Origin of the sequence: Myxococcus sp. AM010 (assembly GCF_013372585.1) — a bacterium.
In the GTDB taxonomy this organism is placed as follows: Bacteria; Myxococcota; Myxococcia; order Myxococcales; family Myxococcaceae; genus Myxococcus; species Myxococcus vastator.
This window is the reverse complement of the sequence record NZ_JABXEO010000018.1, coordinates 57,672-114,469: the sequence shown is the minus strand read 5'-3', so window position 1 is coordinate 114,469 and position 56,798 is coordinate 57,672. Positions and strand designations below refer to the sequence as shown.

Below are 56,798 nucleotides of genomic sequence, written 5' to 3'. Positions count from 1 at the left end.
CCTCCACGCCATGGCCCCCCCCCACGATTCGCGGGGCCGGACCTCAGGCATGTGGCCAATGGGTTGTCACCTGTCCTCGCGCCCCATCCGCGCGCCCGACGTCGTCCGCGCGCGTCAGCGGCAGCTCCATGCACACTTCCCGGCCCGGTGGTGCCAGCGCCACTGCGCACTCGCGGACAGCCAGTCGGATGGAACTCAGGTTGACCGGGGCACACGCCAGCCGCCCGCGCGCAGGGCCATGCGCAGCCGAGGCCGTGTCCCGCACGGGGTCCCAGGCCCGTCAGGCCCAGGGCAGCAGCTCGTCCAGGATGGCGCGGTGGACGATGGCGCGGTCGCCCTGTCGTGGACGGGACCTCCGTTGGGGGACTGACACGGTCGCGATATGACGCCACACCATGAACCCGCTCCGTCTCTCCCTGCTCCTGGGGCTCGTGTCGTGTCTGTCGCTGTGGTCCCCTCCAGCGCAAGCGCAGTCCACCCAGGCGAGGCGCCGCGCCCGCGACCTGGGCATCACATTCGGTGGACAGTCGGGCCCGAACAACGCCATCACCGACGTGGTCGGCGTGACGGTGGGCCATACGACGTTGATATCGGGCGACACTCGAGGCCCGCCGGGCAAGGGGGCGGTGCGCACCGGCGTCACCGCCGTGCTGCCCCGAGGCAAGGACGGCGTGTCCGAGGAGGTCTTCGCCGCCATCTACTCCCTCAACGGCAACGGCGAGATGACGGGCTCCCACTGGCTCACCGAGTCCGGCCAGCTCGCAGGCCCCGTCATGCTCACCAACACCAATGACGTGGGCACCGTCCGCGACTCCGTCATCTCCTGGGCGATGAAGCGAGGGCTGGAGTGGGAGCTGGGGCTGCCCGTCGTCGCGGAGACGTGGGACGGCCTGCTGAATGACATCTATGGCTTCCACGTAAAGGCCACACACGCCCACCGCGCGCTCGACAGCGCCAAGGGCGGTCCCGTCGCGGAGGGCTCGGTGGGCGGCGGCACGGGGATGGTGTGCCACAGCTTCAAGGCCGGCATCGGCACGGCGTCGCGCAAGCTGCCCGCATCGGAGGGTGGCTACACCGTGGGCGTGCTGCTGCAGTGCAACTACGGCGCGCGCCACCTCTTCACCGTGGAGGGCGTGCCCGTGGGCGAGGAGATCAGCGACCTGCGCCCCTGCTACACCGGGCCCAAGAAGCCGAGCCCCGGAATGTTCAAGGAGTTGCCGGCCTGCGCAACGTCGCGCGGTGACATCCAGCCCCGCACGCCCGAGGGCGCCGGCTCCATCATCGTGGTGGTGGCGACGGACGCGCCGCTGCTGCCGCATCAACTGGAGCGGCTGGCGAAGCGGGTGCCGCTGGGCATCGGGAAGATGGGGGGCCTGGGCGCGAACTCCTCCGGCGACATCTTCCTGGCCTTCTCCACGCAGCGGCTGAAGCCCCCCGCGGGCAAGGCCGTGTCCAGCGTCTCGGCGCTTGACAACGAGCGGTTGACGCCGCTCTTCGAGGCCACCATCCAGGCCACGCAGGAGGCCATCCTCAACTCGATGCTGGCCTCCGACACGATGACGGGCGCGGAGGGCAGCCGCGCCTTCGGACTGCCTCAGGACCGGCTCATCCAGGCGATGAAGAAGTATGGCCGGCTGACGACACCCGCGCCCGCGCCGTGACGCCGAGCGCGCTTCAAGGCGGGCGCGCTGCGGCCCCACGCTGCCGCGCCGCCACCCACGCCTGGACCCGCGCCTCCAGGATGTCCAGCGGCAGGGCGCCGTCGAGCAGCACGATGTCGTGGAACTCGCGCACGTCGAAGCCCGAGCCCAGCACCTGCTCCGCGCGAGTGCGCAGGTCGCGAATCTTGAGCTGCCCTACCTTGTACGCCAGCGCCTGCCCCGGCCAGGCGAGGTAGCGGTCAATCTCGTTGGTGGTATCAAGCTCGTGACGCGGCGAGTTCTCCATGAAGAAGTCGAGCGCCTGCCGCCGCGTCCACTTCTTCACATGCATGCCGGTGTCGACGACGAGCCGCACCGCGCGCCACATGTCGTAGGCCAGCTGGCCGAACTTGTCGTACGGGCTGGTGTACAGGCCCAGCTCGTCGCCCAGCGTCTCGCAGTAGAGCGCCCAGCCTTCGCCATAGGCCACGTAGTAGCCGTAGCGGCGGAACTCGGGCAGGCCGGGCTGTTCGGCGGCCAGGGCCGTCTGCAGGTGGTGGCCAGGCACTGCTTCGTGCAGCGTGAGCGGCACCATCTCCCACAGCGGGCGCGTCTCCGGCCGGTACAGGTTCACCAGGTACGTGCCCGGCCGCGAGCCATCCGGCGCGCCCGCGTAATAGAAGCCGGTGGTCGCGTCCGGGGCCATGGCCTCCGGCGTCGACTCCACGCCATACGGCTGCCGAGGCAGCGTCTTGAACAGCCGCACCAGCAGCGGGTCGATGCGCTTGGACAAGGCCCGGTAGCGCAGCAGCAGCTCATCCCCGTCCCGCGCATAGAAGCGCGCATCCGTTCGCAGAAAGCGGAAGAACTCCGCCAACGTGCCCTCGAAGCCCGTCTGGGCCTTCACCGCCTCCATCTCCGCGCGCAGGCGCTGGACCTCGGCCAGGCCGAGCGCGTGAATCTCCTCCGCGCCCAGGCCCGTGGTGGTGAACTTGCGCGCGAGGAAGTCATACAGCTCCTCGCCGTCGGGGAGCTGCCAGATGCCCACCGCCTCCGTGCCCTCCGGAACGTACTCCTCCGTGAGGAACTCGTGGAAGCGCGTCAGCGCGGGGAGCACGCCCTGCGCAATCGCCGCGCGGCCCGCCGTGGACAGGCGTTGCTGCTCCGCGGAGTCGATGCCCTTGGGGAAGCGGCGAAACGGCGCGAAGAAGCCGCTGTCCGCCGGGTCCGTGACGAGCTGCTTCGCCACCTGCGGCGGAACCCGTTGGAGGACGACCTGGGGGTGGATGCGCTTCTCACGCAGCCCCTCGCGCAGCAGCGCCAGCACCTGGTCCACATAGGTGCCGAAGCCCTGGAGCCGGGCCACCCAGTCCTCGTAGTCCTTCACCGTCTCGAAGCGTAGGTTGTCCGCGAGCTGGTAGGCCGTCTGCACACCCGGCGGCTGCTTGATGCCCTCCGGGATGCCACCCATGTGGTTCACCGGCATCAGGTACGTCTTGAAGCGGTGCTCCTCCACCCACGTCTCGTAGTCGCGGCGGAACAAGTCGTAGTTGAGCTGGTCCGCCGCGACGAGCGCCTCGCGGTCCATCTTCTTCAACCTCGCGAGCACCTGGAGGTTGTGCTGGTGGTCCGCCTCGATGGCCTGGAGGCTCAGGTCATCCCAGCGGTCATTCCAGCGGCGGTCACCCTGCACGGACGCGTAGGTCGGGCTGTGCTCCAGTTGGTACTGCCACTCCTGCTGGATGAGCGCCTGCAGCGCGGCGGCCTGGGGCCGGGCGTCGACGGATTCGGGAAGCATGGTGAGAACCCCACTGCGAAGAGAAGGACCGCGCGCGTCACGAGAAGAGCTCGAGCAGGTCCTCCCGGGTGATGGCCGTCGCGGCGGAGGCCTCGCTCAGGGCCGCCTCGAAGATGGCCCGCTTCTTCTCCTGGAGTCCCAGGATGCGCTCCTCCACGGTGCCCTGGGACACCAGCCGGTACACCATCACCGTGCGCTCCTGGCCAATGCGGTGGGCGCGGTCCGCGGCCTGCGCCTCCGCCGCCGGGTTCCACCACGGGTCCACGAGGAAGACATGGTCCGCCGCCGTGAGGTTGAGGCCCGTGCCGCCCGCCTTGAGGGACATGAGCAGCACCGGCTCACCTTCCGTGGACTGGAAGCGCTCGGTGACCTCGCCGCGGTTGGCCGTGGTGCCGTCCAGCCGGCCGAAGCCGATGCCCGCCGCCTTCAGGCGCGGCTCGATGAGGTCCAGCAGCGACGTCCACTGCGAGAAGACGAGCGCCTTGTGGCCCTCCGAGACGGCCGTCTCCAGCGCGTCCACCAGCGTCTCCACCTTGGACGACGTGTGGGCCCGCTGGCCCGGGACGAGCGCGGGGTGACACGCGGCCTGACGCAGCCGCAGCAGGGCCTCCAGCGCCTTGAGCACGCTGCCGCCCTCATTCAACAGGGCCACCACTTCCTTGCGCGTGGCCGCCATCACCGCGTCGTAGACGGAGCGCTCGCGCTCATCCATCTGCACGTGCATCACGGACTCGATGCGCGGCGGCAGCTCGGGTGCCACGTCCCGCTTCAGGCGCCGGAGCACGAAGGGACGGATGCGGCGCCGCAGCCCCTCGGCCGCTCCCTGCCGGCCCTCGGAGATGGGCCGCGAAATCGTGTCCTCGAAGTGCTTGCGCCCCCCGAGCAGGCCCGGGTTGGTGAAGTGCATGAGGCTCCACAGCTCCTCCAGCCGGTTCTCCAACGGCGTGCCGCTCAGCGCGAGCCGGAAGCTCGCCTTGAGCCCGAAGGCCGCGCGCGCCACCTGGCTGTCCGGATTCTTGATGGCCTGCGCCTCGTCCAGCACCAGCGAGTCCCACGTCTTCGCGCCGAGCACCGCCGCGTCCAGGCGCATGATGGCGTAGGTGGTGAGCGTCACGTCGGCGGACGGCTCCAGCGCGCGGCCGGGCCCGTGGTACACGCACACCTTCAGCGACGGGCGGAAGCGCTTCAGCTCCGAGGCCCAGTTGGGCAGCACGCTGGTGGGGCACACCACGAGCGACCCGGGCCCCAGGGCGCAAATCGTCTGGAGCGTCTTACCCAGGCCCATGTCGTCCGCCAGGATGCCGCCCAGCCCCGCGCCGCGCAGGAAGCCCAGCCAGCTGACGCCCTGGAGCTGGTACTGGCGCAGCGTGGCGTTGAGCTCCGCGGGCAGCTCGGGCGGGGGCAGCTTCTCGAAGCCAGAGATGAGCGGCGCCAGCCGGTCCAGGCCCGGCGGAGGCGGCTGCTCCAGTGTCTCACACAGCGCGGTGAGCTCCGGCAGCGCGTGGTTGGCGACCTTCCCATCCTCCTGCCGCGCGTTGAGCAGGTCCGCCACGCGCTGACCGTGCTTGTCCAGCCAGGCCCGGGGCAACGGCGCCCAGCCACCACCGTCCAGCGGAACCAGCCCCAGCCCCTCCGTCCACGCCCGGATGACGGCGGCGGCGTCCACGGCCTTGACCTCGCCCCGGGCGCCCTCCACCTGGAAGGAGAGCTGGAAGCGCACGTCGGGGACGCCCTGCCCCGTGACGCTGGACTCCAGGTGGAGCGACGGGCGCAGCTTGACGTCGGGGCTCACCAGCCCCGCCGCGTCACCGGCGAGGTCGCCGCGCCAACGCCGCAGCTTGTCCGCCCAGCGCACCATCTCCGAGCCCTGCACCGTCAGCCGGCGGCCGGGCACCAGGTTCAGCTCGTCGCGGAGCTGGTGGATGAGGCGCTGCTCGGCGGCCTCGTCGCGCAGCGGCACCGGGCCGCGCAGGTACACCATGCGCCCGTTGTCGATGCGCACCACCGGCGGCGCGCCGTAGACGAGCGTGGGCAGCACGGACAAGCCGGCGTCGAGCTGGTTCAGTTCCAGCAGGATGCGCGGCTTCAGCTCGCGGTCCAGGCGCGGCAGCCGCTTGCTGCGGACCTCCACCGGCAGGCGGCGCCCCAGCTCGGGCATGATCTTGGAGGTCAGGTCCCCCAGATGGTCCGCCGAGTACGTGCGGACGATGGGCAGGTGCTGCAGCCAGGGGCCGGACATGGACGTCTCGCCCAGGCGGACCAGCGCGTCGCTCGCGAGCGCGACCCCGGGGCTGACCACCTCCTGGATGCGCGAATCCCGGGTCACCGTCACCACAATCTGGCCGCCGCGGTCCTCCACCACCGCGCGCGGCAGCACCTGCTCATAGGACACCGCCACCGGGCGCCCGTCGAGCAGCACGTTGCGCGCCGACTCCAGCACCTTGAGCACCGCGTCCAGCGTCTCCGGCGCCAGGGTGCCGCGCGTGCGCCGCTGCTCCAGGATGCGGTCGGCCAGCAGGTCCGCGTTCTCCACCTGGAGCTTCGCGGCCTCCGCTGGCCGGGCCATCAGCGACGTCAGGCTGCCCTCCAGCGGCGTCTCCGTGTCGTCCACATGGACGATGGAGCGGCGAAGCTCCAGGCCGCCGTCCTCGCGGGTGAAGTGGTAGACGACGCGCGCCCAGCGGGTGGCCGCCGTCTCCATGGGCGCGTCCTGCCGCTCCGCCTGCTGGATGGAGATGGCCGCCGCCACCACGTGTTCGCAGGGGTCCACCAGGCTGGGGCAGTCACACTCCCAGGCGTCGTCGTTCGGATACAAAACCACCGTGAGGGCGACCGGGCGCCCCTTGGCGCGCACCCTCAGCTCCAGCTCGCCCCCTTTCTGGGACTGGAGCACCACGGCTCCGGAGCGGGCGAGGTTCACCCCGTTGGACCAGATTCCCGGCTTGGCTTCCTTCCGGACGGTTTCGAGCAGTTGGGCGGTGGCGGACATGGGGCGCTGTTTCCCTACGCCCCCAGCATGCGTCGCGCAACGGCCATGAGCGCGCACCGTCGCGTGGCAGGCGGGCCTGGACGCGGAGCCCTGCCTGGAAAAACTTCAACGCCAGCGGCCCGGCGCCCGCGCCACCGCGAACGATGAGGACATCGTACGAATCACTCCCACCCTCCTGTATGTATTTCATTCCACGCAAACACGGGCGCCTATCATTGACATGCAAAGATGAAAGGACTTAGCTGTATTGCAGTCGTCTCCCTGATACTCCAACGAAGCCAGCTCACCGGGTCTTGCCCAGGAAACGAGAGGACGCGTGGACATCACGCAGAGGCAGGACGAGGCGAAGCCGGGAGCCAACACTCCGTCGCGATTCGCACGCTGGGCACGGGCCGCCACACTGGCTGAGCGGGCTGAATCCACTCCCAAAACCAGCGCGACGCGACGCGACACATCCGCCGCGGCGCGCAAGCGATTGGATGCATGGCGTCAGCAGGAGCCCTTCGGGCAGGCGGACTGGTGGCGGCGCAGATTGCAATCCTCGGGGCTGACCGAAGCGGAGCTGCTCACGCTGCTGGAGGTGCCCACCGAGGCGCCCTGGGCCCCGCCTGCTGAAGTCCCCGGCTGGGTGCGGGTGCTGGAGCGCGCCTACGCGGAGCCCTCGCACGCGCCCGTCCCCTGGCCCGAGCGCACGGAGGGCCCGGACCGCTCGGCCTTCCTTCCACTGGTGGAGCCGCTGGTGTCGCGCGCCGTGGCGCAGCTCACCGCCGCGCTGACGCCCCTGAAACACGCCGCGCCTGGGCTCGACCTGGAGCCGGGCGTCGTCGTCTCCACGATGCTGGGTCACCTGCCCCAGGTGCTGGCACCGGTGCTGGGCCGCGCCATGGTGGTGGAGCTGCACGCCGCGCAGTTGGAGGAGCTGCTCGCCGGAGACACCCCGGAGGCGCGCTTCCAGGACTTCACGAAGCGGCTGCGCCAGCCGCAGGTCGCCCTGGACATCCTGGAGCGTTACCCGGTGCTGGCCCGCTGCGTCGTCCTGCGCATCGCGGAGTGGGAGTCCAACTGCCTGGGGCTGATGAAGCGGCTGACGCGGGACGCGCCCCTGCTCTGGCCGCGGTTCAACGCGGGCCGGTCTCCCGGCGCGCTGGAGGAGGCGCGCGGCGGCTTCTCCGACCCGCACCGGGGCGGCCAGGGCGTCTTCATCCTCCGCTTCGAGTCCGGGCTGCGGCTCGTCTACAAGCCGCGCTCACTGGGAGCAGAGGCGGGGCTCCAGCAGCTCCTCGCGTGGCTCAACGCGCGCGGCGCCACGCCCGCCATGAAGGGCGCGGAGGCGCTGGACCGGGGAGAATACGGGTGGATGGAGTACGTGGCCCCCGCGCCGTGCGCGTCCACGGAGGAGGTCCGGCGCTTCTACGAACGTCAGGGCGCCTATGTCGCGCTGATGCACGCGCTGGACGGCACGGACCTGCACTTCGAGAACCTCATCGCCGCGGGTGAGCACCCGGTGCTGGTGGACGTGGAGACGCTCTTCCACCCGGTGTCGGGCACGCGCACGCTCCGGGACTCCGAGCACGCGGTGGAGGCCCCACCCATTTCGGTGCTCCGCAGCGGGCTGCTGCCGCAGCAGTTCTGGGGCACGCGCACGAAGGCCGGGGTGGACCTGAGCGGGCTGGGCGCTCGGGCAGGTCAGCTCACGCCGCAGGCCTACCTGATGACGGCGGAGCGAGGAACGGACCGGATGCGCTTCGAGCGGCGGCCGGTGGCGATGCCCGGCGCCAACAACCTGCCGCGCCTGGAGGGTGAGGCCGCGCCCGTGCTGACCTACCGCGACGCGCTGGCCGCCGGCTTCACCCGCATGTACGGCCTGCTGCTGGAGCACCGCGAGGCGCTGCTCGCGGAGGTTGGGCCGCTGGCCGCCTTCGCGCGCGTGCCCATGCGCGTCCTCTTCCGCAACACGGCGGTGTATGGCGCGCTCCTCTACGAGAGCTACCACCCGCACGCGCTGACAGACGGTCTCGAGCGCCAGCGCTTCTTCGACCACCTGTGGCGCGCCGCCGTGCCTGTCCCGGACTTCGCCGCGCTCGTGCCCCTGGAGACGGAGCAGTTGGAGCGGGGAGACCTGCCGTACTTCACCGCGCGCGCCGATTCGATGGACCTGGAGGCGGGCTCGGGCCAGCGCCTGCCGGACTTCTTCCAGGAGACGGGCATGGCGCGCGTGCGCCGCCGGCTGGAGGGCCTGTCGCCAGAGGACCAGACGCGGCAGCGCTGGGTGCTGGAGCGCTCGCTGGATGTCCTGCTGCTGAGCTCCGGGACGGTGGCGCGGCCGAGCTATCCGTTCCAGGAGCACCCCCAGCCGGACCTCCGCGACGCGCTGCTCACGGAAGCCCGACGCGCGGGCGAGCGGCTGCTGCCGTTGGCCTTCGAGCGCCGCGGCGAAGCGCACTGGCTGGGCCTGGACGCGGGCGAAGGCGGCTGGCGGCTCGGGTCACCCGGGCCGGATGTCTTCCAGGGGCGCGCGGGCATCGCGCTCGCGCTGGGCTACCTGGGGGACGTCACGCGAGACGCGCGCTTCACGCGGCTGGCGCGGTCCACGCTGCGCACCCAGGCGCGCATCCTGGCGGAGGAGCCCGCAAGCGTGGTGGGGCTGGGCGTCCTCAACGGCTGGGGCGGCATCCTCTACGCGCTGACGCACCTGGGCGTGCTGTGGAAGGACGACGCGCTCCTGGACGAGGCCGCCGGCTACGTCCCGCGGCTGCGGCCCCTGGTGCAGAAGGACACGGTGCTGGACGTGGGCGCGGGCGCCGCGGGCTGCCTCCTGGCGCTGCTGGTGCTCGGGGAGCACCGCCCGTCAGACACGCTGTGGGCCACGGCGGACGCCTGCGGCCAGCGGCTGCTGGAGACGTCCACGCCCCAGGCCCGGGGCGCTGCCTGGATTTGCGAGGCCGCCGGGAACCGCTACCTCGCGGGCATGGCACACGGCGCCGCCGGCATCAGCCTGGCGCTGCTGCGGCTGTTCGCGCGCACGGGCGATACGCGCCTGCGTGACGCCGCGGTCGCGGGTATGGCGTACGAGCGCGGGCTCTACTCCCCCCAGGAGCGCAACTGGCCCGACCTGCGCGTGGGCGCGAAGGAGCTGGCGGCGGCCGTGGACGGGGCGGAGCACTTCCTCTGGGCGTGGTGTACTGGCGCCCCCGGCATCGGACTCGCGCGACTGTCCGGCCTCCCCTTCGTGGACGACGCCGCGGTGCGCGAGGAGCTTGCCATCGCGCTGGACTCCACGCTGGCGCGAGGCTTCGGCCGCAACCACGGCTTGTGTCACGGCGACCTGGGCAACGCGGACTTCCTGCTGGAAGCGGCGGCCACGCTCGGGGACTCGAAGCTCCAGGAGCGCACGAACGCGGTAGCGGGCGGCATCCTGCGCGGCATCTCCGGGCACGGCTACCTCTTCGGCCTGCAAGGCAGCACGGAGACGCCGGGCCTGATGGTGGGCCTGGCGGGCATCGCCTACGGACTGGCGCGGCTGGCCATGCCGGAGCGCCTGCCCTCGCTGCTGGCTGTCGCGCCGCCACGAATCGTCCGAGGTGAAGGGCTGGGCACCTCGGATGGCCGTCCCTCCAGCCATGTCCAGGAGCAGTCATGAGCCAGAAGAAGGAACACATCCTCCGTGCGTGGCGTGACCCCGAGTACTTCAACAGCCTGTCGTCGGAGGAGCGCGCGGCCCTGCCCGCCAACCCCGCCGCCGAACTGGAGCTGGGGGACGACCTCCTGGAGGTCATCACTGGCGGCGACGCCTGTCTGCCCGGCCAGTCCAGCCCCTACTGCACGCCGTGCCCGCCGTTCCACTGCTTCTGAGCCACCCCTCTTTCCTGTCCAGGAGCAGTCATGAGCCAGAAGAAGGAACACATCCTCCGTGCGTGGCGTGACCCCGAGTACTTCAACAGCCTGACGTCGGAGGAGCGCGCGGCCCTGCCCGCCAACCCCGCCGCCGAGCTGGAGCTGAGCGACGAGGTCCTGGAGCGCATCACGGGCGCGGACAGCTGCGAGCAGTTCGGCAGCTACCACTGCACGCCGTGCCCGCCCTACGTCTGCCTGTAGCGAAGAAGCCATTGGGGGGCTGGCTCAGTCCCGGGCCAGTCCCCCACCCCATGCGCTAACGTCCCGCCACGATGCAGCCACCCACCGACGGCCGCCCCTCCATCTTCCGCAAGGAAGCCCTGGCGCACTACCAGCGCGTCGTGCAGGACGATGGCGATTTGCTGCGCATCGGTGGCCGGTGGACGCGGTGGACCTTCGCGCTCCTGTTCGTCTTCGGCCTCGCGCTGGCGCTCGGTGTCCTGGCGTGGCCGGCGCTCATTGCCCCGGAAGGAACCATGCCGCCATGACGGCCGAGGCGCCGCGGCAGCCCCAGCGCGGGTGGAGGCTCCGCCTGCGCAGGCGCGTGCCCGAAGTGCGGCAGATGACGATGACGGACTGTGGCGCCGCCTGTCTGGCCATGGTGCTGGCCTACCACGGCCGCCACATGGGCCTGGACGCGGTGCGGGAGGTGACAGGCCCCGGACGCGACGGCGCCAGCGCGAAGGCGCTGAAGGCCGCCGCCCAGAAGCTGGGCCTGCGCGTGCGCGCCATCTCCGTGGACCTGGACCGCCTGCCCTTCCTGCCTCCGGCCACCATCCTCCACTGGCGCTTCACGCACTACGTCGTCTTCGAGCGGCTGGGCCGCGGCTGGGTCGAGGTGGTGGACCCCGACCAGGGCCGCCGCCGCGTCTCCATGGAGCAGTTCAGCCAGTGCTTCACCGGCGTGGCGCTGCTGCTGGAGCCGTCCGACAGCTTCCAGCCGGGCCACTCGCGGCGCGGGCCCTACCGCTACCTGGTGCCCCTGGTGAAGCGGCAGGCCGGCACGCTGGTGAAGGTCCTCGCGCTGTCCGCCGTGCTCCAGGTGCTGACGCTGGCGGTGCCGCTGCTCACCGGCATGGTGGTGGACCGCGTGGTGCCCCGGCAGGACTACTCGCTGATGGGCGTGCTGTCCGCGGCGCTCGCGGGCGTGTTGCTCTTCGAGCTGCTCTCATCGGTGGTGCGCGGCCAGCTCCTGGTGGAGCTGCGCACCCGGCTGGACTCGCAGATGACGCAGGGGCTCCTGGACCACCTGGTGAGCCTGGCCTACCCCTTCTTCCAGCTCCGGCCCGCGGGAGACCTGCTGACGCGGCTGGGCTCGCAGCAGGCCATCCGCGAGCTGCTCTCCACCGGCCTCTTGTCCAGCGCGCTCGACGGGGCGTTGGTGCTCCTCTACCTGGGCCTGCTGCTGGTGGCGGACGCGTCGCTGGGGCTGCTGGTGGTGGGCCTGGGCCTGTTGCAGGTGCTGGTGTTCGCGCTGCCCCGGGCCCGCCAGCGCAGCCAGCTGTCGCGCAGCCTGGACATGGGCGTGCGCAGCCAGAGCTACCTGATGGCCATGCTGTCCGGCATGCAGACGCTCAAGGCCTTCGGCGTGGAGGGCCGCATGGTGGGCAGCTACGCCAACCTCTACGTGGACCTGCTCAACGTGGAGCTGGAGCGCGGCCGGCTCTCCGCCTGGCTGGACGCGCTGACAGGCACGCTGCGCCGCGTGTCCCCGCTGGTGCTGCTGTCCGTGGGCGCGTGGCGCGTGCTGGACGGCGCGATGTCCCTGGGACAGATGCTGAGCATCAACGCGCTGGCCACCGCGCTCTTGGTGCCCCTGTCCAACCTGCTGGGCACCGGCGGGCAGCTCCAGTTCCTGAGCACCTACCTGGAGCGCATCAACGACGTGCTGGACACACCGCCGGAGCGCGACGCGGCGCACCAGGGCCGCGCGCCCACGCTGCGCGGCGCCGTCACCCTGGAGGACGTGCGCTTCCGCTACAACCCCCACTCCGCCTGGGTGGTGCAGGGCGTGTCGGTCAGCGTGGAGCCGGGGCAGATGGTGGCGCTCGTCGGCCGCTCGGGCGCGGGCAAGAGCACCCTGGCGCACCTGCTGCTGGGGCTCTACCTGCCCACCTCCGGCCACGTCCGGTATGACGGCGCGGAGCTGGGCGAGCTGGACTTGCGCGCGGTGCGCAGCCAACTGGGCGTGGTGCTGCAGGACGCCTCGTTCTTCAACGCGTCGCTGCGGGAGAACATCACCCTGAGCGACCCGGACCTGGACATGGACCGTGTCGTGGAGGCCGCGAAGCGAGCCCACATCCACGACGACATCATGGCCATGCCCATGCAGTACGACACGCCGCTGACGGACCGGGGCCTCTCCATGTCCGGCGGCCAGCGGCAGCGGCTGGCCCTGGCCCGCGCCCTGGTGCGCAGGCCCGCCATCCTCCTGCTGGATGAAGCCACCAGCGCCCTGGACGCCACCACCGAGGCGAACGTGCAGCAGGCGCTGGCGTCCTTGAAGTGCACGCGCGTCGTCATCGCCCACCGGCTCAGCACGGTGCGCGACGCCGACACCATCCTCGTCATGGAGGCCGGCCAGGTGGTGGAGGTGGGCCGGCACCAGGAGCTGCTGGAGCGCCAGGGCACCTATGCGGCGCTGGTCAATGCACAACGCGAGGAGCGCACCCTGGCGACGGGCTGAGGCGCCTGGAGTACGACCCGGGAATCATGAATATCCTGCTTCCCGCGACCGGCTTGCCACATCTCCGCCGGCGCGCCTGCGAGGGATTCATGAACCTGGATGACTACAGCCGCTTTGACGCAGTGGGATTGGCGGAGCTGGTACGTCGGAAGGAAGTCGCCCCCGAAGAGCTGCTCCGGGTGGCGGTGGAGGCCATCCACCGCGTCAACCCGGCGCTGAACGCCGTCATCGACCTGCGAGAGGGCGAGGCGAGCGACGCGCTGAAGCAAGACGTCCCCGACGGCCCCTTCCGGGGCGTGCCCTTCCTCATCAAGGACATTGGCGTACACGCCGCGGGGGTGCCCACCGACATGGGCAGCCGGATGGCCCAGGGGACGGTGTTCCCCCATGACAGCGCGTTGATGGCGCGCTACCGGCGCGCGGGCCTGGTGCTGCTGGGCCGGACGAACGCGCCGGAGCTCGGCAACAACGCCACCACGGAGCCGGTGCTGCACGGGCCCACGCGCAATCCGTGGGACGTGAAGCGCAGTCCGGGCGGCTCCAGCGGCGGCTCGGCGGCGGCGGTGGCGGCGGGCATCGTCCCGGTGGCCCACGGCAACGACGGCGGCGGCTCGCTGCGCATCCCCGCGTCGCTCTGCGGCGTCTTCGGGCTGAAGCCCACGCGGGGCCGCAACTCGCTGGGGCCGGACGCGGGTGACTTCATCTTCGGCATGGGCATCGAGCATGTGCTGTCCCGCAGCGTGCGCGACAGCGCGGCCATGCTGGACGCCACCCAGGGCCCGGAGGCAGGCGACCCGTACTTCGCGCCGCCGCCGCGGGGGCCCTACCTGGAGGAAGTGGGCCGCGCGCCGAACCGGCTGCGCATCGCGCTGATGACGGAGGCCCCCATGGGCGCCCCGGTGAGCGCCGAATGTGTGGAGGCCGCGCGAGCGGCGGCGAAGCTGTGTACGGAGCTGGGCCACGAAGTCGTCGAAGCCGCACCCGAGCACGACGGCCAGTTGCTGCACGAGGCCGTCTCCACCGTCTGGTCAGCGACCATGGCGTCCCTGGTGGGCCTGCTGAGCCAGGTCTCCGGGCGCGACGCGGGACCGGAGCTGCTCGAGGCCTCCACCTGGGCGGTGGTGCGCCATGGCCGCGAGCTGAAGGCCACGGACCTGCAACGGGCGCTCGGCGTGTTCAACCTCGTGTCACGGCAGGTGGGCGCCTTCTTCCAACAGTACGACGTGCTGCTGTCGCCCACGGTGGCGGCGCCGCCCTTCCCGCTGGGCCTGCTGGACGCCAACGCGCCCCGGACGGCCCGCGAGTGGTACGACCACGCGTTTGGGCACTGCCCTTTCACCGCGCTGTTCAACGTCACCGGGCAGCCGGCCATGTCCGTGCCGCTGCACTGGAGCGCGGAGGGCCTGCCCATCGGCGTCCAGTTCGCTGGCCGGTACGCCGACGAGGCCACGCTGTTCCAACTGGCGGGGCAGCTCGAGCAGGCGCGGCCCTGGGCCCAGCGGCGGCCACCGGTGCACGTCACCCGGTCCGCGTAGCCGCCGTGGGACGCGCGGTGGGCCCTCGCAGCGCGAAGGCCCACCGCGAAGCAGCCGGCTCAGTCGTAGCGGCTGGTGAGCTTCAGCGTCCACGAGCGCAGCGTGCCGCTGCCCACGCCGGACGGGTTGGCGACGTGCAGCTTCCAGCGGCCGTTGATGCTGCCGTCACGCGGGATGCCCCGCGTCACGACGATGCGCGAGGGCGGCGTGCCCTCGTTCGGGCCGTCCCACAGCAGGGCCGTCTCGCCACCCGGGTCCTCCAGCGTCAGCACCAGCCGGTGCGGCGCGGTGTGGACGATGTCCAGCTCCACGTTGATGTCCATGGGCACCGTGGCCAGCCCCACCACGACGAGCGGCGCCGTCACCAGCGGGTTCGTCGACTGGAGCTTCAGGTCGGAGTACTCGATGAAGGAGGCCCCCATCCACGCCGGGGCGCAGTAGCCCTCCACCCAGCCCGACGCCAGGCCGATGCAGATGAGCTGCTCCGACGGGCACGCCACGAAGCGGGAGCACATGTCCCCGTTGCCCGCGACGTACGAGGCGTCCACGCAGCGGCCATAGGGGCTGGAGCCGTCACCGGGGCGGCCCTCGCAGACGAGCCCGGGCTGACAGATGCCAGGGCCCGTGCACGGGTCGCCTTCGGCCGCCTGCTGCGTGTGGGCCTTGAGCTGCCCCATCGTGACGGCGTTCACGTTCGCCAGCCGCGACAGCTGCACCATGTGAGAGATGGGGCGCGCCGCGACGAGGCTCTGCACCGCGGCCGCGGGGATGCCGAAGACAGTCTGCAGATTCGACGCGCTCTGCGTGTTCGCCGCGTGGATGGCGCGGCGGGCCTCCGCCAGGTTGAAGGCCACGCCGTGGAAGGTCCCCACGTGCCCGTCGACCGGCAGCTCCACGCGGCCCGTGCCCTTGGCATACGCCTCCAGCGCCGCGAGCGCCGCGGGGCCCACCTGCGGCACCGCGTCCACCTGCTCGATGCTCACGAAGCGGCGGTCATCGCCCGTGTGGAAAACGCCGTCCGGCCCCTCGCGGAAGTCCATCAGCGCCTGCGCCGTCAGGGCGTTCAGCGGCACCTCCAAATCCAACACGGTGAAGGAGATGGAGTAGTCGTTGAGGAAGGACAGCACGCCCTCCGCCGCGGGCGTCCCCGTGGCCAGCGCCTGCGCCTGCGTTCCGAGCACAACCGCCTCGTGCTCGACGTCCGTGGACGTCGGGGCGCCACAGCTGAACAGCGCGGGGAGAACCGTGGATAGCGAAAGAAACAAGGGAAGTTTGAGTTTCATGCGCACCGTGTAGCGCAAGACTTGTCCGGCGCACAGGACGTCACCCGTGCGTGACGCAATCCAACCGAACCCGTGGGGAATAGGCCCACCTCCGTGGCAGTCTTGCGCGCCATGCGAATCCCCCACGCGCTGTCCCTGGGCGCCGCCGCCCTCCTGGCGCTGTCGGCGCAGGCCGCCGCCCCCAGCCGTCCTTCTCCCACCTTGCCTTCGGGCTACTGGCCGGAGGAGAAGGTGGCCGAAGTCCTCGCCAAGACGCAGGAGGTCCGCCTGTCGCCGGACCTCTCCCGCCTCACGCCCGACGAGCAGGCGGCGGTGAAGGACCTGCTGGAGGTGGGCGCCATCTTCCAGGGCCTGTACGAATCCTCGCGCCACCACCAGGCGCTCCCGGCGCTCGCGAAGCTGGCGGCGCTGGACAAGAAGCTGGGCGGCCCCCAGCGCACGCGGGATCTGCTCACGCTGTACCGCCTGTACCAGGGGCCCATCGCCAGCACCCTGAGCAACGCGCGGGAGGCGTTCCTCCCGGTGGACGCGCAGGTGGCCGCGCGCAACGTGTACCCGGTGGACGTGACGCGGGCGGAGGTGGACGCCTTCCTGGCCGCGAACCCCGGCGAGCGCCAGTCCCTGCTGAGTGAGAAGACGGTGGTCCGCCGCGCCACGGCCGCCAACCTGCGCCAGGACGTGAAGGTCCTCCAGGCGCACCCGGTGCTGGACACGCTGCACCCGGGCCTGCGCCAGGCGCTGCAAGCGAAGGCGAAGCGGCCCGACGCCAAGGCGCTCTACGCGGTGCCGTACGCGGTAGCCTACGGGCCGGCGCTGGTGAAGGCCTACGGGCTGGTGATGCGCGCGGCGCAGCGGCTGGAGGCCAGTGACGTGGAGCTGTCGCGCTACCTGCGCAACCGCGCGCGGGACCTGCTCAGCAACGACTACGAGAGCGGCGACGCGGCGTGGGTGACGGGCCGCTTCCAGAAGCTCAACGTGCAGTTGGGCGCGTATGAGACGTATGACGACGCGCTCTTCGGCGTGAAGGCGTTCCACAGCCTTTCGGTGCTGCTGCGCAACGAGCCGGCCACGCAGGAGCTGCGCAAGCGCCTGGGCGGGCTCCAGGCGGTGGAGGACGCGCTGCCCTACGCCGCGAAGAAGCGCGTGCGCGAGGACATCCCCGTGGGCGTCTACGAAGTCATCGCCGACTTCGGCCAGTCGCGCGGCACCAACACCGCGAGCATCCTCCCCAACGACGCGCTCACCGCCCGCCGCTACGGCCGCACCATCCTCCTGCGGGAGAACATCATGCGGAACCCGGAGCTGTTCGCGTCCGACGAGCGCATCTGGCGCGCCGCGGTGGTGGACGCCCACGCCCGGGAGCTGGTCTCCGAGGGCAACTTCCAGCGCACCCTCTGGCACGAGGTGGGCCACTACCTGGGGCCGGACCGTGACCAGAAGGGGCGCACGCTGGACGACGCGCTGGAGGACTACGCGGGCGCCGTGGAGGAGATGAAGGCGGACCTGGTGAGCCTCTTCTCGCTGCAGGCCTTCCACAAGAAGGGTACGCTGGACGCCGCCGGGCTGCGCGCGGTGCAGGCCTCCGGCATCCGCCGCACGCTCCAGAACGTGCGCCCGCGCGAGGACCAGCCCTACCAGCGCATGCAGTTGGTGCAGTTCAACTGGTTCCTGGAGCACGGCCTCATCCAGGCGGACGCGCGGACGGCGCGCCTGAGCATCCAGTACGACAAGTACCCGGCCGTCGTGACGGCGCTGCTGGAGCAGGTGCTCGCGCTCCAGCACGGGGGCGACAAGGCGGCCACCTCGGCCTTCTTCCAGCGGTGGAGCGCCTGGACGCCGGAGCTGCACGAGAAGCTGGCGGCGCGCATCCGCGAGGCGCAGGGCGCCCGCTTCCGGCTGGTCCGTTACGACGCGCTGGGGGACTGAGCTGGAAGCGGGCGGCTCCCGCCGAGGCCCGGGCTCAGGCGTCCGGCGGGAGCACGGGCCGCAGGACGGCGACGCCGTACATACTGGACCGCGCCCCCTGAGTCCCGTGGACCGCGGAGTATTGTGCCTCCGCGTGGATGTACATGCTCACGTCCTCGAGCGCGGAGTCGCCGGTGAACTCATGCACGTACACGCCGCTCGTGTCACGCCCGGTGGCGCCGCCGAGCAGCGCCCAGCTCTCCGGCGCGGACTGCGTCAAGCGATAGCCATCCTCAGTCCGCTCGACGACCACCCAGTGCCCGACGACGTTGGTGGCCGCGCTGCCGTCATTGTTGAGCGGGCGCATGATGACCGCGCTCATCTCCCCGACCTCCATGTCCCCCAAGGACTCGAGGGTGGAGGCGGCGCGTTCAGGGGACAGCGTCTCAACCACGTTGCGGAACTCCACCTCCGCCGCCTCGAAGCGCAGCGGAGATCCGTCCCCGACGTCCAGTTCGACGGGGATGGGCTGCCCGTCCGGCAGCGCCACCTCGGAGATGGCGCCCGGAGCCGGCGTGAGCCCCGCTCTGTAGCCACTGGCCCCCCGCTCACCGAAGGCGCCCGAGTCCACCAACTGCTCCCAGATGGCTTTGGAGGAGCCCACGCCGTGCTCCATCAACACCGCGTCGATGGACTCGGCGGTGGTCCATTGAGGGAGGGCCTCCAGCAGCCGGTCGAACGCGGTGGCCGCGCAGTAGCTCGCGCCCGGCACCGTCTCGGCGACCACCGCGGGGACATCCGCGCTGTAGGACGTCCCGTCCTGGTGACTGACCTCTCCCAGCGGGAGGCCCGCGGGCCCCGGACGAGCGTCCGGCGTCACGGGCGTGAACCCTGGCGCCGTGGGCGTGGGCGTGGGCGGTTGATACTGCACGAGCACCGGGGCCCCCGGTGACTCCCCCGTGAGGTTGGGCCCCCTGGCGCGTGTGCTCCCCGCCAGCTCGAAGGAGGAGCGCCCGGAGTCGAACCGGGCTGCCGCGGGGGCCTGCCCTCGCGCGGGGTTGGCGGTGCTCGCGGTGTTGGAAGCGGCCTTGGGCTGAAGCTGGCGGCGCATGAGCTCCAAGGCCTGGAGCTGCGCTGTGGACGACGACGCAATACGAGATGAACTGGACACGACGGACTCCCCCTCTGTGTGACAGCTACCGGGTCCCCCAGGACCCGATGAAACATTCTACGCTGAACAGAAGATTCAACAACACCCCAAGTGAATCAAAACGGACTCTGGGAGCCACTCCACCCAGGGCGTAGGGAGCTGTATTCGCTCCCGTCACTCGCGGCGGCGTCACGGAAGCGGCCGTCAGGGTTCGCGCCCGCACGCGTCGGAGGTGCCCCCCCACACACCGCCACCTTTGATGCGAGGCTTCTGGATGCCAGGCTCCCGACGTCCGTCTCACGCGCGCGCCATCCTCTTCGGCCGGAATCCCACCCAGGACGACCCCTTCGACGTGGAGGCCGACGCGGCCGAAGCGCTCGGGGTCGACACCTACCAGGCCGACCTGGGGGCCCTCCTCTCCGGCAATGCCGAACAGGCACTGTCCACCCTCCCGGAGCGCGGCAGGCTCCGGCTCCTCTACCGCGGCTGGATGTTGACGGAGGAGGAGTACACCGCGCTGGACGAAGCCGTGTCCGCCCTGGGGCACCGGCTGACGACGACGCCCGAGCAGTACGCGGCGGCGCTCTACCTGCCCAACTGGTACCCCCAGCTCTCCCGCTACACCGCCCGCAGCGTCTGGACGGAGGGCACGGACGCGGCGGAGGCCTGGCACGCGGCCCAGGTGCTCGGCCCGCGGCCCTGGCTGGTGAAGGACCATGTGAAGTCGGCCAAGGAGCGCTGGGACGACGCCTGCTTCATCCCCGAGGGCACGACGCAGGCACGCTTCGAGCAGATTTGCGCCAACCTCGTCGACGAGCGCGGAGACCGCTTCGAACGAGGGCTCGTTGTCCGCAAGTTCCTCCCCTTCAAGGAATACGGCCGCACGCCGGCGGGCCCGGCCCACCTCGAGTTCCGGCTCTTCTTCGGAGGCGGCCGGATCCTCGCCGCCGAGCCGTACCACGAGTTCGACGTCGACGTGCCGGACTTCACCGGCTTCGAGCCCCTGGCCCGGCGCATCGACTCGCCCTTCCTCACCCTGGACGTCGCCATGCTCCAGGACGGGGGCTGGGCGGTGGTCGAGGTGAACGACGGCGGCGTCTCCGGACTGCCACCCGGGCTGGACCCGCGCACGCTCTTCGAGGCGCTGCTCGCCTCTCGCTAGACAGCGCGGCGACCGCCACTTTCCGGGACTGCCCCACCCCACGCGGCGGGGGCGTGTGGCGCGCCGAGCGGTGCGCCGCCGCTTTCACCCTCCCCCCGGATGCGCACAGTTTCGGACAGGACCCTATGACCGGGAGGAAGGCATGGCGCAGCCAGGCAGGCGTCGCATGTACCTGGGGGTGGCCGGCACGGCCGTGATGCTGCTGGGAGGCTGTGCCGCCCAGCGCTCCAGCGCGAAGGTGGAGAAGGAGTGGGTGGCGCGCGTCCCGCCCGGCGACCTGGGAAACGTGCGACAGGCGCAGCTCACGGAGGAGCAGGCCCAGGAGCAAATCACCCGCGCCCAGGTGGCCAGCCAGGACGCCGAGGCCGCGCGAGAGGTCGCCCAGCGCAACGAGGACGCCGCGAAGGCCCGCTATGAAGCAGGTGAGGCAGCGCTCGAGGTCGCGCAGGCGACAGGTGACGTCGCGGCCATCGAGCGGGCCCAGAGCGCCGCCTGCACGGCCCAGCACGCCCTCACCCTGGCCGAGGCGGAGACCGCCTGGCGCGACGACGCGGTGACGACGTCGAAGTCCCTGGAGGTCATGCGCCAGCGGGAGCTGGACGTGGCCGACGCCCAGCTCGAACAGGCGGAGTACGAAGCCGTCAACGCCAACGCGGACGTCCGTGCGAAAGAGCTGTCCCCTGGCGACTTCTCCAGCGCCGTCGCCGACGCCCGGCGAAAGGCGGCGGAGCAGCAACAGCAGGTGGACGCCAACCTCCAGCGCGAACAGCAGGCCAAGGCGCGCTGGCAGCAACTGCAGGACCAGGGCTACGGAGGCAGCGGCTCACAGCAGCCCTGAGCCGCGCCTTCACGGGGTAGCGTCCCACGTGACAGCGCGGGCCGGAGCACCGTGCTCCGGCCCGCGCCGCCCATGCCTTCTCATCCGCCTTACTGCACCTCGGGCTCCCGAGGCGCCTTCCACGGGGGCAGGCCCTGCGGACACGCGGGCATCATGTCGAGCCGGCCATAGAGGCCCTGCGTCTCATCGGCGGGCCCCGCGGTGAAGAAGAGCGCCTGGGCGGGCTGGCCCTGCCCGCCATTGCCGAAGCTCAGGGCCCAGAGCCCGTCGACCACGACAGGCTGCCCGTCCGACCGAGTGAGCGCACCCGCCCAGGCGCCCGAGGCCAGGTCATACGCGTGGATGGTGCCATCTCCGAAGTTGCCCACCAGCAGGTGGTTGCTGAACTGCCCGAAGCCCGCAGGCGCCAGGGCCATGCCCCACGGCGCGTTGAGCGCCCCCTGAGACGCGAACCGACGCAGCAACTGTCCGTTCAGGTCGAAGGCGTTGATGTAGCCCGCGCCCACGCCGGGCACGTCATCCGTGAGCCCCGCGTCCTGCTGCGCATACGAGACGTAGAGGGTGCCCTCGACGTTCTGGATGTTGAAGGGCGCGTACCCGGCGGGCAGCGATGGGTCCTCGAAAGCGCCCGGCATCGGCATGCGCGTGAAGCGGGAGTTGAAGACGTCGATTCGCCCGTTCCGGAAGTCCGCCGCGTACAGCATGGCGTCCGCCCCGCTCCCCGCCAGCGCGAGCCCCTTGTACACGGCGCCCGCGGTGGAGTTGTCCGCGACAGTCATCGCCCAGACCTCGTCCACCATGGGTGCCCAGGCGGCCAGGAGGCCCTGCTCCGTGGCGAAGATGAAGCGAGCGGGCCCCGAGACGCCCGTCCCCGTCACGACGAACGCTTCCGAGCCATTGAACACCACACCGGTGGGCGTCCCCGACTCGGCCACGCCAGGCGGCGCGGGGATGCCCACGATGAGGGGTTGCTGGACCCCGTTGCCGTCATAGAGCGACGACGTGCCCGTGCCGTTGTTCGCCACCCACGACACGCCCGTCGGGTTGAAGGCCAGGCCCCACGGGTTGATGAGGTGCGGGTCGACGTACTCCGCGCCCAGCGCGGGACTGTTGGCGACGAGGTTGCGCTGCGTGTATCCGCCCGCCACCGAGCAGTCAGCCGGCGGCGCGGGTGGCATCGCCGCCCTGGCGACCGGCACGGTGAAGACGGCGACGGCCGCGGACAGCACCCCTTGCATCAACGTGGGCCTGCGAGTGTTCATCACGATTCCCCCCCTCTGAGACGGCGAACCGCCGCGTGCTCATTGAGCAACAAGCTGGGAGGGCGTCTTCGGATGAACAACCCGGACTGCTGCCCAGTCGCATTGCACACCGGACGGCAATCACTGGCCCGCGAGGGCGACCCGGACTACTCGCCTCGGGACGCCTTGTCCGCACGCCACCAGTGGCTCATGCGCTCGTGAAGCTCCGCCTCGTAGCCTTCCTTGCTCGGGCGGTAGAAGACGGAACGCTCCAACTGCGCGGGCAGGTACGTCTGCCCGGGCACGTAGTGGTCCTTGAAGTTCCAGGGCGTCTGGTAGCCCTTGCCGTGCCCCAGCTCCTTCATCAGCTCGGTGGGCGCGTTGCGGAGGTGGAGCGGAGGCTCCGCGTTGGGGTGCTCCTGGAGCGCCGCCAGCGCCGCGTCCAGCGCCGCATAGGCACGGTTGCTCTTCTTCGCCGTGGCCAGCAGGACGACGGCGTGCGCCACGCAGATGCGCCCCTCTGGCATGCCCATGGCGTGGAAGGCCTCCTCGCAGTCACGCACGATGCTGATGGCCTCCGGCATCGCCATGCCCACGTCCTCCACGGCGATCACCTTGAGCCGTCGCCACAGGGACGCCACGTCGCCCGTCTGGAGCAGCTTCGCCGCCCAGAAGACGGCGCCCTGGACGTTGGAGCCCCTGCACGACTTCTGCAGCGCGCTCAGCAAGTCGTAGTGCTGGTCCCCATCCTTGTCGTGGCGGGACAGGCTGGTGCCCACCGCCTCGCGCGCCGTCTCGGGCAAAATCTCCGCGCCGTCCGCGGTGAGGCTGGCGGCCAGCTCCAACGCCCCCAGCGCCTTGCGCACATCGCCCACGCCGCCCTTCGCCAGCAGCGTCAGCGCCTCTTCTCCCACCGTCAGGTTGCGCGCCCCCAGGCCCCGCTTCGAGTCACCGAGCGCCCGCGTCAGCGCTGACTGGATGTCCGCGACGGTGAGCTCCTTGAGCTGGAACACACGACACCGGCTGACGAGCGCGGGGCGGACCTCGAAGCTGACGTTCTCCGTGGTGGCGCCCAGGAGGACGAAGAGGCCGCTCTCCACGTGGGGCAGCGCCTGCTCCTGCACGTTCTTCGCCCAGCGGTGAATCTCGTCGACGAAGAGGACGGTGCGGCGGCTGTACTGGTTGCGCAGGCGCTCGGCTTCGGCCACCACCTCGCGGATGCGGGGGATGCCGTCCGACACGGCGGAGAGGATGACGAACTCCGCGTCCACCCCGGTGGCCATCATCCGCGCGAGCGTCGTCTTACCCACCCCCGGAGGCCCCCAAAAGAGGGAGGAGACGATGGCCTTGCGCTCGATGAGTTGGCGGAGCGGACGTCCCGGACCCAGCAGATGGGACTGACCGATGAACTCGTCAGGCGTGCGAGGCCGCATCCGCTCCGCCAGGGGCGCGAAGCGATTCACGTCGACGGAGGCGGAGAAGAGGTCGGGACTAGCGCTCATCGGGCCGAAGGCTCCCCCCTCCGTGGCCCAGGGTCAATCATCCGAATCGAGCGGCTCGACGAGCACCTGTCCCATTGTCAGGTCGTTCAACGCGGTCCGCAGGGCCTCCACCTGGGCGACGGGCAGCTCCAGCCGATACCCCACGGTGGCCGAATACTCCTCCGCCAGCACCTGCGCCTCGTAGGACGGCAGCAGGCGGCGCAGCCCGTCGACGTGGGGGTACTCCACCTCGACGGCCAGTCGCGTCTTGCGCACACGCTCCGTGGTGGGGAGGCTTTCGAGCGCCTGCTGGACGCCGGCGGTGTAGGCGCGCACCAGCCCGCCCTTTCCGAGCAGCGTCCCACCGAAGTACCGGGTGACGACCATGGCCACGTCGCCCACGCCCCCGTGCAGCAGGGCGGTGAGCATGGGCCGGCCGGCCGTCCCATGGGGCTCGCCGTCGTCGCTCATGCCCACCTGGGCGGTGGAGCCCGGAGGCCCGACGACGAAGGCCCAGCAGTTGTGGGTGGCGTCAACGAACTCCTCGCGGACGCGGGCGATGAAGGCCTTCGCCTCCTCCACGGTGGGCGTGTGGGCGGCCGTGGTGATGAAGCGGCTCTTCTGGATGTCCTGCTCCACCCGGTGGAGCCCGGCCGGGATGGGGTAGCGCTTCTCGTCCATGGGTGTGTTGGAACAGTGTCACATATCCCAGGCCGCCTGGAGCTCACGCCTGACGCAGCACCAGCAGCCGAAGCTCCGTCATGTCCTCCATGGCGTACTTCACGCCCTCGCGGCCGAGGCCCGAGCCCTTCACGCCCCCGTAGGGCATGGTGTCGACGCGGAAGCTCGGCACGTCGCCGACGACGACGCCCCCCACCTCCAGCTCGTCCCAGGCCTTCATCGCCCGCGACAGGTCCTGTGTGAAGAGGCCCGCCTGGAGTCCGAAGCGCCCGCTGTTCACCTGCGCCAAGGCTTCGTCGAAGCTGTCAAAGGGCTGGAGCAGGACGACCGGGCCGAAGGCCTCCTCGCTGCTCAGCGACGCATCCTCGGGGACCCCCTCCAGCACCGTCGCGTCGAGCACCGGGCCACGCCGGCCGCCTCCCGCGAGGACCCGCGCCCCGCGCTGCACGGCCTGCTGAATCCAGCCCTCCAGGCGCCGCGCCGCGGGCTCGTCAATCATGGGACCCAGCGTCGTGGCCTCATCCGACGGGTTGCCCGGCCGCAGCGCCTTCGCCCGTTCGACGAGCCGCTCCCGGAGCGCGTCGTACAGCGACGCATGGACCAGCACGCGTTGCACCGAGATGCAGCTCTGCCCGGCCTGGAAGAAGGCCCCCTGCGCCACCCGGTCCGCGATGAAGTCCAGCGGCGCGCCCGGCGCCTCGTCCACCACGCAGGCCGCGTTGCCGCCCAGCTCCAGCACCACCTTCTTCCGGCCCGCCCGCGCCTTCAGCTCCCACCCCACCTTCTCCGAGCCCGTGAACGAGAGCAGCTTCAGCCGGTCGTCCTCGATGAGCGGCGCGATGTCCTCCAGCCGCACGGGCAGCACGGAGAAGGCCCCCTCGGGCAGCTCCGTCTCCGCCAGCACCTCCGCCATGATGAGCGCGCTCACCGGCGTGCGGTCCGACGGCTTGAGGATGAACGGGCAGCCCGCGGCGATGGCCGGCGCCACCTTGTGCGCCACCAGGTTGAGCGGGAAGTTGAACGGGGTGATGAACGAGCACGGCCCCACCGGCACGCGCTGGGTGAAGCCCCGGTAGCCCGCGGCGCGCTTCGACACCTCCAGGTTCAGCACCTCGCCCCCGCCGCGCACGGCCTCGTCGGCGGCGGCCTTGAAGGTCTCAATGAGCCGGTCCACCTCCCCCCGCGCGTCGCGCAGCGGCTTGCCCGCTTCGATGCAGAGCGCCAGCGCCAGCTCCTCCGCGCGCTCGCGGAAGCGGCGCACGCAGTGTTCGAGCACCGCCTGCCTCGCGTAGGGCGCCAGCTTCCGCATGGGCTCGGCCGCGCGGACGGCGGCGGCGATGGCTTCCTCGACAGCCGCGGCATCCGCGACCGCGACGTGCGTCACGACCTCGCCCGAGTACTTGTGGGTGACGGCCAGCTCCGCGTTGGGCTGCCGGGGACGGTTGGCCAGGTAGTACGGGTAACGTTCAGCCAGCATGGTGTTCCTCCAGTGTTCGCGAACCGTCGCTCCTTCTCAGAGCGCGGCGAGCTCCTCCGCACCCGCGCCGAGCGCTCGTGCGTTGTCCGAGTAGTCGATGGGCACGTCGATGACGTGGACGCCGCTCGACGACAGGCAGCGAGCCAGCGTGGCGCCGAACTCCGTCGCGCTGGTCGGCCGGTGGCCATGGGCTCCATACGCCTCCGCGTAGCGCACGAAGTCCGGGTTCCCCAGCGCCATGCCGAAGTCCGGCAGGCCCATCTCCCCCTGCTTCCAGCGAATCATCCCGTAGCCGTCGTCGCGCACGACGACCACCGTCAGGTCCAGCCCCAGCCGGACGGCCGTCTCCAACTCCTGCGAGTTCATCATGAACCCGCCGTCCCCGCAGACCGCCACCACCTTGCGGCGGGGATGCACCAGCTTCGCCGCGATGGCCGAAGGCAGCCCCGCTCCCATCGTCGCCAGCGCGTTGTCGAGCAGCAGCGTGTTGGGCCGGCGCGTGCGGTAGTAGCGAGCGAACCACAGCTTGTACATGCCGTTGTCCAGGCACACGACGCCGTCGTCCGCCAGCGCGCGCCGCAGCTCGGCGACGAGCCGCGCGGGGTAGATGGGGAAGCGGTCGTCATCCCCACCGTGCGCGAGCTGCGCCTCGAGCCCCGCGCGGAACTTCTCGAAGGGCGCGAAGTCCCAGTGCGCACGCTGCCCCAGCCCTTCACCGATGCGCCACACCGCGTTCGCGATGTCGCCCGTCACCTCCAGCTGCGGGAAGTACACGGGGTCCACCGCCGCCGACGAGAAGTTGAGATGCACCACGGTGCGGCGGCTGTCGCGCATGAAGAACGGCGGCTTCTCGATGACGTCGTGGCCCACGTTGATGATGCAGTCCGAGGCCTCGATGGCGCGGTGGACGAAGTCCCCTTCCGACAGCGCCGCCGTGCCCATCCACAGGGGATGCGACTCGTCCACGACGCCCTTCCCCATCTGCGTGCTGAAGAAGGGGATGCCCGTCTTGTCCACGAAGACGCGGAGCATCTCCGACGTGAGCTTGCGGTTGGCGCCCGCGCCAATCATCAGCAAGGGCCGGCGAGCGGAGGCAATCGCCTCGACGGCCAGCGCGATGGAGGCCTCGTCCGCCACGGGCCGGCGCTGGGCGCTGGGCGCCAGCAGCGGGGCGTCCGTCTGCTCCCGGGCCACGTCCTCTGGCAGCTCCAGGTGCGTCGCGCCGGGGCGCTCCTCCTCGGCGCGGCGGAACGCCTCACGCACGGCCGAAGGGACATGCTCCGCCGACACGAGCGTGCGCGTCAGCTTCGTCAGCGGGCGCATCATCCCCACCACGTCGACAATCTGGAAGTGGCCCTGCTTGCCGGCCCGGATGGGCTTCTGCCCGGTGACCATCACCATGGGCATGGCGCCGAGCTGCGCATAGGCGGCGGCCGTGACGAGGTTGGTCGCCCCGGGCCCCAGCGTCGACAGGACGACGCCCGCGCGGCCAGTGAGCCGCCCATACGTGGCCGCCATGAAGCCCGCGGCCTGCTCATGACGGGTGAGCACCAACCGCATGCCCGCGGCCCGCATGGCCTCGATGACGTCCAGGTTCTCCTCTCCCGGAAGTCCGAAGACGCTGCGCACGCCCTCCGCTTCCAACGCTTTGACGAACAGGTCTGCTGCCTTCATCGGGTGCCTCCTTCGCGACCTCGCGATGGGAGAACACTTACCCGCGGGCCTCGATTGGTACATTCGTTTGTTCCCATGGCTTCGATAGGCAGCGCCTATGATTGCGCCATGGAACTGCGCCACCTCCGGTACTTCTCCGCCGTCGCGGACACCCTGCACTTCGGGCGAGCCGCCAGGCGCGTCCACGTCTCACAGCCCACGCTGTCACAGCAGGTTCGCCAGCTCGAGGAGGAGCTCGGCGCGCCCCTCTTCGAGCGCGCCCGGAGCGGCGTGCGGCTGACGCAGGCGGGCGAGCTGTTTCGCACCTACGCCTCGCGGGCGCTGGAGGACGTGGACGCGGGCAGGGTCGCCGTGGGCGCGCTGCGGGGCCTCACCACCGGCGCCCTGCGCGTGGGCTACCCGCCCAGCATGCGCGGCGTCGTGTTGCCCGCGCTCTCCGCCGTGCTGCGCAAGCACCCGGGGCTGGTGCTGAGCGCGGAGGAGGCCGTGGTGCGGCGGGTGGAGCGGCGGCTGGCGGATGGCCGGCTCGACGTGGGGCTGGGCTACGCCCCCGCGCGCTCACCGGACCTGGAAGCGGAGCCCGTCTTCGACAGCAAGCTGGCGCTGGTGGTCGCCAAGGGACATGCCCTGGCGAAGCTGGAGGCCGTGGGCGCCAAGCCCCTGGCCCAGGAGCCCTTCGCGCTGCTGTCCCAAGGGCTGCGCGTGCGCGCGCGCGTGGATGCATACTTCGCCGCCCTTCGGATTGCCCCGCACGTGGCGCTGGAGTCGAACGCAGTGGCCACGGTGCTGGCCACCGTCCGCGCGGGGCTCGCGGTGACGGTGCTCCCGGAGCCTCAACTCGCGGAGGCCGCGGGGCTGGTGGTGAAGCGGCTCTCCCCCGCGCCCCGGGCCGAGCTGGCGGCGCTCCTGTGGCGAAGAGGGGCGCCGCGCACGCCCGCCGCGGAGCTGTTCGCGGACGAGGTGCGCGGCGCCAGACGCCCGAGCAGACGATGAGCCCGCTTCAGCGCGTGTCGGGGAGCTGCGTGTACTCGTGGAAGTTGCCGTGCAGCCGCTCGCCGGGTTCGCCCTCGGTGACGGCCTGGACCAGGTACCTGCCGCCCACGAAGCACCCCTTCCACGAGCCGCCGATGCCGCCGAAGACCTCGTCCCGGTCGCCGCGCGAGCGCGGGGCGTTGTGGCCCACCTTGAAGGCGCGCAGCTCGGTGGAGATGCGCTTGCACGTGTCGGGCTCATCGCAGGCGATGGAGGCCACCAGCGAGCCGTTGGACACGTTCATCTCCGCGACGAGTTCCTCCTCGCTGTCCACGACCACGAGCGTGTCCACGGGGCCGAAGGGCTCGCCGTGGTAGAGCTTGCAGTTGCGCGGCACGTGCAGCAGCGCGTGCGGGGCCAGGTACGCGGAGACGTCCTGGTCCGGCAGGAAGCGCTCCGAGTCCAGCCGCCCGGCGAAGAGGGGCACGGCGCCGCGGCCCTCCGCCTCGCTCATCAGGCCGTGCAGCTCCTCCACCTTCTGGCTGTTGATGAGCGGGCCGAAGTCCAGCGCGGGAGGCTCGCCCTCCGGCGTCTCCGCCAGCAGCGGGTGCCCCACCTTCAGGGCGGAGACGACGGGCAGGTACGTCTCCAGGAAGCGCGGCATGAGGCTCCGCTCCACGACGAAGCGCGGGTACGCGGTGCAGCGCTGCTTGCCGTACTCGAAGCCCTTCTTGAGCTGCTTCGCCAGCCCGTCCCAGTCGCTGAAGTGCCAGATGCCGTAGGCGTTCACCCCCTCCATCTCCAGCATGTAGCGCTTGTTGCGGTCATAGAGGCTGGCCGCGATGTCCCGTCCGTTCGCCTTTCCGCCCACGAAGGACAGGCAGGCGATTTCGGGGTTGCGCACCAGCGCGTCGCTGAGCTGTCCGCCCGAGCCGCTGATGAGCGACACCGGCAGCCCGCAGCGGCGCGCGAGCGCCATGCAGAGCGTCAGCGAGTAGAGCCCACCATCCGTGGGCGTCTTGGCGATGGCGCTGTTGCCCGAGAGCACCTGGACCAGCACCGCGTGGACCAGCACCGACAGCGGGTAGTTCCACGAGGCGATGTTGGAGATGAGCCCCAGCGGACGGCGGCCCTCCACCATGGGCTCGATTTGGGCGACGTACCACTCCACGCCGGTGATACAGCGGTCCACGCTGACGCGGGCTTGAGGCACGGGCTTGCCAATCTCCCAGGCCAGGATGAGGGCCAGCAGCTCGCGCTGCTCACGCAGCATGGCCAGGCACTGGGTGACGCGCTCCTTGCGCGCATCGAGGTCCTGGTGGGCCCAGCTCCGCGCCTCCTTGGCGGCGGCGCTCGCGGCGGCACGCGCGGTGTTCGCATCAATCATGGGCAGACGGCCCAGGACGGTGCCGTCCACCGGGGACAGGTAGGGCTTTCCCTTTCCGGGCTGCCCCCACTCCCCCGCGATGAGGTTGAGCACTCGCCCAGACGGGTCGAAAGCCTCGGGAACGAGCGCCCGGATTCGACGCTCCAGATTCGACCACTCCGCGTAAGCAGGCACCGCACTCGCCATGGGCACGCCCTCCCCCAGTAGGAGACCAGGCCGACACTCCACCCGGCATCGGCTCATTGCGTCAAGGTGATGGCCAGTGAGGCGCGCGGCAACCGCCGCCCCGAGGCCACGGGTTGCGTCGCCTTTCGCGCGCTGCGCCTCCTGGATTTCTTCCCAGCGCGCAGAACTGACCTGGCAGATTCCGGTGCAAACTAACTACCCAGCAAGTAGCCTCCATCTGCATGGGGCTCCCTTTCCTGAATCCGGCCCGCCTCCCGCCAGGGACTCGGGTGGGCCCGTGGCGCCTCATGGACCTGAGAGGCAAAGGCACCTATGGCGCCGTCTACCGGGCCCGGGACTTCACGGGCATGAACACCGTGGCCCTCAAGCTGGCCCTGCATTCCCGGGATGAACGCTTCGCGCGCGAGGCCGAGCTGCTGTCGCGCATCCGCCACCCCGCCGTTCCCCGGCTGCGCGCGAGCGGACAGTGGCAACCCGCCAAGGGGCCGCCCCACCCCTACCTCGCGATGGACTGGGTGGAGGGCACGCCGCTCTACGACTGGGCCAGCGAGCACCGCCCCACGTCGCGGCAGGTGATGGCGCTGCTCGCGAGGCTGGCGCGGGCGCTGGAAGCCACTCACGCCGTCGGAGGACTGCACCGGGACGTCAAAGGGCACAACGTGGTGGTGCGCGAGGCCGACGGGCAGGCGTTCCTCATGGACTTCGGCTCCAGTCACTTCGTGGGCGCCGCGACGCAGACGTGCTCGCCATTCCCGCCGGGGACGCCGGCCTACCGCTCCCCTGAGGCCTGGCGCTTCGCGGCGGGTGCCTCCGCGTCTCCGTATGCGCCGGGACAGGCGGATGACGTCTTCGCGCTGGGGGTCACCGCGTTCCGGATGATTACGGGGCGGTATCCACCGTCAACCCACCCCGACGTGGCCGAGTCGCGGTGCTGGCATACCGAAGGGGCACGGGCCCCGTCCCCGCGAGACGTCAACGGGCGCTGCGGTCCGGAGTTGAGCGCGCTGGTGTCGCGGATGCTCTCCCCAGGCTTTCACGCGCGAGGCAGCGCCCGCGAGCTGGCGGAGGCGCTGGAGTCGGCGGTGGCACGGGCGGGCGCGAAGTCGGATGTGCCACTCCTGGTGGGAGGTGCCCCGCGCGCCCGTGCGTCGGCGCAGTGGAATGAACGTTCCTTCCGCTATCGAGTTCGACGGCTCCGGTGGCCGTGGGTCGCCATCATCGGACTGGGAGGGCCCCTGGTGCTGAGCCTCGGCTGGCGACCCCGCGCGGGCGCCTCGGTCGAAGTCGGTCCCCTGCCGACGGCGATGTCCGTGGAGGCAACCGACGGAGGCACGGTGGCGGTGGGAGACAGCGTGTTCGCGGCCCCGGCATCCCCCGTTCAGGCCCCCGTCGCATGGTCAACCATTGGCCTGGAGATGCCACCCCGACCCTTTCCCGGGCAGACCCGGCCAGACGCATCCGGACGGTGCCCACGCAAGCTCCAAGTCCCCATCAATGGTGGCTGCTGGGTGAAGTTGGCCGTCGATAACCTGAAGGACTGCGACGAGGATGGGTATGTCCACAAGGGCGCCTGCTATGGCCCTGCCTTCCCCCCCATGCGCCCCGCAACGTCGAGCCCTACGCGCCATTGAGGAGCGGACCACGGCGCCCCCCCCTGGCCAACAGCCACGCACTGACAGCGCGCGCCGCGAATCGCGCAGCGGAGGAGGCGCCCCGAGCTGACAAGCGCCAGGACCAAGGCGCGCGGAGTAGGGGCCGATTGCCCGCCCCCCACGCCGCTTCGGCGAGGTGCACGGCCGCGACATATCCTGCGGGCGATGGAGCCCACCTACACAGTCACCGCCGTGCGGAACCGGGACGAACTGGAGCACATCCTGGCGCTGCAACAAAAGAACCTGAAGCAGGCGCTGTCCGAGGAGGAGCTGCGCGCACAGGGGTTCGTCACGGTCCAGCACGACCTGCCGGCGCTGGAGCAGATGCACGCCATGGCGCCCAGCATCGTCGCCCACCATGACGGAGCGCTGGTGGCCTACGCCCTGACGATGCCGCGCGAGGCCCGCGCGCTGGCGCCCGTCCTGGAGCCCATGTTCGCGCTCTTCGAGTCGCTCGACTTTCGAGGCAGGCCCCTGAGCGACCACCGCTTCTATGTGATGGGGCAGATCTGCATCGACAGGGCGCACCGGGGCCAGGGCTTGTTCGACCGGCTCTACCACCAGCACCGGGACCACTTCCGGGACGCATTCGACCTCATCGTCACCGAGGTGTCCGCGCGAAACCTCCGCTCCCTGCGCGCGCACGAGCGGGTCGGCTTCGAGACGCTCCACACCTACCGGGACGCGACGGACGAATGGGCCGTCATCGCCTGGGACTGGGCCGCGCCTCGAAAGGACGAGGCGCAACTCCGCGACGCCTCGGGGCGATAATCGCCCTGTCACGGAGGCAACCACCGGAATCCGCCCAGCCTCGAACGCACCACGCCCCGGCCTCCCCCCGGCGCGTCCGCGCGTGGGCTGCGCCGTGAGCCGTGGGCAGAGACGACGTATCAGGTCGAATCCATACGTCAGGAAAAGACAATCATTCATCACCTGTCCGTGTACCAACAAACGTCCGGCCCCCCGGCGTCGGGCAGGGACGCTCCAGGTTGTCTCCCAGGGGAAAAATCACCCTATCGAGACGCGCAGAGGGGCTTGGCCACACTTGAAGTGCGCAGGCCCGGAGACGAATTTGTGACACGGCAATAATCTGTTTCTGGATTGCCAGAAACAGGGGCATTTGGTGTATTAAGCCGTCGCACTTCGTTGTCCCCCCTATCAGGAGTTCCCCCGATGCGTCGTTATGTTGGATCTGCCTTCCTCGCCGCCGGTCTGCTCGTTGGCTGTGGCCCGAGCGAAACCGAAACGTCCACGCAGCAGCCCCAGGAGGAGCAGCAGCAGCAGGGGCTGTTCACGGAGACGGACGTAGACGTCGCCACCGAGTGCCAGGGCATCCTCGGGTTCGTCAATCAGGCCTCGTTCAACACGCTGGACGCGTACCTGCCCAGCAACGTGGTCCACAATCTGGTCAACCGGCGCGCGACGTCGCCGTTCGTGTCCCTGGCGGACATCTCCTCCGTGCCGCTGGTCGGTCCTGCGCGGCTGCAGCAGATCGAGCACGGCGCCCGGGACCTGAACTACATCGACGTGGAGTGCTACGGCATCGCGGATGGGCTGGCCCTGTCGCACGATGACGCGGCGGCCCTCGTGTCGCTGGTGAACAGCGTCAGCTCCACCGAGCTGCACGACATCCTCCCCTACGCCTGGAACGGCGCGCTGAACCTGCGCAACCAGCGCCCGTTCACGAGCGCGGACGCCATCGCGAACACGACGGGCATCGCCGAGGTGAGCTTCCGCAACCTCCGCAACGCGGCCACGCTGAGCCGTCCGTTCGAGGCGCTCATCGCCGCGGTGAACAACCAGCCGGTTTCGCACGGCGGCGTGTTCATGGCCCGCCACTTCGACTGGTGGACGAACCTGCACGGCGGCCAGTTCTACAACTTCCAGATTGACTCGTGCTTCGGCATCGAGCCGGAGCGCGTGTTTGGCGAGCAGCCCCGTCCGTACCTGGCCGACGCCGCCGAGGTCCGCGCCGAAGTCGAGGCCACCATCGCCGCCTCCGAGCGCCGTGTCGCGCTGGATCCGAACGTGAAGGCCGCCGGCCTGGCGAACCTGTACGCCCTGACCGAGGGCCGCTCGTTCTTCGGCTGCTACTACGGCTACTCGCGCGACCCCTGGAGCGGCCACAGCGCGGCGTTCTTCGTCGACACCGTGTCCGGCTTCAGCGTGTACACGGACAGCTACTGGGTGGAGTGATTCACCAGCGCTCCGGACGGGGCTGAACGGCCCGTCCGGGGCGCGGCAGATTTGAAGAAAGCCCCGGGCTCATTCGAGCCTGGGGTTGGCGCCTCCCCGAGTTGCATCAAAGCGGCGCCCCGGGTGAACGGCCCACCCGATTCACGCCTCGACTGATTGAGCCGAACTCCAGGCGGTGGCCGGGCTTTTCGACGCCGCGCAACTCCGCGGACGATGCTCCCGTATCGCGCCCCCCAACGAGGCGCGCAAAGTCCGCGGCCACGGCACGCGTCGCAAGCAGGTGGACACCACTTGAGAGAGCCAGGAGGGCTCCGGCAAACCACGGAGACATGCATCCAGCCTTTGAGGTGGTAGACGCACGTCGCATCAGAGCGCCTGCGATCAGGCCCAAGAGCGCCGCGAAGGCGGCAATCCACTGAGCCGCCTGCAGCGCTGCCCAACGGATGGCAGACACGTCTTGACCCGCCGGCCATTCGACCAGGCCGGTCCTCGCCATCTCCCACAAGAAGCTCGCCCCTGCATGGGATGCAAGCCCCGCGCACGCGATGCTCACGATGGTGAGGGCACACGCAAGGGTTGTCGCCAACAGTGCGCCTCGGGTCCAAGACGCGTCGCGTTTCCGCTCCTGCCCCTGGAGCCCAACACCCCTGACATCCAGAGCCAGGACTGCCCCCAACGAAGCCAGGAGAAGCGCAGCGCCGCCCGCGGCGATGGCCAGCCCCCCCAGGAGGTTTGCGAATCCCGCAGCCACCGTCGATGCGCTACGCGCGCCAGCTCCGTACACCCTTCGCAGGTCGTCGTAACGCCACAGCCACACCATGTGCGCGGACCCGAGGAGCCACGGGAGCGCGACAAGCACCAGGGAGCGTTTGACAGCAGGCCGCTGGTACGCGCCCCAGCGGTAGAAGAGCACCGCGAGCGCCAGCGCGGTGATGAATGGCATCAGCCTGACAATATAGGTGGCGATGGGAACGGGCGGGTAGACGCTCGCGAGAATGAGCTGCATCCCCGATTCACGAAGCCGGACAGTTTCCTGGTGGGCCTGCCACAACCCGTGAATCCCCAGAGGGCCATATAGGAACAGCAAGGGGACGCTCGCGAAGAGCCACCCACGCCATGCACGTGTCTGAGCTACGGCCTGCATGGCGCTGGAGGTTAACACGACTGCGCCAGGGGTAGGCCGAAGGGGGGTGTGCCACGGAGGGCTGGCGGGCAGGCCATCATTGTATTGGCCGCCATCCACCCCATTCATGACGCAGGTATGGACTCCTTCATGCACGTCGCCGCAGTGCAGCGGCTTAATCGGTAGTTGGGGCTCCCGGTTCCATTGACACCCGAAATGTGGTGGAAGGTGCATGGGATGCCTGCGAAATCGGGACAGGCCCACCCGTCTGGTACGACGACTACAACCACCGCCACCCGCACCGCCGGCTGAAGATGAAGTCACCCCGCGAGCTCCGTACTGGTAACTCTCACTCCTGAGCTGTCCGATTTGACGGGGGCAACTCCAGGCATCGTCATCCCGCCCTTCCTAACGGGCCCACTGAACGTCGTAACCGTTCACCGACTCATGCTGCGTGCGCGGGCTGAGGGGCCTCCGCAAGGGGAAGCAGCGAGGGAGGCGGCAGGCTCCGGCGGTGCGTGCGCAGCGTGTCTGTGAGGAAGCCCAGTACGCCCCGCTCTTGCAGTTTGAGCGTGGTGACTGCGGTGAAGATGCGCTCGACGAAGCAGCTGCCCTCGGGGCCTTGCGTCCCGAATGACGTCTTGCGGTACATGACGGCGTGGCGGATGCACTGCTCGCCGAAGTTGTTCGTCGGCTCGATGCCGGGCACGTCAACAAACGTCCAGAGACACTCCTCCAACTTGAGGATTTCTCGTGCCATGCCCGACGTCTTCTTCTCCGCGCGCACCTCGGCCTGTCGCAGCAGTCGGCCCACCGTGCGTCGTACCTTCGTCATCCGCTGCTCGAAATCCTCTCGCGCCAGAGTTCCGTCGCGCACCCGGTGCCGCCACTTGAAGAAGCGGTGGCGCTCGCGCATCAACCGCGTGCCCAGACGGCCGCCCTCGCCGCCTCGGTCGATGAAGCCTTGGAAGTCGCGCGTTATGTGGCTCCAGCAGAGTTGACGCAGCCCCTTGTCATACCAGTCATACCCGCTCCACCTGTCCGTGGTGAGGAAGCCCAGGAAGCCCTCCCCCAGCAGGGCTTTGGCCACCTTGCCGCCGCGACTCCGCGCGATGTGGAACACCACCACCAAGGCCGTGGCGACCACCCACAACCAGGCACGATGGCCCCGGCCATCCTTGCGCCCCTCCACCCATCCCGTCTCGTCCGCGTGGGCCTCGTCGGCCGCCTGCACGTATGCGAGGGCCTCGGCCATCGCTGGGGCCAATGCGTCCGTCATCTCCCCTTCGAGATTCACCACGCTGCCCACCGACAAGTCCACGCCCACCATGTCCGAGAGGGCATCTTTCACCAGTCGTTTGGACAGCCGGTACTTGCCTACCAGCAGACTGGCCAGCGCCCCCAGCCTGTCCCCGAAAGCGCTGCGGGCGTGCGCGGGCACCGGCTGGCGCGTCAGCGTGCCGCACGCGCGGCACTCCAGGGCGTGGCTGCGGTACTCGGTGACGACGGCCGACAACGGCGGCACTTCCACTACCTGGTGGCGGCGCGGCTCGCAATCTCTGCCCTCCAACCGGTGCCCGCAGCCTTGGCACTCCTTGGGCACCAACTCGACGACGTGCTGCACGGCTTCGGGCGGTAGGAGACTTCGCTCATGCTTCTTGTGCCCTGGCTGACCACCGGGGCGGCGGCCCGTGGGCTTCTTCAGCGGACGCGGCGTGCCGGGGGCATCCGGGGAGGGGGGCTTCGAGGAGTTGCTCGAATTGAGATTCAGCCGCTCCTTGATCTGCCGGTTCTCCTCGCGCAGTTGCCGGTTCTCTTCCTCCAGGTGTGCGATGCGCTCCAGCGCCGCTTCCAGCAGCGCCTCCAGCTTCGCAATCCGCGCGTCCCGGGGGTCGAGTTCCGCCACGTGTTGCTGAGCACGGTGGATGAGGGAGACCGGCCCGTTCTCGCACCGACTGGGTGATGGGATCCCAAGTGGAGGCTTCGAAAATGCCATCACGGAGCCGGACCACCAGAGGTCACTCTCGTGATGGGACCCAACTCCTTGACGCGACAGCAGTTTCCGCGAGAAGCGAAACTGATTGCTCCCAGCCTGCGGTTCTCTGGTCGAGTCAGGGCTGCCCGAAGGGCACCGCCGGAGGCGGCCAAGGCCTTGACGCGACTGGGGAACCGTAGTCCCGATGCCATCAACCAGGCGGTTCTCCGGACCATCAACCAACGTGCGCGGCAACACCACGAGTGGCGGTGTGTCACGCCGCGACCAACACCGTCGAGCGCCGTCCCGCCCACCGTCCGCTGCCCCGATGTCTCCTCAAGCAGGCACCAGCCGGTGAACGGTTACTCTGGCGCAAGGTCGTGCGCGCTTCCGCGGGCATCGCCTTTTCCGGTCCGATTGCCAATGCGAGTGGAGTCTCCCCGACACGCCGCGCAGCAGCGGCCAGACAAGCCACAGCGCGAGCAGAGGGACACCGCTTGAGAGTACCAGGAGGGCGCCTGGCAAACCACGGAGTCATTCACCCAGGCTCCGAGGTGGTGGAATCGCGTCGCTTCTGACTCGACTCTCACCTCTTTCGGCTGGGTAGTCCAGGCAGGAAGGCGAGGGCAGATTGATGCTCCCCCCTGCATTGCTGAGCCCCTCCCCTCCATTGCACTGCTCTGCTAGAAAGCGCCACCGTCGTGGCTGGTCACATAGGACGCGGAGGACACCCACCCATGAGCCCCAAGAGCGCCGCCTCTCATTCCACTCCCGCCACATCCTCGCGGCGCGACTTCATCGAAGTGACGGGGGCACGGGAAAACAACCTCCAAAACGTCACGCTCAGGATTCCCCGAGGGAAGTTGACTGTTTTCACGGGGGTGTCTGGCTCGGGCAAGTCGTCGCTCGTCTTCGACACCATCGCCGCGGAGGCTCAACGCCAACTGAACGAGACCTACACCGCCTTCGTCCGCAACCGTCTACCGAAGTATGGCCAACCGGACGTGGACTCCATCGACAACCTGTCAGCCGCCACCATCATCGACCAGAAACGGCTTGGGGGAAGCTCTCGCTCGACGGTTGGCACCATCACCGACATCGCTCCCCTGCTGCGGCTGTTGTTCTCCCGCGTCGGAAAGCCCGCGGTTGGCAACTCCCATGTCTTCTCCTTCAACGATCCGCAGGGGATGTGCCCGGAATGCTCGGGCATTGGAAAGACGACGCAACTCGACCTGGACAATTTCCTGGACCGCTCGAAGTCTCTCAACGAGGGAGCAATCCTCCACCCTGACTTCGCGGTGGGCAAGTGGTACTGGAAATCCTACACACTCTCCGGACACTTCGACAACGACAAGCCCTTGTCGCGCTACACGAAGGACGAGTGGCAGATGCTCCTGCACGGCGAGTCGCGCCTCACCTTCGAATCCGAAGGGGGCCCCATCTACGCCCGGTACGAGGGCATCGTCGACCGCTTCACCCGCCTGTACATGAAGAAAGACCTCCAGGCGATGACGGAGCGCAACCGCGAGCTCTTCCTGCGGGTCGTCAACTTCGCCACCTGCCCGAGCTGTCAGGGCAGTCGGCTGAACGCGCTCGCGCGGAGCTGTAAAATTGGCGGGCATGACATCGGCCAGCTCTCCGCGATGGAGGCCACGGAGCTGGTGAAGGTGCTGTCAGCCGTTGACGACCCGGCCGGTGCGCCGGTGGTGGCCAGCCTGCTGGAGCGGCTGGGCAACCTGGTGACCATTGGCCTGGGCTATCTGAGCATGGACCGGGAATCCGGCACGCTGTCGGGCGGCGAGTCCCAGCGCATCAAGACGGTCCGCCACCTGGGCAGCAGCCTGACGGAGATGCTGTATGTCTTCGATGAGCCCTCCATCGGTCTGCACCCTCGGGACGTGCAACGGCTCAACACGCTCCTCCTCAAGCTACGCGACAAGGGCAACACCGTGCTGGTGGTGGAACACGATCCGGATGTCATCGCCATCGCCGACCACATCGTCGACCTGGGCCCGCGCGCTGGCCAGCACGGAGGACAGGTCGTCTACGAGGGGCCCTACTCGCGGCTCCAGGACGCGGACACGCTCACCGGCCGCTTCCTCCGGCAAGAACTCCCGCTGAAGGTGGAGAGCCGGAAGCGCACCGGAGCGCTGACGGTGAAGGACGCCCGGCTGCACAACCTCAAGGGGCTCACCGTGGACATCCCGACCGGTGTGCTCACGGTGGTGACAGGGGTGGCTGGCTCCGGAAAGAGCACGCTCATCAATGAGGTGTTCGTGGCGCAGCACCCCGGCGCGGTGGTCATCGACCAGTCGGCGGTGAGCACGTCCATCCGCTCGAACACCGCGACCTATACCGGGATGTTGGACACCATCCGACAGCTCTTCGCGAAGGCCAACGGGGTGAGCGCCTCCCTGTTCAGCTTCAACTCGGAGGGCGCCTGTCCCGGCTGCCAGGGGCTGGGGGTCGTCTATGTCGACCTGGCCTTCATGGATGGGCTCAAGTCCATCTGTGACGTGTGCGCGGGCAAGCGCTTCACCGAGGAGGTGCTGGGCCACGAGCTGCGAGGGAAGAACATCGGCCAGGTGCTTGATTTGACAGCGGCCGACGCGCTGGCCTTTTTCAAGGAGAAGAAGCTCCAGCCCACCCTCCAGGCGCTCGTCGATGTGGGCCTGAGCTACCTGCGGCTCGGACAGCCCCTGAGCACGCTGTCCGGCGGAGAGTGCCAGCGCATCAAGCTGGCGACGGAGCTGCACAAACAGGGGGCCGTCTACGTCATGGACGAGCCCACCACGGGACTCCACATGTCCGACGTGCGGCACCTGCTGGAGCTCATTGAGCGGCTGGTGGTTCGGGGCAGCACGGTGGTGGTCATCGAGCACAACCTGGAGGTCATCAAGCGCGCTGACTGGATTCTGGACCTGGGGCTGGAAGGTGGCCACCAGGGAGGCGACCTCCTCTTCGAGGGCACTCCACGGGAGCTCTTGAAGTGCCAGCACTCCATCACCGCCAAGTACCTGCGTCAGCACGTACGAGCCTCAGGCTGAGGCGGATTCAATGCACCTCCGTCCCGACGCCCCCATGGCGTCCGGCCGCGCATGTCGGATGACAGCCGGGGGAGCCCCCCACCGAGGCTCACCGCTCAGTTGGGCCGGGAGGGCCGCTCCGCGGTGGTGATGACGAAGTCCAGCTTCTGGAAGACCCCGGTCTTCTTCGTGTATGCGATATACGCCCGCGTCATCCACCGGGAGACCGGGTTCGCCTTCTCCGCCCGGCGCAGGAGATGGTCGACGAAGGGGTCAAACACCTCCTGGCGGATCGACCGCGCATCCACATTGACAAAGCCCGCCCGCTGGAGCTTCTCCAGGTAGGTGTCCCGCGTCTCGGGCGGATGCAACAGGTCCGCGAGGATGAGCTTCCCCCCGGGCTTCAGCACCTTGTGGGCATTGAGGAAAAACGCCTCGCGGCTGTCGAAGTCATGGGAAGCCTCGACACACGTCACCTTGTCGAAGGCCCCCTCCTCGAAGGGGAGCTCGGTGGCTGACGCCACCCACAGGGAAATCCTCTCACTCCAACCCCGCTGGGTGATGCGCTCCCCCGCCACGGAGAGCTGCTTCTTGCTGATGTTGACCAGGGAGATCTTCGCGGGCGCGAACTCCTCCATCCACAGGAGCGCGTTGTCTCCGAACCCGCAGCCCACATCCAGGATGTTGTCGTCCTTGCCCAGCCGCGCCATTTCCGCGACGAGGCGCGCGAGCGCACGGGAAGCCTCGTCCAGCGACTGCGGCTGGTCCTTCCAGTACCCCATGTTCATGAACAGCGTGTCTTCGGCCACGGACCCGCCCTTGGCCTGCAGGTCATACTGCGCCCGGATCCGAAAATCGTGAAAGCTCCACTTGCGGTAGGCACTGTTCAGAATCGTCATGGACTTCCCTTCCTGAATCGAGCGCGCTCACGGGCAAGCAAAACACCTGAGCTAGAGAAAGTATTGGGGCTGGCGGCTTCGAGTTCCAAGAACAACTGGACTCCGCCTGCGCGCACCGCCCCGGATGAACTGCGTCCCACCGGCCCTACCTATTGGTGGAGGGAAGCGCTGCGCCAGGAATACGGAATCCTTCGGGCTGACGGCCGTCGACGTCCGTGAAGCCGTACTCCCGAGCCAGGTCTCCGGCGGTCAAATCCAGCCCCGTCTTCTCCATCACCCGGGGATCCGCTGCGAGCGCGACGATGGCGCGCCCCAGATACTCGGGGGACTCGGTGGGGCCGAGGTCGAACTTGTCCTTCTCATGAGCCGCCATGACGCGCTCGGTGCGCATGAAGCCCGGAGCGACCGCGACGGCAGCGACCCGGTGAGCCCGCAGTTCCTGGGCCAGACCGAAGGCCATGCGGATGATGCCCGCCTTGGCTACGTCGTAATAGAGGTTCTGCAGATAGGCGCCATAGGCCCACCCCACCGTGTTGACGATGAGCCCCGGATGGTCGACCTCCGGCTTGGAGTCGGGCTTGCGCATCAACAGCGAGGACGCATACCGGGTCGCCACGAAGTGCGCACGCATGCCGGAGACGAACATCCCTTGCCAACGCAGGTCGAGCGGCTGCTCCCAGAATGGCGCATCGAAACCCACCCCGTCGTAGGCCTCATAGCCACCCCAGACATTGTTCACGAGCACGTCAAGGCGGCCCTGCTCGCGCCGGACGCGCTCGAAGAGCGCCTCGACGTCCGCGTCCACCGAGTGGTCCACGCGCACGGCGACACCGCGGCCTCCCCTGCGGGTCACCTCCGCGGCCGTCTCATCCACCGAGCCCGGAAGCCCCTCGGTGCGCTGGCCGCCTTTCGCGCTGCGCCCCGTGACGTAGACCGTGGCTCCGGCCTCGCCAAGCACGTGGGCGATGGCCCGCCCCGCGCCACGGCTCGACCCGGTCACGACGGCCACCCGGCCAGCAAGTCGCGGTGTCTGAGAAGAGGAAGCATGCGCCGTCATGAAGGGTCTCCCGCGGATGAAAGGATGCACTGCAGCACTGAATCGCGCTCGTAGCCTTGCGCGACCGGGTTGCCACCGGCGAGGTGGAGCACCGTGCTGAAGAGCGCGTCAATCTCCATCAGGCGCCGCGCATCCCCCTGGAGGCTGCCGGTGAGGTAGTTGACGGAGACACCGCGGAAGCGCTCGTCCGTGGCCCCCACCGTCACACCCTTGCGGATGCCCCGCCCCAGGAGAACCCAGCTGTTCTCCGGCCAGTGGTCCTTGCCCTGGGCCATGTTCAGCTTGGGGAAGCGTCCCATTTCCGAGGCGATGACAATGGTCGTCTGCTCAAAGAGCGGACCGAAGGCGTTGTGCTCGCGCTTGAGCATGTCCACGAACGCACCGATGTCGTTGAAGATGGGCCGGGTGCGCGCGCTCTGCAGAGCGATGTTGTTGGTGTGCGTGTCCAGCCAGACGCGGGGGGAGCGCACGGTAATGAAACGAGCATGGTTGTGGCGCAGCGCGTGGAAGGCGAGCGCCAGTCCCGGCCCCAGCGGGCTGTCGCGCAAGGTGGTGGCGCGAGGGGCCGAGGACATCAGCCGCTGCAGGTAGCCGGCCTGCCTCAGCCGCTCCTCGTGGGCCGCGAGTTCGTCGGGCCGCGAGCCCAGCAGCCGCCGTGCCTCCTCGATGCGCACGGACTGGAGCTCGTCGAACCACGCCGGTGTCTCGAACAGGGGCCGCTCATCCCCCACCAGCATCGCCACTGTCACGGGGTCGATGCTGAGCCCGCCGGTGGGCGGCATCACCCGGGCCGCCGGGTTGCCCGGCAGCAGGAGCATGTCCAATGGGTGGGCGGACTCATCCGCCGGTCCCGTCTGAATGTGGAGGTGGGCGATGGGAGCACCGCCCGGCAGCGTCTGGGCCGCCATGTCGCCAAAGGGCGGGGAGCTGGCGCCGTGCCGCTGGCGCCCCGCGCGCAGGATGCCCTCCCCGGTCTCATGGGCCACGGTGTTGTAGCGCACGCCATGAACCAGGCACAGGTCCTCGTCGTGCCGCAGGAGGCCCCCCATGAGCGGACCGTAGAGCCGAAGGGCCCCCTTGAGGCGCTCGTCCGCGAGGTAGCCGGTGTCGAGCGCGCCGGCCGTGGCGGGGTCCTTCGCGTCCACGGTCATCACGCTGTCGAAGCCACCATCCAGTGAAATGCGGACGATGTAGTGCGGCCGCACGGGCGTGGCCACTGGCGCGCCGCTGGCATTGGCTGGCCCGGACACCGGGGCCACCTTGCCGGAGCGCAGTCCACAACCGGAGAGCAGGGACAGCCCGCCAGCGCCAGCCAGGGCCTGGAGGAGATCGCGCCGGGAAATCCAGGTCATTGCGCCAACTCCTTCGGAGAGGGAGTCGGAAGCTCCAGCCGGAGCAGGCGAACCCCTGACAGGTAACTGCTACAGAGCGCGACCGAGGCCTCCCGCGGGGAGCCGGTCACGCGCAGGAAGCGGAGAAAGCGCTCGCGCCCCTCGTCCACGTCGGAAGCCGAGGCCGCCTGGCGGAACGTGAGCTCGAACACCTTCCGCACCATCCCCGCCACCGCCGCGGCCGGAGGCGCATCCCCGGCGCGCAGCTCCTCGCGCCACAACAGCCTCTGCGCGGCGGGCCGGCCCTGGTCGATGTCAATGATGCGGGAGCATAGGCCGATGGAGACGACCTGGGGACGCGCCTCGGGAGCGAACTCCCGGTAGGGGGCAACGAGCTCCGCCAGGGCCTCCTCCGACATGAAGGGCCGTGCCACCTCACGGACGATGAGCAGCCAGTCCTCCGAAGTGAGCTGGAGCTGCGTGCGGAGCGCGGGGGGATGCGTCGACTCAGCCAGCAGCGCGGCGATGGCGCTGACGAGCTCCTGACGGTGCCCCGGCCCCAGCGGGGACGGAGGCGGTCCCGGCTTCTTCCACTTCTTCTTCACCACCTCTGGAGAGGGTGGCATCCGGCCTGTCTCGAGCATCTTGTGGATGGCGGACCAGGACTCGCTGTCGCGCACGGGGGGCGGCGTGCTCAGGTCGAACATGCTGTCGGCGTTGTGGCAACCCGCGCAATGCTGCTGGAGGAGCACCGTCACACGCGGAGGCACCTCCTCCGTCGGCGTCGCGGTCAGCAGCAGGAAGAGGAGGCTGGTGGCGTTCATGGGCTTGGGTTCAATGCGAGCGGCTCCGTCTGCGCCTTGCTGAGCAGGATGGAGCGGATGAGGACCTCGACCCGACGCCCGCTCTTGTCGAAGGCCTGCGCCAGCTCGGCCAGGAGCTGGCGCTCCTCCGTCGTGTTGTGAGGAGGCCTGCCGACGAAGTAGGTGAACAGCCGCGCGCTCGCGCACTGGGTGAACTCGGGCTGGCGGGTGACGAGCGCGGCCAGTGCACCGTAGCCCTCACCCGAGCCCCGGAGGTCCTCCGCGCCGTTCATGTAGAGGCGGCCTTCGACCACCTTGTTCGTGGGCACGGAGCCGAAGAGCGGCGGACGCAACCCCACCAGGAAGCCGGCCCCGTAATCCATGGGTGCATGGCACCCGCTGCAGGCGAGCTGGTGGCGCATGGGGGAGGAGTACACCTCGAAGCGCACCCCCGCGTGCTGGTCATGGGTGATGGCGAGCAGCGCATCCCTGTCGACGTTGTTGGCGGGGAAGTCCACGCAGAGGAACTGCGAGAGCAGCAGCAACATGGTGGCTCGGGCCGTGCCCACGTACGTGGACGTGAGCGGAGTGTTCAGGAACAGGCCGCTGCCACGGTAGAGCCCTGTTCGCTCCACCCACTGACCGGGAGCGTCCAGGTCCACGGAGGTCAACATCTCGAGCAGCCGCGCCTCGAGCGCCTTCGAGTAGGGCCGACTGCCCACCAGGGCCAGCATCTCACGCCGCAGGTAGAGGAAGCGCGTGAGGCCCGTCTGCCAGGTGGTGGACGTCGTCATCAGCTCGTCGAACGAGCGCCCCTTCGCCATGAGCTCCGCGCCCGTCTCGGAGATCTCACTCGTCATGGCCTCCATGAGCCGCTGATCCATCCGCGGCGACTCGTCCTCTGGAGGCAGACAGCCGAGCAGCAGTGAGCCACACCCGCACCCCGGCCGCGGAGGCGTTGGGATGGTAGGCTCGGCCTGGCCGCCGCAGTAGCCAACGTCGTCGAAGACGTTCTCTGGACGGTAGCTCTCCCGGCACACCGAGACCCGCTGCCCACGGGCCCACCAAGGGACCACCTCCACGCGCTCGTTGGGGGGGCACGGCGATGCCTTCTCGGGGTGGCCGGCGGGCAGGGTATGCGGCAGGAAATACACCCACCCCTCCCCTTCGCGCACACGCGTCAGCTTGCCCACGAAGAGGTTGGACTTCGCTGGAACATAGACGAGGCTGGTGGCCAGCCTCCGATAGAAGCCCCGGTCGAGCCAGCGCGACATGTGCTCTTCATACAGGCGCGCCGGGCGCTCACCGCGCGCCAGGCGCTCCTCCAACGCACGCCGCTCCTCGATGTCGAGGCGCTGGAGCCGCAACCTCAACGAAAGCAATTGGACGAGTTCGACGACGCCCTGACTGGAAGCGGATTCGGCCGCGGAGGCTGGCGTCACGGCCAGCCCGAACGACAGCACCAGCGCCCATATCAACGCAGATGAAAATCTGGCGGAGCAATGAATTGCAGGCATCGTCGTAAACATTAACAAACCCCTCATCAACAGAACAAGCGAGGCCCGCGGAATTGAAGCGATTTCGCCTCCGCCGGCACACGCTACCGGGGCGCTTGCCGCACCGTGGCGGAGCCCGGGTGCGCGGTCATGGGGAAGGCCCGGCCGACATAGGTGGAGTTGCCCCAGTTCTCCACATCCAATGAGGCCGCGGGAATCATGTAAGGGGGCCGTTGGGCCACGTTCAGGCCCGGCAACTCCGGCAGGCCGTCGGAGCGGTCCACCACGCGAAGGGTGAAGCGCCTGCCCGCGGGCACCGTCAGGCGCAGCGTGTTGCCCTCCTGACCAAGGGCCTCCAACCAAAGCACCCACTCCGATTCCGCGCCCGGGGAGGTGTCCGGCGCCTGGGCGGTCGGCCCGGGCTGCCCATCCAGCGCATACGCGAGTACAGGCACTCCGGAGACGGACACCACGGCGCTGCGCGCGCCACGCGGCGAGCCGATGTGCAGCCCCACCGTCCGGCGCTCGCCCGAGACCGCGTCGTCGAGCACCGCCAGCGTTGGCGGCGTCGTGGACAGGACGGGTGCGGGGCCATGGAGGAAGTCCCGCCCCCAGCGCGGCAGGAAGTCCGGCAGCGGCCCTTCCTTCACCTCTCCAGAGAGGAACTGCTGTGTCCAGGCGTCGAGTCGCGCGTCGCTGGTCGCCCAGAGCGCACGGCCCGTGTCCGCGTCCAGTGCATACACGAGGTTGTTCGCCCTCGGTCGCTCCGGGGTGGGCGCCGCGGGGAGGCTGGCCAGCGCGACGAGCGCCCCGCCCACGACCAGTGCCCCGGCCGGCAGCGACCAGCGACGCGCGGCGCGAAGCTCGTGCAGGAGCGGAATGAACAACCCAAGCAACAGCCCCGCCATGAGCGCGGCGACAGCGCCCATGCGCAGCGTCAGACCCACGAAGGACAGTTGGATGAGCGGAGCCACGACGAGGCTCGCCGGCACGGTGGAGAGGAGCAGCGAGACCAGCAGGCGCCCCGCGGCTGGACGTGGCGCATCCACGTCTGGCAGCAGTTCCAGTCCGAGCGCGGCCCCCAGCAACGGCCAGACGAACAGGAAACTGAAGCCCGTCAACAGGGCCGCGGTCAGCACGGCCAACAAGGCCCACCAGAACGAGGCGCCAACAGCCAGGGCGTACACCCCGACACGTCGGCGCAGCAGAGCGGCCAGGGTGGCCGTGCCCGCGAGGCACAGGGCCATGAGCCCGGCCAGGTAGAGCCCGCCGTCATACGTATGTCCAATGCGGCGAAACTCCTCATTCGTGGCATCAGCAAGCAGCCCGAGCACCACTGCCACCACGACGAGGACGACGAGTTGGAGCAGGAACGCAAGGGCTCCCCAGAGCGCCGAAGCCGCCCGGAACCGCCCCCGCCGCAGGCCCCTGGCGGCCACGCAGGCCCAGAGCACGGCCGCCATCAGGGCCAGCGGCATGCTCCACGCCGCCGGATAGACGATGAGCGCCGGGCCGGGAAGGTTGAAGAAGACCCTGTCGGAGGCGTCTCCCCGCGGCAGTTCCCCCTCCCCCAGCCGCCGCACGAGCCGCAGGGCATATTCGCCGTGGTGCTGCACGACGCGCGGGTCCACGTTCTCCGGTCGGTCGAGGGCGCTGTGATAGGTATTGATGCCGTCGATGTAGGCGAAGTTGAGGCCCGGGAGGCCCGCCTCCTTCGCCAGGGTGAACTCCGTCATGTTCGGCAGGTGCCGGTAGGCCTCGTCGAAGAGGGAGCTCGCGAAGGCGTATGGCACGGCCGAGGCGAGCTCGCTCACCATCCAGCCGCTCTTCGGCCCCGTCTCGAACATCAACACGGGCCCACCACTGCCCCGCGCCTCGAAGTTGAGCACCACGCCCAGCTTGTGCCGCAGCGGATGCCGTTCGAAGAAGGCCTTCGCCCCCAGCAGCCCCACCTCCTCTCCATCAGAGAAGAGGAAGACCACGTCGCGTTCGAGCGTCCGCCCGGTGTGCGTCAAGGCCCGCGCGGTCTCCAGCAGCGCGGCGACGGCGGTCGCGTTGTCGTTCGCCCCCGGGCCGGCTGGGACCGAGTCGTAGTGCGCCATCAACAGGACCGCCCGCTCACTGGAGCGGCCTGGGCGCTTCGCGATGATGTTCCGCACGACGGCCGCGGGACGGTACTTGGGACCAAAGGGCGTGATGAATTCGGCGATGCTCGTCGCCTCCTGCACCTCCGGCGCCAGCCCGAGCTTCGTGAGCTCCGCGACCAGGTAGGCGCGGACCCGGGCATTCTCGGACGAGCCAATGGGGTGCGGACGCTGGGCGATGGCGTACACGTGGGCCATCGCCCGCTTTGCGGAGAACCCACCTTCCGGCGCGGAGGCCGGCCGTGAAGCCGGCGACCGGAAGGAGAGCAGCGCCAGGAGGATGCTCACCCCCACCCCCACCACCGCCACCAAGGCAATCCACTGGCGTGTCAGGCCAGAATCCACACCTGAGTGCGTTGTGAGCATCGCCGTCCCGCGGGCCTAGCGCTTGCGAGCGAAGGTCAGTCCGTCAGCGATAGGGAGCATGCTGACGTCCACCCGTTCGTCAGTCAGGAGCTTGGCGTTGATGCGCCGCAGCGAGTCCGTCTCCGGATCCCCGACGACGCTCGGGTCGGCGACCTTCCCGGACCACAACGTGTTGTCGAGGATGATCAACCCGCCGGGACGCACCAGCCGCAGCGCGTGCTCGTAGTAGAAGTCGTAGCTCTCCTTGTCCGCATCGATGAACGCGAGGTCGAACGTCCCGCGGTGCTCGCTGGCGACCAGCGCCTCCAGGGAATGGTGGGCGTCGCCAAGCCGGACCTCGATGCGATCCGCCACGCCCGCCCGCTGCCAGTAGCGGCGCGCGATGGAGACCCACTCCTCGCTCAGGTCGCACGCGATGACGCGCCCATCGGCGGGCAGCGCGAGCGCGGTACACAGGGTGCTATAGCCGGTGAAGACGCCCACCTCGAGCGTCTTGCGCGCGCCGATGAGGCGCACCAGCAGGCTCAGGAGCTGCCCCTGCTCGGGAGGAATCTGCATCGTGCGCAGGGGGAGCTTCGACGTCTCCTCCCGCAGGTCGCGAAGGATGTCGTTGTCCCGCACGGAGCTGTCGCGGATGTACTGCAGGACGGACTGTGTCAATTCGACGTGGTGGATCATCTCGGTCTTCCTATCGGACGTTCGATAACGGATTGGAGGGACGGCTCAGGCGCCGGACGCCTTCTGCTGACGGGCTGCGCGCAGGACCTCGGGCCGCTGAAGGAAGCCGATGTCGACGAGGTACTGAAGGCAGCGATGGGCAAGCTCCTCGGTCATGGGCGGGCAACGGATGTCACTGCCAGCCAGCACCTCCACCGCGCTCCGGCACTCCAGGTTCGGCCGGAGCTGGTCGATGAAGGCCGGGTCGAGCGATTCCTGGGGCTCCGCCTCGGCGTCGCGGATGAGCGGAACGAGCGGATAAAGCGGATGCGACGTGTCCACGTCGAGCGCCTGCCTCCGCGCCTCGTCGAAGGGAACGATGTCGAACGCGTAGCCATAGGAGCGAATCCAATCGCAGAAACGACGCAGCGAGACGGGCGCGGGATTGAACAGGTGGAAGAACCTGCCCAGCGCCTCCCGCTGGGTGGAGATGTGCACGATGGCCTTGGCCGCGTAGTCCACCGGGATGGTGTCGAAGATGCGCGGGTAGTCCGGGATGATGCCCATGGGCACGTAGCCGCGGAACGCCACGAGCAGGTAGTCGTTGGTCTGGGTCGCGCCCGTCTCCTCGTGGCTCAGGATGAGCCCGGGCCGGTAGATGCACACGGGGATGCCGCGCGCGCGGGCGATGTTGACCACCTTCTCCGCCACCCACTTGCTGCCAGTGTAGCCACCCGGCACCTCGATGGGGTTGCGCAAGGGCGCGTCATCCTCCATGAAGGGGCGCGGCATGTGCGTGGCCAGCAGCACATCGATGGTGGACACGTAGTGCACGGCCTTGAGCCGGTGCTGGCATGCCAGGCGCAGCACCTCCTGGGTGCCGTGCACGTTGGGCCCCCGCAGCGCCGAGTAGGGGTACACGAAGTTCACCAGCGCGCCGTTGTGGTAGATGGAGTCGAGCTCGAGTCCGAGCCGCTCCCACTCTTCCCGGGAAAGGCCGAGCCGGGGCTTCCCCAGATCGCCCACCAGCGGGCGGATCCGCTCCGCGTAGGCCTCATCCCAGACGAGGTACTGGTGCATGGTCGCACGCACGCGGTCCATGGCCTGGGCCGGGTCGGCGGCACGCACGAGGCAGTACACGGTGGCTCGGGTCCGCTTCAGGAGCTGCTGGAGCAGGAAGGCCCCCAAGTAACCGGTGGCGCCAGTGAGCAGCACGGAGGACGGGGCGAGGTAGTTCGCCAGCGGCAACCCGGCGGGGGAGATGTCCGGCGCCAGCGAGGCGTCGGCGTCCAGCCGTGTGGCGTGCTGGTTCATCAGCACGGCGTCGAGGCCCTCACGCTGGTAGGTCTCCACCACGTTCGCCACCCCAGCCACCGTGGGAATCTTGAAGAACTGGTGCACCGGGATGGCAATCTGGAAGCGGTTCAGCAGCCGTGAGGCGAGCCGCGCCAGCAGGAGCGAGGTGCCGCCCACTTCGAAGAAGTCGTCCTCCACTCCCACGCGGTCCATGCCGAGCACGCCCGCGAAGGCCGAGGCAATCTCATCCTCCAGGGGCGTACGCGGAGCGACGTAGGCGCCCGCGGTGTCCGGCCGGTCCATCTGCGGGGCAGGCAGGGCATTGCGGTTGACCTTGCCGCTGGGCATCTTCGGCAGCTCGTTGACGATGACGAACACCGGCGGAATCATGTACGCCGGCAGAGTCTTCTCGAGGAATGCCGTGAGCGAGCGAGCCTCCGGCGTGCCCCCCTTGGCGGGCGTGACGTAGGCCACCAGCCGCTTGATTCCCTGCAGGCCCTCACGCGCGACGACGATGGCCTCGCGCACGTCGGGGTGCCGCCCCAGCGCGGTCTCGACCTCACCGAGCTCTACGCGGTAGCCGCTCACCTTGACCTGTTCGTCCACGCGGCCGAGGAACATGATGGCTCCGTCCGCCCGGTAGCGCCCGAGGTCGCCCGTCCGGTACAGCCGCGCGCCGGCATCACCCGAGAACGGATCCGGCAAGAAGCGCTGAGAAGTCAGGCCGGGCCTGGCGTGATAGCCACGCGCCAGGCCCACGCCGCCGACGAAGAGTTCACCGGGAACACCGACCGGAACCGGCTGGAGGTGCTCGTCGAGCACGTACATCCGCAGGTTGGCGATTGGCCGACCGATGGGAGCGTCCTCCGGGGCATCCACGCGCGGGCAGTTCCATGCCGCGGCGTCGATGGTGGTCTCCGTCGGGCCGTAGAGGTTGGCGACGGCGGCGGAGACGCGCGAGAAGATGCCGCGCTGCAGGCCGCCAGTGAGGGCCTCGGCGCCGCTCAGCACGTACCGCAGGTGGGTGCACCGGCCAATCTCAGGCTCCTCCATCAACACGGCGTTGAGCGAGGGCACCGCGCCATACACGGTGATGCCCTGTTCACGCAGCAGGCCCACCAGCGCCTTGCTGTCGTAGTGCTGGCCGGACGGGGTGAGCACGGCTCTGGCCCCCACCAGGAGCGGCCAGAAGGTGGCCCACACCGACGGGTCGAAGCTGAAGGAGTGGTTCTGCAGCACCCGGTCCTCCGCCGACAACGGCCAGGTGCGCTGACGCCACGCGAGGTTGTTCACGATGCCACGGTGAGAGAGCATCACCGCCTTGGGCGTGCCGGTGGAGCCCGAGGTGTAAATGAGATAGGCGAGGTGGTCCGGCGTGACGACCGGCGGGGGCGCCTGCCGCGGGCACCCGGCGATGACCGGCCAGTCCGTGTCCACGAACACGCGCCGCGCCGCGCCCATCTTCACCCGGTCCGCCAGGGACTGCTGCGTGAGCACCACGTGCGCCTCGCAGTCCGCGAACAGCTGCGCCAGGCGCTCGGTGGGGTACTCCGGATCCAACGGCACGTAGGCACCGCCGGCCTTGAGCACCGCCAGCATGGCGGTCACCATCTCCACGGACCGCTCCAGGCAGATCGCCACCCGACCTTCCGGTGCCAGCCCGAGCTGGCGCAGGTGATGGGCGAGCTGGTTGGCGTGCGCATCCAGTTCGGCGTAGGTGAGCTGGTGGCCCTCGCACGTGACGGCCACGGCATGCGGGGTGCGCGCTGCCTGCTCCTCGACGAGCTCGTGCAGGCAGCGCGACGGGAGGGCGTGCTCGGTCTGGTTCCAGTCGCCGACGACCTGCCGCCACTCCTCCTCGGTGAGCAGCGGCAGCCGGGCGATGGACATCCCCGGAGCGTCCACCGCCGCGGACAGCAGCGTGCGCAGGTGGCCCAACAGGCGCCGCGCGGTGCTCGCGTCGTACAGGTCGGAGTTGAAGTCGATGCGCAGGTGGAGGCCCTGCTCGGTGGCTGTCGCCGCCAGGGTGACGTCCACCGGGGTGGTACCGAACGGCAACGCCTGCGCCAGGGCGCGCAGGCCGGCGCCAACCGCCAGCTCCTCGCGCGCATCCCGAAACAGGTACATCACCTGAAAGAAGGGCGTGCGGCTCAGGTCACGGGCCGGCTGCAGCGTGTCCACCAGCGTGCCGAAGGGCACGCTGGCGAACCGCTCCGCCTCCTCGCGGGCCACGTCGACGCGCTGGAGCGTCTCCATGAAGGACGGCTCGCCGCGCAGGTCCGTCCGCAGGACCAGGGCGGTGCTGGCAGGCCCGAGGAGCCGGCCCCGCTCGGCCTCGGTCCGGAGGTCGGCGCGAACGCCCACTGTCACATCGGACTGCCCGGTGTACCGGGACAGCAGCACCTGAAAGCCGGCCAGCACCGCCGCGCGCAGGCCCCCGTTCCGCGAGGCCAGCGCTTCCATCCGCCGCGACAGCTCAAGCGGCAGCAGGGTGGAGACGGAGTCGCAGCGGTGCGTCTTGATGACGGGACGCGGCCGATCGGTGAAGAGCCGCAGCAGGGGCAGGTCCGTGAGCTTCCGGCGCCAGTGTTCGAGCTGCTGGCCACACACCGGCCCGCTCAGCCAGGCCTGCTCCCGCGCGGCGTACTCGGCGTAGGCGGACACGGAGGACGCCGCGGACTGCTCACCGCGCAGGAGGGCGCCGTACGTGGCGAGCACCTCCCGAATGAGCGCCTCCAGGGACGGCTCGTCGGAGATCAGCTCGTGAGCCTTGACGAGCAGCAGGTGCTCCTCGGCCCCGAGCCTGACGAGGTGCAGGCGCAACAGCGGCCCGGTGGCCGGCTCGAGCCGCTCGCCCAGCTCCTGCCGGGCGAGCCGTTGCAGGGCGTCATCCAGGCCTGTCCCGGCCGCCTCCGTCACCGCGAGCGCCAGCTCCATCACCGGCCTGGCGACGCGCAGCGGCGTCCCCCCCATGTCCTTGAACGTGCTGCGCAGGACCTCATTGCGGCTCGCCACCTCGGCGATGGCCTGCTGCAACACGGCCAGGTCCAATGCCCCCCTCAGCGAGTAGGCCGCCAGCACCTGTGCCGGCAGACTCCCGTCGAGCTGCAGCAGCATCCAGAGCCGCCGCTGATCCGGCGACAGGTTCGCGTGGCCCTGGAGACGTCCGTCCCGCAGCAGCCTGGCCAGCGTAGCTCTCTTCTCCTCGGCGGCGCGGCGGCCGTTGTCGCTCTCGGACGAACTCACCTGCTCCCCTCCTTCACGTGCTGAGTGTTCACATGGCCCAACTGTGGCTCGTTCAAGAGCGCCTCCACTTCCTCGTCGGTCAATCCGCTCACCAACTCGTCCACGTGCGGCGCCTCCACAACGGACGCCTTCCGGCGACGCCCATCAATCACCGTGGCGAGGTTGGCAATCGTCGCGTCGAGAAAGAGGTCCCGCATCGGCACGCGGACACCGAAGGTGCGGTCGAGCGCCTCCACGAGCCGGCCGGCAAGCAGCGAGTTGCCCCCAAGCTCGAAGAAGTCGTCCTTCACTCCCACCTGGTCACAGCCGAGCAGTTGCATCCAAATGGTGGCAATGCGGCCCTCCGTCTCGGTGCGAGGAGCCACGTGCATCGCCCCGCCGCGAGCCATCACCGACCTCGGGTCCGGCAGGGAGCGTCGGTCCACCTTGCCGTTGGGCGTCAGGGGAAGCGCATCCAGGAGCACGTTGGCCGACGGCACCATGTATTCAGGCAGGGAGGCCCGGGCGTGCTCGCGCAGTCGCTGGGCCAGGGTGTCGTCCCCGGCCTGCGCCGCGACCGGCACCACGTAGGCGATGAGCCGCCGCTCGGCCTCGCTGGAGCCCCACACGAGCGCCACCACGTCGCGGACCGCCTCATGGCGGCGCAGGGTGAGCTCTATCTCCGCGAGCTCGATGCGGTAGCCCCGCAGCTTGACCTGATGGTCGGCGCGACCGATGAACTCCAGCTCCCCACCCGCCCGGCGGCGCACCAGGTCGCCCGTCCGGTAGAGCCGGGCACCCGGCCGCGCCGAGAAGGGATCCGGCACGAAGCGCTCGGCCGTGAGCGAGGGCCGACCCCAGTAGCCGCGGGCCACGCCGGAACCACCGATGAACAGCTCACCCGCCAGGCCGACCGGCACGGGCCGCAGGTCCGGGTCCAGCACATGGACGCTGGTGTTTCCAAGGGGCCCCCCCAGCGAAACCCTGTCACCGGCCCCCAGCCGCTTGCGGCAGGACCACACCGTGGTCTCCGTGGGGCCATAGAGGTTCCACACCCGGGCCCCGTTCGCGGTGAGCGCGTCGGCGAGGTCCTGGGGCAGCGCCTCCCCTCCGCACAGCACGGTGAAGCCCGGGCCGGGAGCCCCGCCCGCGTCGGCCAGCATGCGCCAGGTGGCCGGAGTGGCCTGCATCACCGTCACCCCGTGCCGCGCCAACACCCCGGACAGCGCGCGCCCATCCGCGGCCTGCTCACGGGTGGCCATCACCACCCGCGCGCCCTGAACCAGCGGCAGGTACAGCTCGAGCGCGGCGATGTCGAAGGAGAACGTGGTCACCGCGGCGAGCACGTCCTCGGCGCGCAAGCCCGGCTCCCGGGCCATGGTCGTCAAGAAGTTGGCGAGGGCGCCATGCGAAATCATCACGCCCTTGGGCCGGCCGGAGGACCCCGACGTGTACAGGACGTAGGCGAGCTGAGCAGCGTCAGCCACGGGCTCCAGGTTCGCATCCCCCTCCCCCTCGAGGCCGGCCTCCGGGAGAGACACAACGTGCGGGATGCCCTCGCCATGGTGGGCCAGCTCCCGCCGGGTGAGCAGCACCTGGGCCCGCGCGTCCTCGATCATGTACCGCACCCGCTCCAGCGGATACCGCGGGTCCACTGGCACGTAGGCCCCCCCCGCCTTGAGCACCGCCAGCAGGGAGACGACCAGGTCCGGCGAGCACTCCATGCAGACGGCGACCCGGCTCTCGGCGCCCACGCCCCGGGCCTTCAGCAGGCGGGCGAGCCGGTTGGCCCGGGCGTTGAGCTCCGCATAGGTGAGCTGCTCGCTCCCGAAGACCAGGGCCACCCGGTCCGGCGTCCGCGCGGCCTGGGCCTCCACCGCCTGCGGCAACAGGGCGGTGGGCTCAGGCTCGGCGCGGAACGCGCTGGCCACGAGTTCCGCGCGCTCCGTCTCCGTGAGCAGCGAGAGCTGCGAGACGCGCTGGTGGCCGCCCCGGAGCAGGCCCTCCACCACCGCCTGGTAGTGCCGCGTCAGCCTGTCGATGGTGTCCGCCTCGAACAGGTCCGTGCTGTACTCGACGAGGCCCTGGATGCCGTCGCTGTCCTCGGTGAGGAAGAGCGACAGGTCGAACCGGGAGGTGCCGGTTTCCACCGGCAACCGCGTGAGCGGATGGCCCCCCAACGCGAGCCTCGCATGAGGCGCCTCCTGGAAGCCGAACATCACCTGGAACAGGGGGTTGCGGCTCAGCGTGCGCTCCGGCTGAAGCGCCTCGACAATCTTGTCGAACGGGAACTGCTCGTGCGCCACGGCCTCCAGGGTCGTCTCCCGGATGCGGCGCAGCAGCTCCTCCACGCTCGGGTCTCCGGTGAGGTCCGCGCGGACCACGAGCGTGTTGGCCAGGAACCCGATGACCGGCTCCAGCTCCGGCCGCTGCCGGTTCGCCACGGGCGTGCCGAGCAGCAGCTCCTCCTGCCCGGTGTAGTGGCGCAGCAGCACGGCGAAGGCCGCGAGCAGCACCATGTAGGAGGTGGACCCTCCCTCATGCGCATACCGCCGCACCGAGGCGGCGAACTCGCGCGAGAGGCGGAACTCCTTGTTGGCGCCACGGAACGACTGCACCACCGGCCGCGGGCGATCCGTCGGCAGCTCCAGGACGAGCGGCGCGCCAGCCAGCTTGCGTCCCCAGTACTCGCGCTGCTTCGTGTACTCCTCGGTGTCCAGCCACTGCCGCTGCCAGGCGACGTAGTCAGCGTACTGCACGGCCAGCTCGGCCAGGTGCGGCGCTGTGTGCTGGAGCAAGGCGCCATAGCTGGCCACCAGTTCGCGGAGGAACAGCTCGACCGAGGTGCCATCCGCGATGATGTGGTGGAGCGTGGCGAGGAGCACATGCCGCGTGCCGCTCAACCGCAGGAGCGTGAGCCGCAGGAGGCTGTCCTCCGTGAACCGGAAGAGCCGTTGGGACTCCGTGGCCAGGAGCCGCTGGACCTCATCCCAGCGCTCGGCCTCGGGGACGTGGCCGAGGTCCACGACCGAGACGGTGACCCGCGCGTGGGGGTTGATGACCTGCACGAGCTGCCCATCCAGGTGGGCGAGCCGGGTGCGCAGCCCCTCGTGCCGGGTGACCACCAGATTGACGGCGCGCTGCAGGGCGAGGCGATCCACCGGGCCGTCAATGCGGAAGGCCACGGGCAGGTGGTAGGCAGCGCCCCACCGAGCATCGAACTCGCGCAGGAACCACAGCCGCTCCTGGCTCGTCGAGGCGGGAAACACATAGCTGCCATTCAGCGAGGAGGAAGAGGTGCTCTGGCCTGCATCCCCCGGGGAGGACGGGCTGTGAGGGTCCGCGTCCGGCGCGAGCATTCGGGTCTTCTCCTCGAGAGGGTGTTCTGGATGCATGGCGCTAACGGCCGCGGTACGGAACCCGGGGCTGGGCGACGATGGGTGAGTGAGCCTGGTGCGTCTTGGTGGCCTGCGTGAAGTGCGCGGCCTGGGCGGCCACGGTCCGGTGCTCGAAGACCGTGCGGACCCCCGCCTGGACCTGCAGGGCCGCGGCGAGCCGGGTGGCCAGCCGGGT

37 protein-coding genes (1 of these 37 only partly in view) are annotated in these 56,798 nt (G+C 69.7%); 15 read left to right on the top strand and 22 right to left on the bottom strand.

The features are described 5' to 3' along the window. Positions 1–395 precede the first annotated feature (395 nt). Positions 396–1,661 (top strand): P1 family peptidase, encoded by a 1,266-nt coding sequence (locus HV826_RS12115; protein ID WP_176417169.1) that lies wholly within the window; start codon positions 396–398, stop codon positions 1,659–1,661. A 13-nt stretch (positions 1,662–1,674) separates the two neighbouring features. Here HV826_RS12115 and HV826_RS12110 read toward each other — a convergent pair whose 3' ends face one another. Beyond that, the gene (locus HV826_RS12110) at positions 1,675–3,438 is read right to left on the bottom strand and encodes a DUF885 family protein (protein ID WP_176417168.1); all 1,764 of its coding nucleotides are present in this window, start codon (positions 3,436–3,438) and stop codon (positions 1,675–1,677) included. Between the two features lie 37 nt (positions 3,439–3,475). Beyond that, positions 3,476–6,427, bottom strand: coding sequence for a DEAD/DEAH box helicase (locus HV826_RS12105; RefSeq protein WP_176417167.1), 2,952 nt, complete (start codon positions 6,425–6,427; stop codon positions 3,476–3,478). A gap of 475 nt (positions 6,428–6,902) precedes the next feature. Between HV826_RS12105 and HV826_RS12100 the strand changes: the two genes are divergently transcribed. The 6 genes from HV826_RS12100 to HV826_RS12075 all read left to right on the top strand — a co-directional run bounded on the left by HV826_RS12100 (position 6,903) and on the right by HV826_RS12075 (position 14,542). After that, positions 6,903–10,067 (top strand): type 2 lanthipeptide synthetase LanM family protein, encoded by a 3,165-nt coding sequence (locus HV826_RS12100; protein ID WP_255217171.1) that lies wholly within the window; start codon positions 6,903–6,905, stop codon positions 10,065–10,067. Further along, a complete protein-coding gene (locus tag HV826_RS12095) occupies positions 10,064–10,279 on the top strand; it encodes a mersacidin/lichenicidin family type 2 lantibiotic (RefSeq protein ID WP_176417165.1) in 216 nt (71 codons plus the stop codon). The genes HV826_RS12100 and HV826_RS12095 overlap by 4 nt, the downstream gene beginning before the upstream one ends. Positions 10,280–10,309: 30 nt before the next feature. Further along, entirely contained in the window at positions 10,310–10,522 is a 213-nt protein-coding gene (locus tag HV826_RS12090) for a mersacidin/lichenicidin family type 2 lantibiotic (RefSeq protein ID WP_176417164.1), read from the top strand. Positions 10,523–10,593: 71 nt separating this feature from the next. Next, complete coding sequence (locus HV826_RS12085; RefSeq protein ID WP_176417163.1) at positions 10,594–10,809, top strand: hypothetical protein; 216 nt, start codon at positions 10,594–10,596, stop codon at positions 10,807–10,809. Beyond that, entirely contained in the window at positions 10,806–13,007 is a 2,202-nt protein-coding gene (locus tag HV826_RS12080; protein ID WP_176417162.1) for a peptidase domain-containing ABC transporter, read from the top strand. Before HV826_RS12085 ends, HV826_RS12080 begins: the two co-directional genes overlap by 4 nt. Before the next feature lie 89 nt (positions 13,008–13,096). Then, on the top strand, positions 13,097–14,542 hold the full coding sequence (locus tag HV826_RS12075; RefSeq protein ID WP_176417161.1) for an amidase: 1,446 nt from the start codon (positions 13,097–13,099) through the stop codon (positions 14,540–14,542). A 59-nt stretch (positions 14,543–14,601) separates the two neighbouring features. Here the strand turns inward: HV826_RS12075 and HV826_RS12070 are convergent, their stop codons facing one another. Then, entirely contained in the window at positions 14,602–15,723 is a 1,122-nt protein-coding gene (locus tag HV826_RS12070) for a proprotein convertase P-domain-containing protein (RefSeq protein WP_368670895.1), read from the bottom strand. Between the two features lie 213 nt (positions 15,724–15,936). Here HV826_RS12070 and HV826_RS12065 point away from each other — a divergent pair, with 213 nt between their 5' ends. Next, positions 15,937–17,751 carry an NUDIX hydrolase gene (locus tag HV826_RS12065; protein WP_176417159.1) on the top strand — a complete coding sequence of 605 codons (1,815 nt, stop codon included), beginning with the start codon at positions 15,937–15,939 and terminating at the stop codon, positions 17,749–17,751. Positions 17,752–17,785: 34 nt separating this feature from the next. Here the strand turns inward: HV826_RS12065 and HV826_RS12060 are convergent, their stop codons facing one another. Then, a complete protein-coding gene (locus HV826_RS12060; RefSeq protein ID WP_176417158.1) occupies positions 17,786–18,841 on the bottom strand; it encodes a hypothetical protein in 1,056 nt (351 codons plus the stop codon). Between the two features lie 313 nt (positions 18,842–19,154). Between HV826_RS12060 and HV826_RS12055 the strand changes: the two genes are divergently transcribed. Next, positions 19,155–20,042, top strand: coding sequence for an ATP-grasp domain-containing protein (locus HV826_RS12055; RefSeq protein ID WP_176417157.1), 888 nt, complete (start codon positions 19,155–19,157; stop codon positions 20,040–20,042). A gap of 142 nt (positions 20,043–20,184) precedes the next feature. After that, positions 20,185–20,880 carry a hypothetical protein gene (locus HV826_RS12050; RefSeq protein ID WP_176417156.1) on the top strand — a complete coding sequence of 232 codons (696 nt, stop codon included), beginning with the start codon at positions 20,185–20,187 and terminating at the stop codon, positions 20,878–20,880. Positions 20,881–20,969: 89 nt separating this feature from the next. Here the strand turns inward: HV826_RS12050 and HV826_RS12045 are convergent, their stop codons facing one another. The 5 genes from HV826_RS12045 to HV826_RS12025 form a co-directional block, all read right to left on the bottom strand. Continuing rightward, positions 20,970–22,142 (bottom strand): TIGR03118 family protein, encoded by a 1,173-nt coding sequence (locus tag HV826_RS12045; RefSeq protein ID WP_176417155.1) that lies wholly within the window; start codon positions 22,140–22,142, stop codon positions 20,970–20,972. A 146-nt stretch (positions 22,143–22,288) separates the two neighbouring features. Further along, positions 22,289–23,623: a replication-associated recombination protein A gene (locus HV826_RS12040; RefSeq protein WP_176417154.1), complete on the bottom strand. Its 1,335-nt coding sequence runs from the start codon at positions 23,621–23,623 to the stop codon at positions 22,289–22,291. A gap of 33 nt (positions 23,624–23,656) precedes the next feature. Further along, positions 23,657–24,283, bottom strand: coding sequence for a YigZ family protein (locus HV826_RS12035; protein WP_176417153.1), 627 nt, complete (start codon positions 24,281–24,283; stop codon positions 23,657–23,659). Positions 24,284–24,326: 43 nt separating this feature from the next. Next, entirely contained in the window at positions 24,327–25,760 is a 1,434-nt protein-coding gene (locus HV826_RS12030; protein WP_176417152.1) for an aldehyde dehydrogenase family protein, read from the bottom strand. A 36-nt stretch (positions 25,761–25,796) separates the two neighbouring features. Beyond that, positions 25,797–27,434: an acetolactate synthase large subunit gene (locus tag HV826_RS12025; RefSeq protein ID WP_176417151.1), complete on the bottom strand. Its 1,638-nt coding sequence runs from the start codon at positions 27,432–27,434 to the stop codon at positions 25,797–25,799. Positions 27,435–27,542: 108 nt separating this feature from the next. On the opposite strand from HV826_RS12025, the gene HV826_RS12020 reads away from it, so the two are divergent. Continuing rightward, complete coding sequence (locus HV826_RS12020; RefSeq protein ID WP_176417150.1) at positions 27,543–28,427, top strand: LysR substrate-binding domain-containing protein; 885 nt, start codon at positions 27,543–27,545, stop codon at positions 28,425–28,427. Between the two features lie 7 nt (positions 28,428–28,434). Here HV826_RS12020 and HV826_RS12015 read toward each other — a convergent pair whose 3' ends face one another. Further along, on the bottom strand, positions 28,435–29,979 hold the full coding sequence (locus HV826_RS12015; protein ID WP_176417149.1) for an aldehyde dehydrogenase family protein: 1,545 nt from the start codon (positions 29,977–29,979) through the stop codon (positions 28,435–28,437). Positions 29,980–30,266: 287 nt separating this feature from the next. Between HV826_RS12015 and HV826_RS12010 the strand changes: the two genes are divergently transcribed. From HV826_RS12010 to HV826_RS12000, 3 genes are all read left to right on the top strand, one after another. Then, entirely contained in the window at positions 30,267–31,610 is a 1,344-nt protein-coding gene (locus HV826_RS12010) for a serine/threonine-protein kinase (RefSeq protein WP_176417148.1), read from the top strand. Between the two features lie 186 nt (positions 31,611–31,796). Further along, positions 31,797–32,402: a GNAT family N-acetyltransferase gene (locus HV826_RS12005; RefSeq protein ID WP_176417147.1), complete on the top strand. Its 606-nt coding sequence runs from the start codon at positions 31,797–31,799 to the stop codon at positions 32,400–32,402. A gap of 402 nt (positions 32,403–32,804) precedes the next feature. Continuing rightward, positions 32,805–33,827 carry a hypothetical protein gene (locus tag HV826_RS12000; protein ID WP_176417146.1) on the top strand — a complete coding sequence of 341 codons (1,023 nt, stop codon included), beginning with the start codon at positions 32,805–32,807 and terminating at the stop codon, positions 33,825–33,827. Positions 33,828–33,933: 106 nt separating this feature from the next. On the opposite strand, the gene HV826_RS11995 is transcribed toward HV826_RS12000, so the two are convergent. After that, positions 33,934–34,833 carry a hypothetical protein gene (locus tag HV826_RS11995; RefSeq protein WP_176417145.1) on the bottom strand — a complete coding sequence of 300 codons (900 nt, stop codon included), beginning with the start codon at positions 34,831–34,833 and terminating at the stop codon, positions 33,934–33,936. Between the two features lie 562 nt (positions 34,834–35,395). After that, positions 35,396–36,856 (bottom strand): IS66 family transposase, encoded by a 1,461-nt coding sequence (gene tnpC / locus HV826_RS11990; RefSeq protein ID WP_176417144.1) that lies wholly within the window; start codon positions 36,854–36,856, stop codon positions 35,396–35,398. A gap of 932 nt (positions 36,857–37,788) precedes the next feature. On the opposite strand from tnpC, the gene HV826_RS11985 reads away from it, so the two are divergent. Further along, entirely contained in the window at positions 37,789–39,972 is a 2,184-nt protein-coding gene (locus HV826_RS11985; RefSeq protein ID WP_255207880.1) for an excinuclease ABC subunit UvrA, read from the top strand. A 95-nt stretch (positions 39,973–40,067) separates the two neighbouring features. Here the strand turns inward: HV826_RS11985 and HV826_RS11980 are convergent, their stop codons facing one another. The 10 genes from HV826_RS11980 to HV826_RS11935 form a co-directional block, all read right to left on the bottom strand. Further along, on the bottom strand, positions 40,068–40,850 hold the full coding sequence (locus HV826_RS11980) for a cyclopropane-fatty-acyl-phospholipid synthase family protein (protein ID WP_176417142.1): 783 nt from the start codon (positions 40,848–40,850) through the stop codon (positions 40,068–40,070). A 145-nt stretch (positions 40,851–40,995) separates the two neighbouring features. Further along, positions 40,996–41,850 (bottom strand): SDR family NAD(P)-dependent oxidoreductase, encoded by an 855-nt coding sequence (locus HV826_RS11975; RefSeq protein ID WP_217917241.1) that lies wholly within the window; start codon positions 41,848–41,850, stop codon positions 40,996–40,998. 53 nt (positions 41,851–41,903) lie between these two features. Next, positions 41,904–43,259 carry a DUF1501 domain-containing protein gene (locus tag HV826_RS11970; RefSeq protein WP_176417140.1) on the bottom strand — a complete coding sequence of 452 codons (1,356 nt, stop codon included), beginning with the start codon at positions 43,257–43,259 and terminating at the stop codon, positions 41,904–41,906. Then, a complete protein-coding gene (locus HV826_RS11965) occupies positions 43,256–44,062 on the bottom strand; it encodes a hypothetical protein (RefSeq protein ID WP_176417139.1) in 807 nt (268 codons plus the stop codon). The genes HV826_RS11970 and HV826_RS11965 overlap by 4 nt, the downstream gene beginning before the upstream one ends. Next, complete coding sequence (locus HV826_RS11960; protein WP_176417138.1) at positions 44,059–45,558, bottom strand: DUF1585 domain-containing protein; 1,500 nt, start codon at positions 45,556–45,558, stop codon at positions 44,059–44,061. The genes HV826_RS11965 and HV826_RS11960 overlap by 4 nt, the downstream gene beginning before the upstream one ends. An 83-nt stretch (positions 45,559–45,641) precedes the next feature. After that, the gene (locus HV826_RS11955; protein WP_176417137.1) at positions 45,642–48,026 is read right to left on the bottom strand and encodes a M20/M25/M40 family metallo-hydrolase; all 2,385 of its coding nucleotides are present in this window, start codon (positions 48,024–48,026) and stop codon (positions 45,642–45,644) included. A gap of 36 nt (positions 48,027–48,062) precedes the next feature. After that, positions 48,063–48,725, bottom strand: a complete 663-nt coding sequence (locus HV826_RS11950) for a class I SAM-dependent methyltransferase (protein WP_176417136.1) — start codon at positions 48,723–48,725, stop codon at positions 48,063–48,065. Positions 48,726–48,770: 45 nt separating this feature from the next. Then, positions 48,771–53,246 carry an amino acid adenylation domain-containing protein gene (locus HV826_RS11945; RefSeq protein ID WP_217917240.1) on the bottom strand — a complete coding sequence of 1,492 codons (4,476 nt, stop codon included), beginning with the start codon at positions 53,244–53,246 and terminating at the stop codon, positions 48,771–48,773. Beyond that, positions 53,243–56,584, bottom strand: a complete 3,342-nt coding sequence (locus tag HV826_RS11940; RefSeq protein ID WP_176417135.1) for a non-ribosomal peptide synthetase — start codon at positions 56,582–56,584, stop codon at positions 53,243–53,245. Before HV826_RS11940 ends, HV826_RS11945 begins: the two co-directional genes overlap by 4 nt. A 40-nt stretch (positions 56,585–56,624) precedes the next feature. Then, positions 56,625–56,798, bottom strand: partial view of a non-ribosomal peptide synthetase gene (locus tag HV826_RS11935; protein ID WP_176417134.1) — the 3' end only. It continues 5,085 nt past the right edge of the window; the window shows 174 of its 5,259 coding nt (coding positions 5,086–5,259); its start codon lies beyond the right edge, outside the window; it ends in the stop codon at positions 56,625–56,627.

Excerpts from the sequence above, each read along its gene's own strand:
- HV826_RS12115 (WP_176417169.1), top strand. The coding sequence starts at position 396 with ATGAACCCGCTCCGTCTCTCCCTGCTCCTGGGGCTCGTGTCGTGTCTG.
- HV826_RS12110 (WP_176417168.1), bottom strand. The coding sequence starts at position 3,438 with ATGCTTCCCGAATCCGTCGACGCCCGGCCCCAGGCCGCCGCGCTGCAG.
- HV826_RS12105 (WP_176417167.1), bottom strand. The coding sequence starts at position 6,427 with ATGTCCGCCACCGCCCAACTGCTCGAAACCGTCCGGAAGGAAGCCAAG.
- HV826_RS12095 (WP_176417165.1), top strand. The coding sequence starts at position 10,064 with ATGAGCCAGAAGAAGGAACACATCCTCCGTGCGTGGCGTGACCCCGAG.
- HV826_RS12090 (WP_176417164.1), top strand. The coding sequence starts at position 10,310 with ATGAGCCAGAAGAAGGAACACATCCTCCGTGCGTGGCGTGACCCCGAG.
- HV826_RS12085 (WP_176417163.1), top strand. The coding sequence starts at position 10,594 with ATGCAGCCACCCACCGACGGCCGCCCCTCCATCTTCCGCAAGGAAGCC.
- HV826_RS12080 (WP_176417162.1), top strand. The coding sequence starts at position 10,806 with ATGACGGCCGAGGCGCCGCGGCAGCCCCAGCGCGGGTGGAGGCTCCGC.
- HV826_RS12075 (WP_176417161.1), top strand. The coding sequence starts at position 13,097 with ATGAACCTGGATGACTACAGCCGCTTTGACGCAGTGGGATTGGCGGAG.
- HV826_RS12065 (WP_176417159.1), top strand. The coding sequence starts at position 15,937 with ATGCGAATCCCCCACGCGCTGTCCCTGGGCGCCGCCGCCCTCCTGGCG.
- HV826_RS12060 (WP_176417158.1), bottom strand. The coding sequence starts at position 18,841 with ATGCGCCGCCAGCTTCAGCCCAAGGCCGCTTCCAACACCGCGAGCACC.
- HV826_RS12055 (WP_176417157.1), top strand. The coding sequence starts at position 19,155 with ATGCCAGGCTCCCGACGTCCGTCTCACGCGCGCGCCATCCTCTTCGGC.
- HV826_RS12050 (WP_176417156.1), top strand. The coding sequence starts at position 20,185 with ATGGCGCAGCCAGGCAGGCGTCGCATGTACCTGGGGGTGGCCGGCACG.
- HV826_RS12045 (WP_176417155.1), bottom strand. The coding sequence starts at position 22,142 with ATGAACACTCGCAGGCCCACGTTGATGCAAGGGGTGCTGTCCGCGGCC.
- HV826_RS12040 (WP_176417154.1), bottom strand. The coding sequence starts at position 23,623 with ATGAGCGCTAGTCCCGACCTCTTCTCCGCCTCCGTCGACGTGAATCGC.
- HV826_RS12035 (WP_176417153.1), bottom strand. The coding sequence starts at position 24,283 with ATGGACGAGAAGCGCTACCCCATCCCGGCCGGGCTCCACCGGGTGGAG.
- HV826_RS12030 (WP_176417152.1), bottom strand. The coding sequence starts at position 25,760 with ATGCTGGCTGAACGTTACCCGTACTACCTGGCCAACCGTCCCCGGCAG.
- HV826_RS12025 (WP_176417151.1), bottom strand. The coding sequence starts at position 27,434 with ATGAAGGCAGCAGACCTGTTCGTCAAAGCGTTGGAAGCGGAGGGCGTG.
- HV826_RS12020 (WP_176417150.1), top strand. The coding sequence starts at position 27,543 with ATGGAACTGCGCCACCTCCGGTACTTCTCCGCCGTCGCGGACACCCTG.
- HV826_RS12015 (WP_176417149.1), bottom strand. The coding sequence starts at position 29,979 with ATGGCGAGTGCGGTGCCTGCTTACGCGGAGTGGTCGAATCTGGAGCGT.
- HV826_RS12010 (WP_176417148.1), top strand. The coding sequence starts at position 30,267 with ATGGACCTGAGAGGCAAAGGCACCTATGGCGCCGTCTACCGGGCCCGG.
- HV826_RS12005 (WP_176417147.1), top strand. The coding sequence starts at position 31,797 with ATGGAGCCCACCTACACAGTCACCGCCGTGCGGAACCGGGACGAACTG.
- HV826_RS12000 (WP_176417146.1), top strand. The coding sequence starts at position 32,805 with ATGCGTCGTTATGTTGGATCTGCCTTCCTCGCCGCCGGTCTGCTCGTT.
- HV826_RS11995 (WP_176417145.1), bottom strand. The coding sequence starts at position 34,833 with ATGCAGCTCATTCTCGCGAGCGTCTACCCGCCCGTTCCCATCGCCACC.
- HV826_RS11980 (WP_176417142.1), bottom strand. The coding sequence starts at position 40,850 with ATGACGATTCTGAACAGTGCCTACCGCAAGTGGAGCTTTCACGATTTT.
- HV826_RS11970 (WP_176417140.1), bottom strand. The coding sequence starts at position 43,259 with ATGACCTGGATTTCCCGGCGCGATCTCCTCCAGGCCCTGGCTGGCGCT.
- HV826_RS11965 (WP_176417139.1), bottom strand. The coding sequence starts at position 44,062 with ATGAACGCCACCAGCCTCCTCTTCCTGCTGCTGACCGCGACGCCGACG.
- HV826_RS11960 (WP_176417138.1), bottom strand. The coding sequence starts at position 45,558 with ATGCCTGCAATTCATTGCTCCGCCAGATTTTCATCTGCGTTGATATGG.
- HV826_RS11950 (WP_176417136.1), bottom strand. The coding sequence starts at position 48,725 with ATGATCCACCACGTCGAATTGACACAGTCCGTCCTGCAGTACATCCGC.
- HV826_RS11940 (WP_176417135.1), bottom strand. The coding sequence starts at position 56,584 with ATGCTCGCGCCGGACGCGGACCCTCACAGCCCGTCCTCCCCGGGGGAT.